Raw genomic sequence first — 55,012 nt, forward strand, 5'->3', positions numbered from 1 at the left:
TCTCCATCAAACAACAGGAGCTGGCCGCGTTCCGCCAAAAAACCCAGAACGATCTGAACCGTTACCGGCAATTACGCGGCGAATAGCGCGCCGGTCGCATTACTGTCCGCCGTCCTTGCGCTGCCAAGCCTCGTTCAAAGCCTTGGTGGCCGCCTCGCTGATCTGCGCCGCGGCGGCTTGAGCCGACTTCGCCGCCTCCAATTCCGCGTTGGCCCCGCTCAAGCCCGCCTGCGCTTCCGCCAAACGCTGTTCCGCCTTAACCTTGTCGGACTCGGCCTGCGCCAAACGCGCATCCGCCTTTTGCTGCGTGCCGCGCACTTGCTGATAGTACATCTGTGCCGCCAACAGCTGTTCATCCGCCGTCTGCGCCAAAACCAGCGCCGGCAACGCCAGTGCGGCCAAGACCGCTACGATTCCGTTTACCTTCATCACACAGCTCCCGTTTTTGGTGTAGATGCGCAAGCTTAACGCGGCGGAAGCGTTTTGGCTAAATCCGGCAGCGGCGCCAAGACCGGCTTCAAATGCGAAGGCCGCGACAACAAATAAAGCAAGACGCTCAGCTCAATCGCTCCAACCAGCCACGGGACCCAGTGCGGCGGCCGCGTCAGCAGCAGAGCGGCGAAACCCATGCCCATGCCCAGCGCGGCAAAACACTTGGCCTTGACCGGCACCACGCGCTGCTCGCGCCAGCGGCGCAGCCCCGGTCCGTAACGCGGATGCGCCAATAGCCGCTGCTCCAGCCGCGGGGAGGATTTGCTGAAGCAGGCTAGCGCCAAAATCAGGAAGATCGTAGTGGGCATCACCGGCAACAGCGCGCCGATAATGCCCAAGACCAGCATCGCCACGCCGGCGCACAAGTAGAACCAGCGCACCGCGGGGTGCCGCGCGGGATGACTCAAGCGTACACCTGATCCAGATGGCGGTTCATGCAGGCAAACGCAGCCACCGCGCCGGCGGTAACGCGCTGCTCGGCCGCCTCGTCCAGTTGCAAGCCGTCCAACACGGCGGTGAAGGCGCGCCAGTGACGAGCACGGCCATCCGGATGGCCGGCCAGGTGGCGAGCGCCGCAGTTCTCATCCAAGCCCAACTTGCCAGCCAGCTTGTAAAGAATTGCCGCGCCCAGTTTGGAACCCTCTACCACGTAGAGCCAACCCATCGCGCTCGCCACGTCCAGCGTGCTGCTGATCGGCGCTTCGCGCAATTCCGGCAGCGGCCGGTCCAGATCACGCAGATCGGCGGCGATGCTGTCGTAACGACGGCGCTCGGCCAGATCCGGGAACAAGCGCGCCAGCTCAGGATTGTCGTAAAGCGCGTCGGCGTCTCGCAGGAAGCGGTATTGCGCCAGCAAAAAGCGCGCGTAGTTTTCACGAGTGGCGAACGGCTGATTCGCCATGATGCGTTGGTCCAGCGCATCGTGCGTTTCGTGGGTGCGGGCTTTCAGGTCCTGGGTGCGGGTGTTCTCGACAACGGTAGTCATGCTCTGCGTTTCCTATTTGATGCGAAACCGAAGGTCCGCGCTCGACAGCGCGGACGGCGGGATGATGCGGTTAACTCGCCATTATAATGCGAATGATTCTTACAATCATTATCAAATTTACCATAGCAAGGCCATTGACGCACCGAGACCCGTCAAGGCGCAGACAAACATGGGGAAGAGGAAACACAGAACACGGGAGGTAAAGCAAAAACAAAAAGGCCAGTTCTCGCGAACTGGCCTGATTGCTATAAATTTGGTGGGTCGTGCGGGATTCGAACCTGCGACCAACGGATTAAAAGTCCGCTGCTCTACCAGCTGAGCTAACGACCCGAACCTGGGCGCTAAGAGTTTGTCGTGGTGGGTCGTGCGGGATTCGAACCTGCGACCAACGGATTAAAAGTCCGCTGCTCTACCAGCTGAGCTAACGACCCTCGAACAAAACTCTTGGCAATTTCCAGTATCGGAAACTGGTGGGTCGTGCGGGATTCGAACCTGCGACCAACGGATTAAAAGTCCGCTGCTCTACCAGCTGAGCTAACGACCCAAGAGAGAGCGCAACTATAATGAAACAGTTCAGGGTCGTCAACGGGTTTTTGTATTTTTTTTCATGAGAATGACACTGACACGCACGGGAAAGCCGGATTGAAACGGGAACCGAAGCGTCAAGATATCATCTAAGCCCGAACGATAATTCCAAGCCGGCCTTGAAAGCCGCTCAGCCATACCCATGTGTACAACAAGGGATCAGATTGACTCGTCCGTCGTCTTGATCGCGACACCCACTTATCGGATTCAGTTGCCCATGCGCACCTTCCTCATCCTGCTGTTGCTGTACCCCTTCGCAGAAATCGCCGCCCTGGTGGCTTTGGCGGATCGCTTCGGAGGTTTAGCCGTTTTCCTGTTCGTCGTACTGTCTTCCTTGCTGGGCCTGTGGATGCTGCGCAATCAGCAGATCGGCGCCTTGTTCACCTTGGGCAGCGTGATGCGCCAGGGCGACCGGGTATCGCTGTATTCCTTGCTCTGGCCGCTGCGCTACTTGCTGGCGGGCGTGTTGTTTCTGATACCAGGCGTCATCAGCGACCTGGCCGCCGTACTATTGCTGCTGCCTTTCAAAGGCCCCAGCATCGCCGTCAATACCCACTCGGCGCAGGGGCCCGGCCCCGCCGCCGACCCCGACATCATTGATGGAGAATATACTCGGGTGGACAAAACCACTCCGCCCGACCGGCGCCTTCACTGAAGGTCCAGCCGCTGCAGAGCGTCCTCTTCAGAGGCCTCGCACTGAAGCAAAACCACCTTGCGCCGGCTCTTGTCGCCGGACAATAGTTGGACGTCGCGCTTGGCCACGGAGAAGCGTTGCGCCAGCCAGGCCAGCAGGGCCGCATTGGCCTTGCCGTCCACCGGCGGCGCCGCCAAGCGTATTTTCAGGCAGTCTCCATGTTCTCCCGCCGCCTCGGTTTTCTTGGCGCCGGGCTGCACGTGCAGAGTAAGACGGATGGTGCCGTTACGGCAGTCCAGCCAAGGTTTCATGATTTTTTCCCGCAAATCGGGAGAGTGTAGTCCAAAAGACCCAGCGCCGGCGTCAGCCGACGAGGCGTCGGCTCTCCCTTCACTTATGAGGATATCGCGATGGATATTGGAATCAACGAACAAGACCGCCAGGAAATCGCTCATGGCTTGTCCCGCCTGCTGGCCGACACTTACACCTTGTATCTGAAAACCCACAACTTCCACTGGAACGTCACCGGGCCGATGTTCAACACCCTGCACCTGATGTTTGAAACCCAGTACAACGAACTGGCTCTGGCAGTGGACGCCGTGGCCGAGCGCATCCGCGCCCTGGGCCACCACGCGCCGGGCAGCTACGCCGACTACGCCAAACTGACTGCGATCCAGGAAGCCGCCGGCGCCCCGCCCAAAGCCGAGGAAATGATCCGCCAACTGGTGGACGGCCATGAAACCGTATGTCGCACCGCGCGCAGCATTTTCGCCGTGGTTGAGCGCGCTTCGGACGAGCCCAGCGCCGACCTGCTGACCCAGCGCCTTCAGGTTCACGAGAAGACCGCATGGATGCTGCGCAGCCTGCTGGAAAAATAATATCCGCAGACCCTGAGGCATCCGCCACGCCGCGCTCAGCGCGGCGTTTTTGCTGGCCGCCGTGCTACACTTTCAGCTGCACTCGGTTCCGCCTGCGGCGACAGCCGCGGCGAACTCCGCTTACCCGGTGAAAGCCAACAGCCATCCATGTCCACTAGCCCGTCCTCGTCCACGTCCTCCAGCGCCACCATGCTGCCGCTGTGCTTGACGCTGCTCGCCTCGCTGCTGGTCCATGCGCTGCTGTTCAGCCTGGAGATGCGCCCGCGTTCCAGCCCGCCCCCGCCCGCCTCCGCCCAAATCATCAATGTGCAGTTGAACCAGACACCCAGCCGGCTGACGCCCAAAACCCGCCGGCTGGCGGAACAGAACAACCTGGGCGCGGGCAACAGCGCACAGACGGACAAGCTTGCCAGCCATCGCGCTAAGCCAGTCGCCGCCCCGGCCGACCCCGGCACGCCCGAACCCGCTGACGCCTCCCCGCGGCAACAAACCATCGCCCGCCCCCCGGAGGCAGGCAAAAAGCCAGCACTGCCGCCCTCTCAATCCGGCACGGTCGGACATGTCAGCGCCGGCAGCCTGCTGGCCCAGGTTGGAGAGATGAGCCGGCAATTGGGCGACAGCGGTCTCTCCGACAACGAACAGGAAAGCGGCGGCAAACAGGGCAAGCTGGCCGAAAGCGCCCGCGGCTACCCCTGGGCCCGTTATCAGGAAGACTGGCGACTCAAAGTGGAGCGCATCGGCAACCTCAACTACCCGGAAGCCGCTCGCCGCCAGAATATTCACGGCGCGGTAACGCTGGAAGTGCTGATCGCCGCCGACGGCGGCCTCCGCGAGGTGCGCGTGCTGCGCAGTTCCGGCTTCGGCGTGCTGGATGAGGCCGCGCGTCGCATCGTGGAACTGGCCGCGCCCTACCCGCCGTTCCCGGCGTCGCTCGCGGAACAATACAGCTCGCAACGCATTCGTCAAAAATTCGTTTTCACTCGCGACAACCAACTATCCAGTCGCTGACACATCATCAAGGAATCTCTATGTACGAAGTCAATCGCAGTATCGCCCTGATCCGCCCCCTCGCCCCCTTCCACGCCTGGCTGCAATCATTGCCCGGCGGCTTGGATGAGGAGATCTCGTTGGCGCACCTGGGCCAGGACTGCAACGCCCTGCTGATCCCGGCGGCGGAAGATTACGCCGACGCCCAAGCCTTCGTTTTCGAACGGTATCAACAGCTGTTCCAAGCCGAGCTGGCCGACTGGTGCGAGGATGACGCCATGTGGCCGGAAGAACTTTCGCTGGAACTGTTCCAACAATGGTTCTCGCTGGAAATCCATTCCATCGTCACCGATCTGGTCGACGAGGCGCTGGAGCGCGAGGCCTTCGTGCCGCTGGAACTGGGCGAATAAGCATACGCGCGCCACGGCGTCGCCCATGGCGGCGCCGGGCGCCATCACGAGCAAGGGAGAAACACCATCATGCAGCACAATACCAAGATCAAAGTGCGCGGCTACCATCTGGACCTATACGGCCACGTCAACAACGCCCGTTATCTGGAGTTTCTGGAAGAGGCGCGCTGGAACTACTTCGAGAACAGCGGGGATCTCCCCTGGTTCCTGCAGTCCGGCCTGGCGCTGGTGGTCGTCAACATCAATATCGACTACCGCGACCCTGCCACCATGGGCGACGAGCTCGTGATCGAAACCGGAGTCAAGAGCATAGGCACCCGCAGCGCAGTGATGCATCAGCGCGTGAGCCTGGCAGGCAGCGGCAAACTGGTGGCCGAGGCCGACGTCACCTTCGCCGTGTTTGACGCCAAACAAGGCAAGGCTGTGGCGCTGGACGGCAAGCTGAAGGAACTACTGGAACAAATGCTGGCCGAACAGGCTTGATCGTCATGGCATGAACCATGCCGGGCCGCGCCCGGACTTTACCGCAGGACAAGAAAATGAAGAAAGGTCTGCTCGCGCTGCTGGGCGTCGCGCTGGTCGCCGTTGTCGCCTACATGGCGCTGTTTGCCGGCTCGCCGGCGCCCCAGGTCAATTACACCTCGCTCAACGGCCAGGCTGCCAGCACCGAGTCGCTCAAAGGCAAGGTGGTGCTGGTCAATTTCTGGGCCACCAGCTGCCCTGGCTGCGTAGAGGAAATGCCGGAAATCAAGAAGATGCATCAGGAATTCGCCGGCAAGGGCTATGAAACCATCGCGGTGGCGCTGAGCTACGACCCGCCCAATTACGTGAAAAGCTTCGTGGACAAATACCAGCTGCCCTTCTTCGTGGCGCTGGACAGCAACGGCCAGATCGCCAAGGCTTTCGGCGACATCCAATTAGCGCCAACCACGTTCCTGATCGACAAACAGGGCAAGATCATCAAACGCTATGTTGGCGTGATGGACTTCGAGGAGGTGCGCAAGCTGGTACGGCAGCACCTGTGAGCGCGCCCCCCTCAAAAATAAACGCCCCGGTCCGCCGGGGCGTTTCTCATCGCGCGGAGCACACCGTGCAAGCCGGATCCCGCGGCACCTTGATCTGGCGGAACTCTCCGCTCAGCCCGTCATACAGGGTCAACCGCCCCAAATGCGGCGCGATGCCCGCCAAAAGCTTGACCGCTTCCACCGCCTGCAGGCTTCCTACCACCCCAACCAACGGCGACAACACGCCAAAAGTCGCACATGGCCCGTCGCCGGCCTCCCCCTCGTCCGGAAACAGGCAGTGATAGCAAGGCGACGCCGCGTCGCGTGGATCGAACACCGCCAGTTGGCCAGCGAAACGCACCGCCGCGCCCGACACCAGCGGCGTGCCGGCTGCCACACAGGCGCGGTTCACCGCATGTCGGGTGGTGAAATTGTCGCTGCAGTCCAGCACCAGGTCATGACCGGCCGCCAGCTCATCCAAAGCCGCTTGGTCCAGCCGCCGCGCCAGCGGCCGCGCGTCCACCTCGGGATTGATGCGGCGCATCCGCTCGGCGGCGGACTCCGCTTTCAAACGCCCCAGGCTGTCGCTGTCATGAACAATCTGACGCTGCAGATTGGACAGCTCGACCACGTCGTCGTCGGCGATGCTGATCTGTCCTACTCCGGCGCTGGCCAGATAAAGCGCCACCGGCGAGCCCAGACCGCCGGCGCCGACGATAAGCACCCGCGCCCGGCTCAGCCGCTGTTGGCCGACAATGTCGATCTCCGGCAGCAGAATGTGCCGGCTATAGCGCAAAAGCGCCTCATCGTTGAGTTCAATCATGATTGCTAGCCTAATCCGAACAACGCCGTTGCGCCATCGCCCAAAAGCATAAGGCCAGCCGGGATGCGGCTGGCCTTATAAACTGTTTTCGATCTGCTACGCGTCAGCGGAATTATGTTTGGACTAGAGCAACATTCGAAATGTTCATGTACCACATGTACATTCCGCTTTCTCAGCCGCAACGTCTTGGCCCGCCTTAGCTCGCGAGATCGTAAACACGTTCTTATGCGTCAAACAGCAAAGCGGACTTATTCTTCCACCGTCTTGCGGGCGAACTTGATGCCCAACTGCTTGAGCTTGCGATACAGATGGGTGCGTTCCAGGCCGACCTTCTGCGCCACCCGGCTCATATTGCCGTTCTCCAGCGAGATATGGTATTCGAAGTAACGGCGCTCCAACTGTTCGCGCAACTCGCGCAGCGGCATGTTGAAATCGAAGCCGGACTCCTCCACCGGCTTCTCGTGACGGAACTGAGCCAGCACCTTGTTGACTTCGCCCGCGTCCACTTCGTCCGACTCGGAAGTCAGCGCCAGGCTCTTGATGATGCTGCGCAACTGCTCAAGGTTGCCCGGCCAGTCGTACTGGCGCAGCGCGTTGAGCGCGGCCGTGGTCAGCTTGCGCGCCGGCACCTGCTTGGACTCCACCAACTCGGTCAGAATCTGCTCGGCGATGAAGATGATGTCTTCGGAGTGCTCACGCAGCGGCGGAATCGGCACGATCACGCTGGACAAGGCCGTCAGCAACCGGTTGTCGCACTCGGGATCCACCAGCAATTCTTGCAGCGGACGGCTGCAAGAGCACAGCAGCCTCACATTGAAGCGGTCCAGCTTGGACAGCAGGAACAGCAGGCCTTGCTGCACGCGACGGCCGTACTGGCCAATCTCCGGCAGGAACAGCACGCCGTTATTGGCCTTTTGCAGCAGCTCCAGCGGGGCGTCCGCCAATTGCTCCTGCTTGGCCGGCGTCACCCACGGGGTATTGCCCTGATGGAAGAAGCGCGCCACCAGTTCGAAGCCGGAACCGGGCTCGCCGGTCAGCAACACCGGCGACTTGACCTTGGCCACGCGCTCCAATTGCCGCTTCAGTTCCTGGATCGGCTCGCTGCGGCCCAGCTTGTCCAGGTTCAACGAGGTGTTGGCCTGCATATCGCCGTACTTCAGCGCTCGCTGTACGGTGGTCAGCAGCTTTTGCAGCGCAATCGGCTTCTCGAGGAAGTCGAAAGCGCCGATGCGAGTCGCCTCCACCGCGGTGTCTATGCTGGCGTGACCGGACATCATCACCACCGGCATGTTCAGCTGACCGGACTTGGCCCATTCCTTGAGCAAAGTCACGCCGTCGCAATCCGGCATCCAAATGTCCAGCAACACCAACGCTGGACGCGTCTGGTTGCGCAACTGTCTGGCTACCTCGGCGTTTTCCGCCAGCGCGACGGTGTACCCCTCATCCTGCAGTATCTCGGAGAGCAATTCACGGATACCGATCTCGTCGTCAACAATCAAAATATCGCTGCTACGCATTAGGCCTCCAGCAATGGCAGGGAGAGAAGGATGCGCGCGCCGTTTGGTTCGAGGTTACCCACTTTGATCTGCCCGTGATGGTCTTCAAGAATCTTTTTGACCACCGCCAGGCCAAGACCGGTACCTTTGGTCTTGCTGGTCACATAGGGTTCGAACACGCGTTGCAGGATCTCCGGAGCAAAGCCCGGACCATTATCCTCCACGCAAACGAGCGCATTGCCTTCTTCTTTTCGGCTGCTAATTTGAATCATCGGGATGTCAACGTCAAGGACCGCATCTTGCGCGTTCTGAATCAGGTTATGTAAAACCTGCCGCAACAATGCCGCATCCGCCATGATCATCAACGGCCTTTCATCAAGCGCCATCTTAACAGCAGAGTTGGATTCGTAAAGAGCCATCACCTCCCGCACCACTTGATTCAGGTCCAATTCGGTCAACTTGGTGCGCGGCGCGCGCGCGTAATCGCGAAACGCGTCCACCATCGCCTTGAGCGCGCCCACCTGTTTGATGATGGTGTCCGTGGAGCGGCGCAGCATGTCGGCGTCGCCTCCCGCCAGCTTGTCCTGCAGCTTCATCGCAAGGCGTTCGGCCGACAGTTGGATCGGCGTCAGCGGGTTGCGGATCTCGTGCGCCAGCCGCTTGGCCACCTCGCCCCAAGCCGCGTCGCGCTGGGCGCGCGCCAGTTCCGTGATGTCGTCGAATACCACCACGTAACCCACCGCGGACGCTTCCGGCAGATGGGCGCCCCGCACCAGCAAGGTGCGCTCGCCCTGGACCGTCAAATAGTTGAGCTGAGTTTTCCAGTCGCTGTCGCTGTTCTTGGACGCATACTCCAGCACACACTCCACCAACGGCGCCACCGCCGGAATCGACGTGGCCCAGTGCGGGAAGTCCTGGTCGGATACTTCGGCGAAATCCACGCCCAGAATGCGAGAAGCGCTGGTATTGGCGGCGCGCAGCTGCCAATCGGCGCCGAAGGCGATCACCCCGGCGCTCAGGTTGGCCAGAATGCTTTCCAGATAAAGTTTGCTGCTTTCCAGTTCGCTGCGGCTGAGGTCCGCGGCGAGACGCGCGTCCTCCAGCTGCTGAGTCATCCGGTTGAACAAGGTGGTCAGCATGCCCAGTTCGTCGCGCCGATACACTGGGTGACGTTTGGAAAAGTCGCCCTGCGCCACTGCCCGGGTGCCGGCGGCCAACTCGGACAAGGGAGCGGAAAGTCGCTCGGACAGGAATAGGGCGAAGGCCAGCGCCGCGGTCAGCGCCAACAGCGCGGACAAGGCCAAGGTCAGCATGTAGAAGGTGGTCAGCCCTTCGCGGCCCAACAATAGCTGGCGATATTCCGCCCGCGCGGTCTCGATCTGCTCCGCGTCCTGGGCAATGCGTCCGGGCGCGGATTGCAGGGCTTGCAACACACGCTGCTGGCTGTCCAGATTGCGGTAAATCAGCAGCGACTTCAGCACCAGGCCGCTGCCGCCGTCGTTCTCGAAACTGTCCAGCGTTTGGCGCGGTTTGAGCTTGCCTATGCTCTCGCGCGACAACGAAGGAGGCACTCGCTCGCTGAGCCCGCCGGCGAAGGCCAGCAACTGACCGCTGCGGGTATAGACAGCAAGTTCGCGCAATCCCAATTGCTCGCGCAAGCGCTCCAACCGCGCCGGCAATAGGCTTTCAGGCAAGGATTCGATATCGTCCTGAACCGAACGCGCGCGGCGGCCTAGATCCTCCTGCACATACTGCAGCGAATTGCGCGCCAGGCCCAGGCTGCGCTCCAGCGCCGACTCGACTCGGACGTCGAACCAGCTTTCGATGCTGCGGGTCAGGAACTGGGCGGAAACGGTGAACACCAGAATGCCCGGCACCAAGGCCACCACCGCGAACATCATCACCAGCTTTTGGGTCAGCTTGGCGCCGAACACCCGTTGCCGCACCCGCTGGCGCAACCGCAGCAACTGGCGGGCCACCACGCCCAGCAGCGTAGCGAGCAAGAGGCCGTTCAGGCCGAACACCCACCAGTAGTATTCGTTGAGTTTGGATGCGTTACCGGTGGCCAAGGCCAGCAGATAAAGCAGGATGGCGCCCAGCGTCGCCAGCGCGACCCCAGCGTAGCGCATCAGCCACCATCCTTTACGTCCAGCTTGATCCAGTCGGACGACAGCGACCAATCCGCCGAGCCCAGCGCGTTCAGTTGGAATGGTTTGGGAAGCTCGCCGATGTCCAGCAATAGCCGCACCTGGCCGGCAACGCGCCCCGGGGCCCGCGGGTCCAAGGTGCCGGAGTTGAGAACTCGCCACCCCTGGATCGCGCCCACCGCGCCCAGCGCCTCGCGCAGGGTGGGATAATAATTGGAGAGGCCGCCGATGGTGACGCGATAGCGATTGGTCAGCGACTGATAGGACAGCTTGAAGCCGAGTTGGGCGTGCGGATCGAACCACTCGCTGAAATTCAGATAGTAAGCGGTCAGCCGCGGCTTGGTCAGTTGGAACTCCAGCCGGAACGGCAACACCACGCCCTGCTCCAGCGCATCGCTGAGGCTGGGCGTCAGCCGCGTTTGAAAACGGGTGCTGACGGACAGCTGGCCGTCCGTCGTCACCTCTGCTTCAGCGCGACGCGAGCCTATGGTCTCCGCCTGCGCCGCCATGGCGAGGCCGGCCAGCAAGCACAGCAGCAGGCTAACGTTTTTCAAGCAACGCGTAATAAAAGCCGTCATGACGCTCACAAGGAAGCAACTGCTCCTGTCTCAGGCACGCGGCATCCGCATGGCGTTTCAGAAAGGAGTCTAGCTGTTGCTGATTCTCTTCGGGGAAAATGGAGCACGTAGCGTAAAGCATTTTGCCGCCGGAGGCGAGCAAAGGCCACAGCGCATCGGCCATCGCAGCTTGTTGCACGCCCAGCGAGGCGAAATCGCCCGGGCGGCGCAGCCATTTGATGTCCGGATGACGGCGCACCACGCCGCTGGCGGAGCAAGGCACGTCGGCGAGGATACGGTCGAAGGGCTGGCCGTCCCACCAGCTCGCCGGCTGGCCGGCGTCGGCCACATGCAGCCGCGCGGTGGCGCCAATGCGCTCCAGATTGTCCGCCACGCGCTGCAAGCGCTGCTCGTCGATGTCCAGCGCGGTGACTTCGACATTGGCGCTCTCCAGGATATGGCCAGTCTTGCCGCCGGGCGCCGCGCAGGCGTCCAGCACCCGCTGGCCGGCGCTCAGGTCCAGCCAATGCGCCGCCTGTTGCGCGCCCCAGTCCTGCACCGACACCTCGCCGTCGGCGAAGCCGGGCAACTCGCGTACATTCACCGGACGCGCCAGCTTGATTGAACCGCCGTCCAGCGCCTCGCCATCCAGCCCGGCGGCTCGCAGCCGCTCCAGATAGGCCGCGGCGTCGCCATGGCGGCGATTGACGCGCAAAGTCATCGGCGGATGGCCGTTGTCGGCGTCCAGAATGGCTTGCCAGGCATCGGGATAAGCGCGCTGCAAACCCTTGATCCACCACAACGGGTGGTTGAAGCTGGCTTCGATGTCTCTTTCCGCCGCGCGCTCCAAGGCCGCGCGCTGCCGCAGGAAGTTGCGCAGCACGCCGTTGACCAGCCCCTTGAAATTGCCCTTGGCCAGCCGGCTGGCCAGGGTCACCGCCTCGTTCACCACGGCGTACTCAGCGGCGCGGGTGTGCAGCAATTGATAGAAAGCCACGATCAACACCCGCTCCAACACCGGCTCAGGCAAGGGCTTGGCCACCAACTGGCGCAGATAAAAACGCAGCCGCGCCAAATGGCGCAGGCTGCCATAGGTCAAATCCTGCAAAGCGCCGCGCTCGGACGGCGTCAACTCCGGCGCCTTGCGTTGAGCTTCGGCCAGCGCCTCGGTCAGGTTGGTTCCGGATTCGACGCGCAACAGAATATTGGCGGCCAATTGCTGAATATGATGCATGGGTGCTTTCTATCAAACCATAACAAACAGGCCAATGCCGGACGGCATTGGCCTTGGGCGATCCAGACGGCGCGGCGGCCGCCCGACGCTCTTCAATTAATATACGCCGCGCGCCATCGCTTGCAGCCGTTCTATGCGGTCCGCGGTTTGCGGATGGGTGCGGAACAGATCGCCCATTCCGCCGCCGCCGGACAGCGGGTTGATGATCATCATCTGCGCCGTTTCCGGATGCGCCTCGGCGGTGGGCATCACGATGCCCTGAGCGTAGTATTCGATCTTCTGCAAGGCGGAAGCCAAAGCCAGCGGATCGCCGGAAATCTCGGCGCCGCCGCGGTCGGCTTCAAATTCGCGCGCGCGGGAAATCGCCATCTGGATCAGGCTGGCGGCCAACGGCGCCAACAGGGCGATGGCCAAACGCGGCAACAAACCCACTGGCTGACCGTTCTCATCGCGGCCGCCAAAGAACATGGCGAAGTTGGCCAGCGCGGAAATCGCGCCGGCCATGGTGGCGGAAATGGTGGAGATCAAGGTGTCGCGGTGCTGGACGTGGGCCAGCTCGTGCGCCATCACCCCGCGCAGCTCGCGATAGTCCAGCATGCGCATGATGCCGCTGGTGGCGGCCACCGCCGCGTGCTCGGGACTGCGGCCGGTGGCGAAGGCGTTGGGCTGCTCTTCATGGATCACATAGACGCGCGGCATAGGCAGGCCGGCGCGCTGCGCCAGTTCCGCCACCATGCCGTAGAATTCCGGCGCGCTCTGGGCGTCCACCTCCTGCGCGTTGTACATGCGCAGCACCATCTGGTCGGAATTCCACCAGGCGAACACATTCATAGCCCCGCCAAACAACAGCGCCAGAATCATGCCGCTCTTGCCGCCTATCATGCCGCCGATCACGGCGAACAAGGCCAGAATCGCCGCCATCAGCAAGGTGGTCTTGAACCAGTTGTCCGTCATCCCCTACCCTTTCATCTCGCTTCAGTCGATCCAATCACACACCCAAACGCGTGCCCGTCAGTTGGCTTCTGCCCGCAATGAAGTCACGCGCGGCCAAGCGCTTGCCGCCAGCCGCCTGCAACACCGTCAGCCGCACCAGGCCGGAACCACAGCCCACCAACACGCCGTCCGCATCCGCGGCGATGACCAGGCCGGGCTCGGCTTGGCCGGCTTCCGCGACGGCCATCCACAGTTTCAGCGCCTCGCCGGCCAGCAGCGTATGCGCGCCGGGGGCAGGATTGTAGGCGCGGATGGCCCGAGCGACATCTTCCGCCGGCATGTTCCAGTCCACCAAAGCCTCTGCTTTGCTCAGCTTCTGCGCGTAAGTGACCCCCGCCTCCGGCTGCTTGACCGGCCGAATGGTCTCCAACCCGGCCAGCGTGGACACGATGGCGCGCGCGCCCTCCGCGGCCAGCTTATCGTGCAACGTGGCGGCGGTCTCGTCGGCGGCAATGGCCACCGGATGGATGGACAGCATGTCGCCGGTGTCCAGGCCCACATCCATCTGCATGATGGTAATGCCGGTTTCGGCGTCGCCCGCCAAGATGGCGCGCTGGATGGGCGCCGCGCCGCGCCAGCGCGGCAGCAAGGAGGCGTGGATGTTCAAACAGCCGCGCGCGGGAATGTCCAACACCGCCTGCGGCAGGATCAGCCCGTAAGCGGCCACCACCATCAGTTCGGCGCCGATGCCGCGCAGCATCTGCTGCGCTTCGTCATTGCGCAGGGAAGCCGGCTGCTCCACGCGCAGACCGTGCTCCAGCGCGACTTCCTTGACCGGGCTGGGCTTCAATTTCATGCCGCGGCCCGCCGGACGGTCCGGCTGGGTCAGCACCAGGGCGATTTCATGGCCGGCGGCGATCAACTCGCGCAGCGCGGCGGCGGCAAACTCCGGCGTACCGGCAAAAATCAATTTCATTCAAACCATTCCGGACAGGGCGCCCACGGCGCCGCCGTCACATATTCTGTTTTTCACGCTTTTTCAGCTTGGTCTTGATGCGGGTCTGCTTCATCTGCGACAGGTATTCGACAAACACCTTGCCGTCCAGATGGTCGATCTCGTGCTGGATGCAAATCGCCAGCAGGCCGTCGGCTTCCAGTTCGAACGGTTTGCCGTCGCGGTCCAGCGCGCGCACCTTGACGTGCTCGGCGCGGGTCACTTTGTCGTAAATGCCAGGCACGGACAAGCAGCCCTCTTCATACACCGTCTCGCCGTCCTTGCTCAGGATTTCCGGGTTGATGAACACGCGGCGTTCGTTTCTTTCCTCGGAAATATCCATCACCACCAGACGGTGGTGGAAATCGACCTGAGTCGCGGCCAAGCCGATGCCTTTGGCTTCGTACATGGTCTCGAACATATTGTCGATCTGCGTCTGCAAGGCCTCGTTGAAGACCTCCACCGGCTTGGCCACGGTGTGCAGCCGTTCATCCGGGTAATGCAAAATATTCAACAATGCCATCGGATTTAATGACTCCCCATCGTTTCAATCACTCATCAAGTTGTCGTATCGCAATCGGCACGCCGATAATAGACATGTTCGAAACGCGATTCGTTGCATGCGGGCCACCCCCCGCAGGTGTCCGTCCACCTTCATATTGGGGCATTTCCCATGCGTAAAAGCATTATATCCTTCGCCTTGGCCCTCGGGCTCGCCGTGCCCGGTTTCGCTGCAGACCTGCAACTGAAAGCGGATGCGCCCAGCCGCTACACCGTGAAGCGCGGCGACACGCTGTGGAGCATTTCCGGGCGCTACCTGAACAGCCCCTGGAAATGGCCCCGCCTGTGGCGGATGAACCAAGGCGAAATCAAGAACCCGCACTGGATCTACCCGGGCGACGTATTGGCGCTGGACTATGTGGACGGCCAGCCGCGGCTGTCGCTGGCGCGCGGAGCTCAGCGCGAAGTCAAACTGTCGCCGCAGGCCCGTGTCGAGATGCTGGACCAGGCGGTGGCCAGTATTCCCGCCTCGGCCATCGAGCCCTTCCTCAAACGGCCGCTAGTGGTGGACATGACGCAGTTCCTGCAATCGCCCAAGCTGATTGCCGGGCCGGAAGACCATCTCACCCTCGCCACCGGAGACCGGGTTTACGCCACCGGAGTCAATGAGGCCGGCACCTGGCAAGCTTACCGGCTGGGCAAACCCCTGCTGGATCCGGACACCAAGAAAGTGCTGGGCGTAGAGGCAACCTACAGCGGCGACCTGACCGCCGACAAGCCCCAAGGCGAAGTTCAGACTCTGAAAGTCAGAAGCGTCAGCGAAGAAATCCTGGTGGGCGACCACCTGATGCGGGCTCCGCTGCAAAGCTTCAACAACTACGCTCCGCACCCCGCCGACTCTCATCTGAGCGGCAAGGTGGTCTCGGTCTACAACGGTGTGGACGGCGCGGCGCAATACTCCACTATTGTACTCAATCTGGGCCAGTCGCAGGGCGTCGAAAACGGCCACGTGTTCGGTCTGTTCAAAAAAGGACGCCCGCTGGAAATCAAGGACGAGCAGGGCAAGCGCACCGTGACGTTGCCCGCGGAACGATCCGGCAACGCCTTTGTTTACCGCGTATTCGATAAAGTCTCCTACGCGCTGGTGCTGGACAGCCGCGGTCCGATCTACGTGGGCGACGGCGTGGCCAGCCCCGAGCAAGAATGAAAACTCCGCCGCACGACTGGCTGCTGCTGGCGCTGACCCCCGGCATCGGCCCGGCCGGCTTTCTCCGGCTGATCGACGCCTTCGGCGGCGCGGACGCCGCCCTGAATGCGAATAGCCGCCAAACGGAGCCCTTGATCGGCAAAGAAGCGGCCGACGCCCTGCAGCGCCGCGAGGCCGCCGCCTCCGCCGAAGCGGCGCTGGAGTGGGCGCAGACGCCGGGCTGCCAGTTGGTGTCGCTGCTGGACGACGACTACCCGCCGCAACTGGCCGAATCCAACGCGCCGCCGCCGCTGCTGTTTGCCCGCGGGAGGCGCGAACTACTGGCCGAACCCATGCTCGCCATCGTGGGCAGCCGCGCCGCCACCCCGCAGGGCAAGCAGAACGCGGAGAGCTTCTCCCGCGACTTGGCGGAACACGGCTATTGCATCGTCAGCGGCCTGGCCAGCGGCATCGACGCCTCGGCTCATCACGGCGCGCTCGGGCAGCCGTCCGCCACGGTCGCCGTGGTCGGCACCGGCATAGACCGCGTCTATCCAGCCAGCAACCGCCAGTTGGCGCACCGCATCGCCGAAGAAGGATTGATCCTGTCCGAGTTCGCGCTGGGCATGGGGCCGCTGGCCGCTCATTTTCCGCGCCGAAACCGCATCATCGCCGGCCTCAGCCGCGGCTGCCTGGTGGCGGAGGCCAATACCGGATCCGGCTCGCTGATCACCGCGCGGCTGGCGATGGAGAACAATCGAGAGGTGATGGCCATCCCCGGCTCCATCCACAACCCCCAGTCTCGCGGCTGTCACCGGCTGATCAAGGACGGCGCCAAGCTGGTGGAAACCGTGGACGACGTGCTGGACGAAGTCGGCAGGCTGCAACGCAAACGCCCCCGCGCCAAACCGGCGGCCACCGTCGCGGAATCGCCGCTGCTTGAAGCCATGGGATTTGACCCCATCAGTATGGATGCGCTTTCGACCACGCTCGGGTTGACTGTGGGGGAGCTTTACGCGATGCTGCTCGAACTTGAGCTGGCCGGCCTGGTGGCCAGCCATCCCGGCGGGCTTTTTCAGCGCCTGACCCCGGGCTGAACCGCGCTAACCCGCACTTTAAGAAGATAGATTGATGTTTGACGTACTCGCCTTCCTGTTTGAACAATTCCGCGATCCGGACGCTTTTGGCGACCGCGGCGCGCTGATGCGCCAATTGGAGGCCGCCGGTTTCGAGGACGAGGAGATCAACGACGCGCTGGATTGGCTGGATGGCATCAGCGGCTTGGACGACAGCGTTTACGTCGGCGCCAACGAAGCCAGCGGCATGCGCGTTTACGCCGAAGACGAACTGGAACATCTGCCCGCCGACGTGCGCGGCCTGCTTCAGTTTCTTGAGGACCACGGCGCCTTGACTCCCGCGCAGCGCGAAATGGTCATCGACCGCCTGATGGAACTGCACGGCGACGACATCAACGTCGGCAGCGCCAAGCTGGTGGCCTTGATGGTGTTGTGGGCGCAACAGGCGGAACTGCCCATTTTGCTGGGCGAGGCGCTGTTGGATGCCGTGCATGGCGAACCCACCATGCAATGACTTGTCAGCCTCATGGAGCGGGCTTAACATGCCGCCCTTGGACGCCGATGCCGGCGTCCAATCCAAGAGCGCTCTTGCGCTCTTGTTTTATTTGACGAATATATTTTCTGTCGGCGCGAAACTTTAGGATGAAGCCTTCATCCCCTTGTCGACGGGAACGCAGCAGCCCACGCACGGGCCAGGCGCCCTTCTGCCGCTCCGCAGAAGCGCCCGGTCCGGACGGACCGGCCGGCACGCCGGCGATTGCACATACGAAAAGATAATATGCCCACCAGTCTCTTGATCGTCGAATCGCCCTCCAAGGCGAAAACGCTAAAGAAATATCTAGGCTCGGACTTTGAAGTCCTGGCCTCCTACGGCCATGTGCGCGACCTGGTGCCCAAGAACGGCGCAGTGGATCCTGAAAAAGGGTTCGCGATGAAATACCAGCTGATCGCGCGCAACAGCAAGCATGTCGACGCCATCGTCAAAGCCGTGGGCGACGCCGAGCACATCTACCTGGCAACTGACCCGGACCGCGAAGGCGAGGCCATTTCCTGGCATCTGGTGCAGATCCTCAACAGCAAGAAGCTGCTGAAAAACAAGACCGCTCAGCGCGTGGTGTTCCACGAAATCACCAAGAACGCGGTACTGGAAGCAATCCAGAATCCGCGCGAGATCGCGCAAAACCTGGTGGACGCGCAGCAAACCCGCCGCGCGCTGGACTACCTGGTGGGCTTCAACCTGTCGCCGCTGCTGTGGAAGAAAATCCGCCGCGGCCTGTCCGCCGGCCGAGTGCAGAGCCCGGCTTTGCGGCTGATCTGCGAGCGCGAGAACGAGATCCGCGCCTTCGTCGAGCAGGAATACTGGTCGGTGCATCTGGACAGCCACAAGGGCCGCACCAAGTTCGGCGCCAAGCTGACCACAATGGCCGGCAAGAAGCTGGAACAGTTCGACATCCCCAACGAAGCCGAACAGGCCAGCATCCTGACGAGGCTGGAAGGCCACCCGGCGGTGGTCAGCAGCATCGAGAAGAAAAAGAAATCGCGCAGCCCGGCCGCGCCGTTCACCACCTCCACGCTGCAACAGGAAGCCGTGCGCAAGCTGGGGATGACCACCGACCGCACCATGCGCACCGCGCAACAGCTGTACGAGGGCATTGATATCGGCCAGGGGACCGTCGGCCTGATCACCTATATGCGTACCGACTCGGTGGCGCTGGCGAACGAGGCGGTGGAGGAAATCCGCGGCTATATCGGCCTTAAATTCGACGGAGATTATCTGCCGAAGAACCCGGTGGCCTATAAGAACAAGTCCAAGAACGCCCAGGAAGCGCACGAGGCAATCCGCCCCACGTCCATCCTGCGCACCCCGGACATGGTCAAGCCCTTCCTGACCTCGGATCAGTTCAAGCTGTACGACATGGTCTGGAAACGGACGCTGGCCTGCCAGATGGCGCCAGCCAAGTTCGACACCACCAGCATCGACATCGCCGTCGGCGAAGGCGTCTTCCGCGCCACCGGCCAGGTTCAGACCTTCGCCGGCTTCCTCGCCGTGTATGAAGAAGACGTCGACGACGCCGAGGACGAGGACAACGCCAAGCTGCCGCTGCTGGAAGAGGGCGAGACCCTGCCTGTGGACAAGCTGTACGGCACCCAGCACTTCACCCAGCCTCCGCCTCGCTACTCCGAAGCCTCGCTGGTGAAGGCCCTGGAAGAATTCGGCATCGGCCGTCCGTCCACCTACGCCAGCATTATCTCGACGCTGAAGGACCGCGAATACGTGGTGCTGGACAAGAAGCGCTTCCTGCCCACCGATACCGGCGACATCGTCAACAAATTCCTGACCGAGCACTTCGCGCAATACGTGGACTACAACTTCACCGCCAAGCTGGAAAATCAGCTGGATGAAGTGGCCAACGGCCAGCGCGAGTGGGTGCCGGTGATGGACAGCTTCTGGAAAAACTTCTCCAAGCAGATCGCCGAGAAGGAAAGCATTTCCCGCGCCGAAGTCACTACCGAGAGCCTGGACGAAGCCTGTCCAAAATGCAGCAAGCCGCTGTCCATCAAATTCGGCAAACGCGGCCGCTTCATCGCCTGCACCGGCTACCCGGACTGCGATTACACCCGCAATATGGGTGAAACCGCCGAGCAGGCTGCGGAGGAAGCGGAAGCGCCGACGGTGATCGAGGGCCGCAGCTGCCCGGAATGCGGCGGCGAACTGCACATCAAGAAGGGCCGCTACGGCAAGTTCATCGGATGCGCCAACTATCCGAAGTGCAAGCACATCGAACCGCTGGAAAAGCCTCGCGAAACCGGCGTGGAGTGCCCGGAATGCAAGGCTGGCCAGCTGATCGAACGCAAGAGCCGCTACGGCAAGCTCTTCTACAGCTGCAATACCTATCCCAAGTGCAAATACGCCACCTGGAACCCGCCGGTGGCCGAGCCCTGCCCGAAATGCAATTGGCCCATCCTGACCATCAAGACCACCAAGCGCCGCGGCACTGAAAAAGTCTGCCCGCAGAAGGAGTGTGGTTACAGCGAGGTGATCGCACCGCCGGAGGGCAAGGAAGCCGAGCCGGCTTAAGGCCTCCACATACGAAAACAGCCCTGCGCGATACCCCGCGCAGGGCTGTTTTCATTCCGGCTCAAACTGAATATGCGGCGAGATTCCCACCCTCCCGCAAACGCCGGGTCACACGGCAGGCGGCTCATTCGGCCGACGCGCCGCCTCGGTCTCGCGAATCTCCTTGCCCAGGAAATAATTGAGCGCGGTGCGCAGCACAGCAATGGCCCCAAGCTTGCCGATTTGGTCCCAACTGGGCGCCACTGCGGTGGAGAGGATATCGGCCGCCAGTTGCAACTCCAATGCCAACGCCAGGAAACGGGCAAAGCTGAGCCGCACTTGGTTGTAATCATCGTGGCTGGAGCTGAAACAGCGGCGGAGGTAACGCAGGCCCAAGGTCAAGATGCCCACGCCTATCACCAAAGCGCCCAGCGCTTCCACGCCCAGCTTGAGCCAGAGCACAGTGTTCAACACCCATTCCTCTACTCCGGACTCTACTGGCGACATCATCATGACGGCTTCCTCTTGTTTCAGGCTGCCGTCACCTTACCCGCTTCAGGCAAACAACACCAGGCACCACACCGCGGTCAGATTGATCAGGCCCAGCAACTGGGCGGCGCTGCCCATATCCTTGGCGCGCTTGGCTAAGGGATGCCGCTCCAGAGAGGTGTGGTCCACCGCCGCCTCGATCGCAGAGTTCAGCAACTCGATGATCAGGGTCGCCAGCGAACTGGCCACGAGCAAGGCTCGCTCCAGCGGCTGGGCGTGGATGACGAAGGCCAGCGGGATCAGCACTGCCGCCAGCAACACCAGTTGGCGGAAGGCGTCCTCGTGCCGGAACGCCGCTTTGAGGCCGTCCAGCGAATAGCCGAAGGCATTGATCAGGCGGGTAATCCCGGTTTTGCCTTTGAATGGACTTTCTTTCATGGGGGAGTCCGTAAGATTGGCGCGGCGGCCGGCGCCTCAGCATGCCAGCTCAAGATGACGCCCATAAAAACAAAACAGCCGGCAACGCGGCCGGCCGTGACGAAATGTAGAAACCGCGGCGTCAGCGCGGCTGGCAGCGCCGCTCCAGCGCGTCGATGTACAGGCCGGCGACCTTGATCTCGGTCTGGTCCATGATTTCGCGGAAGCAGGTCGGGCTGGTGACGTTAACCTCGGTCAGATAATTGCCGATCACGTCCAGGCCCGCCAGCAGGATGCCGCGCTTCTTCAACTCCGGCCCCACCGTCTCGGCAATTTCGCGATCGCGCTCGGTCAGCGGCCGCGCCTCGCCGCGACCGCCCGCGGCCAGATTGCCGCGCGTCTCGCCCGCCGCCGGAATGCGCGCCAGGCACCAGTCCACCGGCACCCCGTCTATCACCAGAATGCGTTTGTCGCCGTCGCGGATCTCCGGAATATAGCGCTGCGCCATCACCGTGCGCTTGCCGCGCAAAGTGATGGTTTCGATAATCACCGACAGGTTGGCGTCGTCCGGACGCACTCGGAAGATGCTGTCCCCGCCCATGCTGTCCAGCGGCTTCAGGATCACATCCTGATGCTGATTGACGAAGGCGCGCAAGCGATGCGATTCGCCGGTGATCAGCGTGGGCGCGGTCAACTCCGGAAACTGCAAGATAGCCAGCTTCTCGTTGAAATCGCGCAGGGCCTGACCGCTGGTGAACACCTTGGCCCCCTGCGCCTCCGCCAGCGTGAACAGCTGTGAGGCGTACAGGTATTCCATGTCGAACGGCGGATCCTTGCGCATCACGGTTGCGCTGAAGGACTGCAAAGGCTGGCGATGCACCTCGCCCAACTTGAACCAGGCCGGGTGCTCGCCCTCGTACTGGCCAGTCAAGCTCAGATCGCGCGCGTCCACCAACACGCGCCCGCCCTCCACCGACAGTTGATGAGCCTGAGCGAAGCTCAAGGCGTGGCCGCGCGCGGCGGCCTCCTGCATCATCGCAAAGGTGGTGTCCTTGTAAAGCTTGAAGTGATCCAGGGGATCGGCAATGAACAGGATGCGCATGTTTATTGGTCCTCGCTAGGCTTGGCGACGTCGCGCAACATGCGCTCCATGTCGCCGCGCGCTTTTTGCATCATCTCGTCGGCCTGGGCGGCGACGGAAAGAAAGGTTTCTTCGCTGGCCCCATTATAGGAACAGCCCAGGTAGCGCAGCGGCTCTCCCTGCGGCGCGCCCAGCAGCGCCGCCATCGGGTTGGATGGCATCTCATAGGCCGACAGCATCGGGCCATCGCCGCCAACGAAGCGGTAATGCTGCTCCGCCGCTTTCACCGGGGCCCGCTTCAGCTGCAGTTTGGCCGCGGCATCCGCCAGCTTCCAGCCCGCCGGCAAGGGCACCGACACAAACTCCTGATGCAGCGCCAGCTGTTTCGCCTCGACGCCGAACACTCGGATCGGCTGTTGCAGATCGTACACATAAACGCCCAGGCTGCTGGCCTTCTCGTTCTTGCGAATCCAGGCAGGCCCCTTGTCGAACACCACGTCCAGCAAGGCAGGCTGCAAGGCCTGGTAACGCTCGAACGACGCGCACTGCACCAGCTCCGCCAGCGCTTTCGGCGTCAAGGGCTTGTCGGCGACAGCCGGCGCCGCGGCAGCCAACAAGACCAGGCTCAGCCAGGCTTTCATTCGTCGGCGTCCGGATCCGTGGCTTCCAGCTCCAGCGAAGCGGCCAGCAGCGCCAGCCTCGAAATCACGCCGTAGGCGTAGAAGCGGTTGGGCGCGCAGTCCGGCGAGCCCTGTTTGTCCGGCAGGCAGGCGGTTTCGAATGACAGCGGCACGAAGTGCATGCCGGGCGCGTTCAGATTTTCATCGATGCCGCGGCCGGTGTGCACGCGGTAGAAACCGCCGGTCACGTAGCGGTCCATCATGTAGACCACCGGCTCGGCCACCGCGTCCTCCACCGTTTCAAAGGTGTACACCCCCTCTTGCACGATGACCTCGGACACCTCCAAGCCTTCCTTGACGACCGACATCTTGTTGCGCGCCTTGCGGTTCAGGCCCAACACCTCATCCGGGCTCTTCACGCTCATCACGCCCATGCCGTAAGTGCCGGCGTCGGCCTTGACGATGACGAAGGGGTCGTTGTCGATGCCGTATTCGCGGTATTTGACGCGAATCTTGTCGAGCATTCGCGACACCTCGTCCGCCAATTGCTCCTCGCCGGTACGGGCGTGGAAATCCAGGCCGCTGCAACTGGCGAAATAGGGATTGATGGTCCAGGGATCAATGGAAATCAAGCGGGCGAAGTCTTCGCACACCTTGTCGTAGGCGGCGAAGTGGTTGCTCTTGCGGCGCACCGCCCAGCCGGCGTGCAGCGGCGGCAGCAGATTCTGCTCCAGACCCTTGAGCAGGTCCGGAATGCCGCCGGACAAATCGTTGTTGAGCAAAACCACGCAGGGGTTGAAACCATCCGCCAGCACCAGGCGGTTGCCGCGGCGTTCGATGGGCTCCAGCCGCACGGTATCCCCGTTGGCTGACTGCAGCTCGGTCGGTTCGGTGATTTCCGGGTTCAGCGATCCCAGCCGCACCTTGAGGCCGGCCTGTTCGAAAATATGCACCAGCGCGGCGATGTTCTGCAGGTAGAAGGTGTTGCGGGTGTGGTTTTCCGGGATCAGCAGCACGCTGCGCGCTTCCGGACACACTTTTTCCACCGCGCTTTGCGCGGCGTGCACCGCCAGCGGCAGAAAATCGCGGTTCAAGTTATTGTGGCCGCCGGGAAACAGGTTCATGTCCACCGGCGCCAGCTTGAAACCGCTGTTGCGCAGGTCCACCGAACCGTAGAACGGCGCCGCGTGGTTATGCCATTGACTGCGGAACCAGTGTTCGATCTGAGGCTGGGCAGTCAGGATGCGGCTTTCCAGTTCGTAAAGCGGGCCGGTCAGTGCGGTTGCCAGATGCGGAACGGGCGGCATGGAATCCCCTTGGGTTTTCGAATTGAATTCGCTAATGGTGGGGGTGGCGCGGGATGAATTCAAGACTTGTTGTGTTGGGACCGTCAAAAAGCAAAGGACGCTTGCGCGTCCTTGTCGGTTTGGCCCACCGGCCGCCTCGTCACAATGGCCAGGGTTCGCCGTAAGCCTGCTGATACAAGTCCTTCAGCGACTCCCAGTCGAAGAAGTGATTCTGACAACCCGGAGTGGTGACCTTGATCGCGCCGATCACATTGGCCAGCCGGCCGGTAATCTTCCAGTCCAGGCCTCGGCTGATGCCGTAGAGCAGGCCGGCGCGGAAGGCGTCGCCGCAGCCCATCGGATCCACCGGCTTGATCGGCATCTGCACGCGCGGGATCAGGTGCACAGTGTCGCCGACGTAGATTTCAGCGCCCTTGGAGCCGCGGGTGACAATCAACGCGTCCACCTTCTTGCGCAGATCCTCCACCGACAATCCGGCGCGTTCGCGCATCAGTTCGCTCTCATAATCGTTGATGGCCACATAGCTGGCCAGCTCTACAATCTCGTGGATCTCGTCGCGAGACAGCAGCGGCAGTTCCTGACCCGGATCGAAGATGAAGGGAATGCCGGCCGCGGCCAGCTCCTTGGAATGCTGCAGGAAGGCGCGATAGCCTCCGGGCGACAGAATCGCCAGCTCGATCGGGTCCGGGATATCCGATACGTGGTTTTCGATGGCAAAATCCATGGCGCCGGGATGGAAGGCCATCAATTGATTGCCATCCTTGTCGGCGATGCCGAAGCACTGCGAGGTATACTGCTTGCGGATCAAGCGAATGAAGCGGTCGTCCACGCCAGCGCGTTTCAGATGTTGGCGATACGGCTCGAAATCCTCACCCACCACGCCCATGACGATGGGGGTTTCGCCCAACAGACACAGGCTGTAAGCGATATTGCCGGCCATGCCGCCAAATTCGCGGCGCATGGTCGGGGCCAGGAAAGTCGTGGAAATTTTGTGCAGTTGATCCGGCAGGATCTGACTGTCAAAACGGCCATGAAACGAGAACAGGGTATCGTATGCGAGGGCCCCGCAGACGAGGATAGACATGCCCACTCCGCAAAAAGGTCAATCGACCATTTTAACATGAAACATTTGTTTGGTTCACATCGAGAACTTTGACCTTGTCGGATATCCAATACACTTCAAACACCTACCGGAAGCTCAACACAATGCTGAAACGACTGCTCGCCCCCGCGCTGATCGCGCTGCTGCCGCTATCCGCCATGGCCGCGCCCACGCTGGAACAAACCAACTTCACCAAGCTGCAAGGCGGCAACGCCACCATCGCCGCCTATAAGGGCAAGGTCACGGTGCTGAACTTCTGGGCCACTTGGTGCGGGCCTTGCCGCGAAGAAATGCCGATGCTGAACCGCCTGCGCGCCAAACTGGCGCCCAAAGGCGTGGAAGTGGTGGGCGTGGCGCTGGACAACAAGGAAGAAGTCAGCGCCTTCGTCAACCAGTTGAAGATAGGCTACCCGATCCTGCTGGGCGACAGCGACACCCTGAACCTGATGCGCAGCCTGGGTAACGCCACCGGCGGCCTGCCCTACACCCTGATCCTGGACCGCAAGGGCAAGATCGCCGCCAAGCTCACCGGCTTGCTGGACGAGAAAAAGCTGGAAGCGGCGATCAAAACCCAGTTGTAAATCAGCCGGCGGCGGCCTCTGGCGTCAACCGCCGCCAATCACGCCTCAACGGCCGGCTCTACGTCGGCTCACTTCCGCAGCCAGCTCCCCCGCCTCCGCCGTCAATTGCCGCTCCACGCGCCAATAGCGCCGGCAATCCGGCGTGCGCCCCAGCAAGCCCTGCTCCACCAGTTCGCGCCGCAACAGCACATGATCGCCAAAGACTTCGCCCGCGCGGATCAAGGCGTTTACCTCCGGCTCGGACCATTGTCCGCCCTGCGGCAAAGCGGCCCACAACGCCCATAGGCAGAGACGCTGCTCGCTGAACTTCTTCGGCCAGCGCGTCAAGCGCCCCTCGGCGTCGTAATGACGCAACAGCCGCGTCGTCTCCGCGGACAAAGCTGCTGACGGAGCCGGACGTTCGCATTCCGCGCGCCAGTGTTGGAAATTCTGAAAACCGGCGGAACGCGCCAGCATATTGAGAATGTGCACATGGCTGGGCGGAGCGCTTTCCTGCGCCCATTGCTGCTTGAGCGAACGCGCCAGCGCGGAGATGTCGCTGCAATAAAAGGGATAAAGCGTACGAGACATGGTTCGAATCCTGTCGTCGTGCCAAGGTCGGGATGGACTGCCGCGGTCGCCTTTACGGCCTGGCACGGGTTCGAGCCAAGCGAGATGAATCTAGCCAAGACAGGTTTAGCGTGGTGAGGGCACCGGCGACGCCTGGGTGAACTGTTGACCCGCGACGATGCTAACACCGCGCCGCCGGCTTGCAAAGCGCATGGACATGAAAAAAGCCGACGCCCTCGCGTCGGCTTTTTGCGCTCTTGCTACTGGATCACTCCAAACGGCCGTGGCACTGCTTGTACTTCTTGCCGCTGCCGCAAGGGCAGGCGTCGTTGCGGCCAATGCGCAGACCCTGCGCGGCCAGCGCGTCCGGAGACAGCGGATTCTCTTCGTCATCGCCCAGCGCAGAACCCGGCGCGGCGTGCTGCATTTCATACTCGCCCACCTGGTGCGGCTCCACCGCGTCCACGTCTTCCTGGCTGCGGATTTGCACCGTCATCAGCACATTGACCACGCTGCGCTTGATGCGCTCCAGCATGTCGGCGAACAGTTCGAAGGCTTCGCGCTTGTATTCCTGCTTCGGGTTCTTCTGCGCGTAACCGCGCAGATGAATGCCCTGGCGCAGATGATCCATCGCCGCCAAGTGTTCGCGCCAGTGATTATCCAGCATCTGCAGCACCAGGCTGCGCTCGAACTGGCGCATCACGCCGTCGCCGGCCAGTTCCACCTTGGCCTGATAGGTCTCGGCGGCTTGCTCGATGATGCGCTCGCGGATGGTTTCGATGTCCAGCGCCGGTTCGGCCTTCAGCCACTCGCTGACCTTGATCGGCAGCAGGAATTCGGCTTCCAGCGTTTTTTCCAGGCCGGTCAGATCCCATTGCTCTTCCATGGATTCCGGCGGCAGGTGTTGGTCCACCAGGTCGGACAACACGCCTTCGCGCATATTGACCACCACGTCGGACACATCGCTTTCCACCAGAATTTCATTGCGCTGCTGGTAAATCACTTTACGCTGGTCGTTGGCAACGTCGTCGTACTCCAGCAATTGCTTGCGGATGTCGAAGTTGCGGCCTTCCACCTTGCGCTGGGCGTTCTCGATGGAGCGGGATACCCACGGGTGCTCGATCGCCTCGCCTTCCGGCATTTTCAGGCGGTCCATGATCGCGGCGACACGGTCGGAAGCGAAGATGCGCAGCAGCGGGTCTTCCAGGCACAGATAGAAACGGGAAGAGCCCGGGTCGCCCTGGCGGCCGGAACGGCCGCGCAGCTGGTTATCGATACGACGGGATTCATGGCGCTCGGTGCCCACGATGTGCAGGCCGCCGGCGGCCAACACCTGATCGTGGACCACTTTCCAATCGGCGCGGATCTTGTCGATGCGCGCGCGCTTTTCCTCTGCGGACAGGCTGTCGTCGGACTCGATGCCCTTGATCTCCGGCTCCGGATTGCCGCCCAGCACGATGTCGGTGCCGCGGCCGGCCATATTGGTGGCCACGGTGATCACGCCGGGGCGGCCGGCCTGCACCACGATGTCGGCTTCGCGAGCGTGTTCCTTGGCGTTCAGCACATTGTGCGGCAGCTTGGCTTTTTGCAGCAGATCAGCGATCAGCTCGGAGTTTTCGATGCTGGTGGTGCCCACCAACACCGGCTGGCCGCGCTCGTGGCAGTCTTTGATGTCGGCCAGGATGGCGTCGTACTTTTCCTTGGCGGAACGGTAGACCTTGTCCTGCGCGTCCTTGCGTATCATCGGCCGGTTGGTCGGGATCACCACGGTTTCCAGGCCGTAAATGCTCTGGAATTCGTAAGCTTCGGTGTCGGCGGTACCGGTCATGCCGGCCAGCTTGCCGTACAAGCGGAAGTAGTTCTGGAAGGTGATCGAAGCCAGCGTCTGGTTTTCGCGGTTGATCTCCACGCCTTCCTTGGCTTCCACCGCCTGGTGCAGGCCTTCGGACCAGCGGCGGCCGGCCATCAGGCGGCCGGTGAACTCATCCACGATCACCACTTCGCCGTCTTGCACCACGTAGTGCTGGTCCTTGTGGAACAGCGAATGGGCGCGCAAGGCGGCCATCAGATGGTGCATCAGCGTGATGTTGGTGGCGGAATACAGGCTGTCGCCTTCCTTCAGCAGGCCCAAGCGGGTCAGGATTTCTTCGCTGTGCTCGTGACCGGCTTCGGACATCATCACCGAGTTGGCCTTTTCGTCCACCCAGTAATCGCCCTCGCCCTCTTCGGTTTCCTGGCGCTTCAACATCGGCGGCACCGCGTTCATGCGCTGGTACATGTCGATATTGTCGTCGGCCGGGCCGGAGATGATCAGCGGGGTGCGCGCTTCGTCGATCAGGATGGAGTCCACCTCGTCGATCACCGCGTAGGCAAGCTTGCGCTGCACCTTCTCTTCCACGCTGAACACCATATTGTCGCGCAGATAGTCAAAGCCGAATTCGTTGTTGGTGCCGTAAGTGATGTCGCAGGCGTAAGCTTGCTGCTTCTCGTCGTGCGGCATCTGGGACAGGTTGACGCCGACGGAGAGGCCCAGGAAGTTGTACAACTTGGCCATGATGCCGGCGTCGCGGCTGGCCAGGTAGTCGTTGACGGTGACGACGTGCACGCCGTCGCCGGTCAGCGCGTTCAGGTAGGACGGCAGCGTGGCCACCAGGGTCTTGCCCTCGCCGGTGCGCATCTCGGCGATCTTGCCGTAGTGCAGCACCATGCCGCCGATCAGCTGCACGTCGAAGTGGCGCATGCCCAGCACGCGACGCGAGGCCTCGCGGCATACCGCAAAGGCTTCCGGCAACAAGTCGTCCACCGTCTCGCCTTTGGCCAGGCGCTGCTTGAACTCATCGGTTTTGGCTGCCAAAGCCTCGTCGGACAACGCTTTCAAGCCCTCTTCCAGAGCATTGATGCGCACCACCGTCTGGTGGAATTGCTTCAGAAGCCGGTCATTGCGGCTGCCGAATACTTTTTTAAGCAAAGAAGAAATCATGTAATCGAATTCCAGAGACCAGCGGGCTGTTTAGGTAAGGTGTCCGCAAAAATGCTTGAAAGTGTAGCACATTAGCCGCCTTATTTTATGGGGGCGCGCTTGCGCTGTATCAAGGGGGCAAGCGCCTGCTCGTGGTCTTTATTTTCGTATGCGCCCAACCCCAGCGTGAAAACCGCCCGTCGCGGCACGGCCTCGTCCGCAGGCGCGCGGCCATGGCGCCGCGCTTGCGGGCGGAGCCCGACCAAACTCAAACAAGTGTTGGTTTTAATCCACGTTTTTCGAGCGAATTCGAGCAAACACTCAATTAAATTGACACTGACTGTCATGCCACTTTAATAATCCCCTCCAACAATAACGCCTTTCCAACAAGGGCCGTCCACGGCCCGATCCAAGCACAAGCACGCATAGACAATAGAGGGGAGACATCGATGGACCGCAGACAGTTTCTGAAGTGGAGCGGCTTCTTGACCGCTTCCGTCGCCGCCGGCGGCTTGACCGCGTGCGGCGGCGGAGGCGCCGGCAGCTTGCCGGGGGGCGCCGGTTCGACGCTAGGCATCAATGGCAGCGGCTTTGGCCAGGGCGTAGCCTCCGGCGACCCCAAACCGGACAGCATCGTTTTATGGACCCGGGCGGACGGCGGCGACGGCAGCCAAAACGTCAAGGTCACATTGCAGTTGTCCGACCGCGCGGATTTCTCCACCCTGCTAGTGAATGTGGCGCTCAGCGCCCAGCCGGACTGGGACTACACCATTCGCCACAAAGTCACCGGCCTTAGCAGCGCCGCCACCTACTACTATCGTTTCCTCACCGGCCAGGCGGTCAGCATGACCGGCCGCACCAAGACCGCGCCGGCCGCCGGCGCGCCGCTGTCACAGCTGAAATTCGCCTTCATTTCCTGTCAGGACTGGAGCGTCAACCACTGGGGCGCTTTTGAGGAGCTCGCCAATCAGGACCTGGACTTCATCGTCCATCTGGGCGACTACATCTATGAAACCGTCGGCGCCGGCTTCCAGAGCGGCGGCAACGAAACCCGCCATCCGGCGCTGAGCCTGCCCAACGGCACCCAGCGCGCCGACGGCGCCCGCTATGCCACCACGCTGGCGGACTACCGCTCGCTGTACAAGTCCTATCGCAACGACCCCCGCCTGCAAAAGCTGCACGCCAGCTTCCCGATGATTGCGATCTGGGACGACCACGAGTTTTCCGACGACTGCTGGCAAGACCGCCAGGAGTACACCGCCACCGACGACAGTTCGCCGCAAACCGCGCGCCGCCGCAGCGCCAGCCAGGCCTGGTTCGAGAATATGCCGGCCGACGTGCAGTTGGACCTGAACAACCCCTCGTTCCAAAACATCCAGATCTACCGCAGCTTTACCTTCGGCGACCTCGCCACCTTGGTGATGACCGACGAGCGCTTGTACCGCAGCGACCACATCATTCCGGAAACCCAGGCCGGCAGCGAGATAGGCAGCCGCTACTTCGTGCAGAAAAACACCCTGGCCCAGGTGGAGGCCAGCAAGATGGCCTCCACCGGCGGCAATCTGCTCAATGTCTCCATTCTGGGCGAAACCCAGCGCGCCTGGTGGCAGAACCAGATGAAGTCCGCCGCCACTACCTGGAAGCTGTGGGGCAATGAAGTCTCGCTGCTACGCATGGGTTTCGACGGCACCGTCGCGGTGGCCTCGCTGCTGACCCAGGGCCTGGCGCCGCAACTGGCCGGCCTGGGCCTGACGCTGACCCAGCCGCAGATCGCCCAGCTGCAAGGCGCGCTCTATCTGGACCTGGCCGCCGCCAACACCAGCGCCGCCACACCCGTGGTCAACTATGCCAACACCCAGCCACTGTTGAGCACCCTCAGCGGCGGCGCGATCTCCGCCGGCATGTTCAACACCGCCATCAAGCCCGGCCTGGACGCCAGCCTGCCGCCGTCGATTTTCTTCGACAAGTTCATCCTCAACGCCGACCAATGGGATGGCTACAACGCCGAGCGCAAAGCGCTGATGGCCTATCTGAAAGCTCAGGGCATCGCCAATGTGGTGGCCCTCACCGGCGACATCCACGCCTTCTTCGCCGGCCCGGTGATGGATGACTACGACGCCGCCAGCCCCAGCCCGGTGATGGTGGACCTGGTGACCGCCGGCGTCTCCAGCAACTCTCTGTTCAGCTATTTCAAGAACGTGGTGGACACCGTGCCGGCCTTCTCCAAGGCCAAACCGCTGATCTACACCACGGTGGGCGGCCAGGTAGTCAACACCTTCACCAGCACCTTGCAAAACTTCAACAGCTGGCTCAAATACGTGGACAGCGACGCTCAGGGTTACGCACTGGTGACGCTGACGCCGGCCAAACTCAGCTGCGCCTTCCACAAAGTGGGCGCGTTGAACGGCGGCTCGGCCCCCAACCCGGCCACAGCCAGCGTCAAAACCGTGGAGGTGGCGGCCGGCAGCCCCGCCGTCAACGTACTGTAAACCCCAGCGCACACCAAACGCTCCGAGCACCCGGCCAAGCCGGGCGCTCTGGAGCGAAACGCCACTCAGTTTCAAACAGTACAATCCGTCACAAAACCCCAACAAATCTGCCGCGTCGGTAACATTCCCGTTCACGTAACTCTGCTAGTATCCAGCGCCGACGCCCTGCGCTCTCATTCCCGATGCATGGCCTTGCTGGCAGCCCGCACCCGATGCCCCTGGCCTATGCTTTAAGATGACAGGCATGCTGATTCCGGCTGCGTGTCGCGCGGCCGCGGCTCCGCCCGAACAAAACAGACTAAAACCGCTGACCGCCGCTGGCGGCGCTGTCGGCGGCGCTAAACCGGAGAGGCCAGATGACTACCGTTGTCCGCCATTTCATGCCCGCCACAGCCAAACGGCTGATCCCCAATCGCTGGGATTTGATTGCGTTTCCGCTATTACTGGGTTTTCTGCTGATGGCCACCACCGGCATCCGCGAAACCTGGGCGCCGCTTACAGCCTTGCAAACCGTCCCGATCACGCTGGACCCGGCCAATCTGCCGGAGTACGCGCTGCGCACCACGCTGCGCATGCTGGCCGCCATGGCCGCCGCACTGGTCTTCACCTTGATCTACGGCACGCTGGCGGCCAAGAGCCGCCGCGCCGGCTTGCTGCTGGTGCCCATCCTGGACATCCTGCAATCGGTGCCGGTGCTGGGCTATATCTCCTTCACCGTCACCTTCTTCCTGGCGCTGTTTCCCGGCCGGGTGCTAGGCGCGGAATTCGCCGCCATCTTCGCCATCTTCACCAGCCAGGCCTGGAACATGACCTTCAGCTTCTACCAATCGCTGCGCACTGTGCCGCGCGACTTGGAAGAAGTCTCGCTCAATCTGCGGCTCACGCCGTGGCAAAAGTTCTGGAAGCTGGAAGTGCCGTTCTCCATGCCCGGCATGATCTGGAACATGATGATGAGCATGTCCGGCGGCTGGTTCTTCGTGGTCGCCTCGGAAGCCATCACAGTGGGCGACAAGACCGTCACCCTGCCCGGCGTCGGTTCCTACCTGGCGATGGCCATCCAGAACAAGAATCTGGCCGCCGTGGGCTGGGTGATTCTGACCATGACCGTGGTCATCGTCATCTACGACCAATTCCTGTTCCGGCCCATGGTGGCCTGGGCCGATAAATTCCGACTGGAAGACACCGCCAGCCAATCCGCGCCGGAGTCCTGGGTACTGAACCTGATCCAGCGCACCCGCGCCATCCAGCTTCTGCTCAAACCCTTTGGCAAACTGCTGCGCAAAACCGCCCGGCTGCGCCTCAATTACCGCCTGCCGCAGGGCCTGCACTCGGAAGCGCAAACCCCGGTGTCTCGCGGCATAGACGTGGTCTGGTGGCTGCTGGTGGCGGTGCTGGGCCTGCTGGCCAGCTGGAAACTGGTGACCTTCATCCACACAGAGGTGGGCGTCTCCGAAGTGCTGCGCGTGCTGGGCCTGGGTCTGATCACCCTGGTGCGGGTATCACTGCTGATCCTGCTCGCCTCCATCGTCTGGGTTCCGCTGGGCGTGCACATCGGCCTGCGCCCGGCGCTGGCGGAAAAGATCCAGCCGCTGGCCCAGTTCCTGGCCGCCTTCCCGGCCAATCTGCTGTTCCCGGTGTTCGTGGTCTTCATCGTCCACTTCAAACTCAACCCGGATATCTGGCTGTCGCCGCTGATCGTGCTCGGCACCCAGTGGTACATCCTGTTTAATGTGGTGGCCGGCGCCAGCGCCTTCCCCAACGATTTTCGCGAAGCGGCAGCCAATTTCCGCATCCGCGGCTGGCAATGGTGGCGGCAAGTGATGCTGCCCGGCATCTTCCCCTACTACGTCACCGGCGCGATTACCGCATCGGGGGGCGCCTGGAACGCCAGCATCGTGTCCGAATACGTGTCCTGGGGCGACGACAAGCTGGCCGCTCACGGTCTGGGCGCTTACATTGCCCAAACCACAGCCGCCGGCGACTACCCCAAGATACTGCTCGGCATCACCGTGATGTCCATCTTTGTCGTCCTGTTCAACCGCCTGCTGTGGCGGCCGATGTACGCCGCCGCCGAAAACAAACTCCGTCTCAACTAAGGGGGCAACCATGACTCAAGACACCATCACCCCGGGGCGGGAGATTTTCCGGCTGGAAAACGTTTGCCGCGGCTTCAACAAGGGCAATGACGAAATCCAGGTGCTGGACGACGTCAACCTGACGCTGCGCGAAGGCGAAATCGTCGGCCTGCTAGGCCGTTCCGGCTCGGGCAAATCCACCCTGTTGCGCATCATTGCCGGCCTGATCAAGCAAAGCAGCGGCAATGTCAGTTACCACGGTAAGCCCCTGACCGGCCCGGCCGAAGGCGTGGCCATGGTGTTCCAGACCTTCGCGCTATTCCCCTGGCTGACCGTGCTGCAAAACGTGGAAGCCGGGCTGGAAGCGCTGGGCGTGGAAGCCAAGGAACGCCGCCGCCGCGCGCTGGCCGCCATCGACCTGATCGGTCTGGACGGTTTCGAGAACGCCTACCCGCGCGAACTGTCCGGCGGCATGCGCCAACGCGTCGGCTTCGCCCGCGGCCTGGTGGTCAACCCCACCCTGCTCTTGATGGACGAACCCTTCTCCGCGCTGGACGTGCTCACCGCCGAAACGCTGCGCACCGACATGCTGGACCTGTGGAGCGAAGGCCAGCTGCCCATCCAGTCCGTACTCATCGTCACCCACAATATCGAAGAAGCCGTATTCATGTGCGACCGCATCCTGGTGCTGTCGTCCAACCCCGGCCGCGTGGTGGCGGAAATCAAAGTGCCGTTCCCGCATCGCCGCAACCGGCTGGACCCGGCCTTCCGCAAAATGGTGGACGACATCTACGCGCTGATGACCGCGCGCCGCAGCGCCCACACCCTGCACAAGTTGCCGCTGGAAATCGGCAGCCAGTTAAGCGAGGTGTCCACCAACCTGATGGCCGGCTTGATTGAGGAAGTGGCTCAAGCGCCCTATCACGGCAAAGCGGACATGCCGGAAATCGCGGAGAAACTACGGCTGGAAGTGGACGAACTGTTCCCGGTGGCCGAAATCCTGGAACATCTGGGCTTCGCCGAACTGAAAGACGGCGACATCCTGCTCACCGCCGCCGGCAAACTGTTCGCCGACTACGGCACCCAGGAACGCAAAGTGCAGTTCGCCGAACACCTGCTGCGCCACGTGCCCATGGCCGCCCACATCCGCAAAGTGCTTCAAGAGCGTCCAGGCCAACGCGCGCCAAGGCTGCGCTTCGCTCAGGAACTGGAAGACTCTCTGTCCGACGAAACCGCCGAGGAGACGCTGGACACTGTGATCAGCTGGGGACGCTACGCGGAAATCTTCTCTTACAACGACCACACCGAAACCTTCAGTCTGGAAGACGTGGAAGGCGGTCAATAAGCGCCGCTGGCGGCCTCGTCGACGGGACGAGGACGCCAGCTTATCTCCAAACACGGCCCGCCAGCGGCTACAATGACTTGTTTTCATTCCGCAGCCCGCCATGTCCGGACGCCAATTCACCGATATCGCCCGTCTCGACGGCACCCTGACCCGCCTCACCGCCGAAGCCCAGGCGCTGATGCGGCTGGACCGCGCCTTCCAGAAACTGTTGCCGCCGCAACTGGCCGGCACCTGCCGTGCCGTGCGTATCCGCGATGACGAACTAGTGATTTACACCGATACCGGCATCATCGCCGCACGCCTGCGCATGCTGGCCCCCGGCCTGCTGCCGCAACTGGCCCAGCAAGGCTACGTGGCCGGCAAAGTACGGGTCAAAGTGGATATCCGCCTGGCGCGCAAACCCAAGGAAAAAACGCTGAAGATCAGCCAGAACGCATTGGACGGCATGGAAGAGGCGGCCGCCAGCGTCAGCAACCCGCTGGTCAGCGCCGCGCTGGCCAAGCTGATCGCGCACCACCGCAAGTAAAGGCCGGCGCGCCGCCGACCGTCTTGCCGCAGCCGGTCAAACCGGCTTAAAGTCGCGGCATGAAAAAATACATCATCATGGCGCTCGCCGGCCTGGCCGCCGGCATCGCTCAAGCCGCTCCGACAGAACAGCCGACGCCGGCGGAGGCGGAAGCCGCCTTCAAGACCCAGGCCCTCGCCGAATTCAACAACAAGCCGGAATCCACCCACACCGTGCTGATGCGCTCGATGCTGGAATCCATGCTCAAGGACCTGCGCGTCACCTCAGTGAGCGACTGTCAGAACGATGAAGAAAACGCCACCCTGGACTGCGAAGTCAGCTACCAGGGCCGTAAACTTACCGGCAAGCCAGTGGAGCGCGAGCAGCGGATGCGCTTCAGCCGTCAAGACGGCCAATGGCGCATCGTGCCCCCGCCCAAAGACGCGGACGACGAAGAGGCCGGCGCCGCGTCCTCTCCTCAATAGGCTCAGGCAAGCTGCGCCTCGAAGCTGTCCGCTCGGGCCATTTGCCACATACGGCCGTAGAACGCCGCCTTGATCTCCGGCTCCAGCAACTCGCCCGGCTGCAAAAAGACATGCAGTTGCGAAAACAGCCTGATCTCGGTGTCGCTGACGCGGCGCACCAAATGGTGCGGCCGCAACTGCGACGGGTGCTCCAACCCGGCCGAGGCCAGCATCTCCGCCAGCGCCTTCATGGTGTTGCGATGAAAATGGAACACCCGGTCCGCCTTATCCGGCACCACCAGCGCGCGCTGACGCAGCGCATCCTGCGTCGCCACCCCGGTGGGGCAACGGTTGGTGTGACAGCTCTGGCTTTGGATGCAGCCGATGGCGAACATGAAGCCGCGCGCGGAATTGGCCCAGTCCGCGCCTATCGCCAGCACGCTGGCGATGTCGAAAGCGCTGACCAGCTTGCCGCTGGCGCCGATCTTGATCTTGTCCCGCAGATTCAAGCCCACCAACACATTGTGGACAAACAGCAAACCCTCGCGCAGCGGCACGCCGATGTGATCCGTGAACTCCAGCGGCGCCGCTCCAGTGCCGCCCTCCTTGCCGTCCACCACGATGAAGTCCGGCAGAATCCCCGTTTCCAGCATCGCCTTGGCGATACCCATGAACTCCCACGGATGGCCCAGACAAAACTTGAAACCCACCGGCTTGCCGCCGGACAACTCGCGCAGCCGGGCGATGAAACGCATCAGTTCGATCGGCGTGGAAAACGCGCTGTGGCGCGACGGCGACACGCAATCCTGCCCCAACGGCACGCCGCGGGTCGCGGCGATTTCCGGCGTCACCTTGTGCTTGGGCAAAATGCCGCCGTGGCCGGGCTTGGCGCCCTGGCTCAGCTTGATCTCTACCATCTTCACCTGCGGATTGCGCGCCTGTTCGGCAAAGCGCTCCGCGTCGAAACCGCCGGCCGCGTCTCGGCAGCCGAAATAGCCGCTGCCCAGTTCCCACACCAGCGCGCCGCCATGCTCCATGTGATAAGGGCTGATGCTGCCCTCGCCGGTGTCGTGATAGAAATCACCGCGCTGCGCACCCTGATTCAAGGCGCGGATGGCGTTGGCGCTGAGCGCGCCAAAGCTCATCGCCGACACATTGAACAAGGAAGCCGAATACGGCTGGGTACACTGCGGGCCGCCGATTTCCACGCGAAAGCCGGCCGGATCGCTCAGCGGCGCCGGCCGCATCGAATGGCTGATGAACTCGAAACCCGGCTGGTACACATCGATCAAGGTGCCGAACGGCTTGTCCGCGCCCTCGTTCTTGGCGCGCGCGTACACCAGCGAGCGCTGAGCGCGCGAGAACGGCAGTTGCTCGCGGTCGGACTCCAGCAGGTACTGGCGGATTTCCGGGCGGATGCTTTCCACCAGGTAACGGATATTGCCCAGAATCGGATAATTGCGACGCACCGCATGGCGGGTTTGCAGCAAATCGAACACCCCCAGCAGCGTCAACGCGGCGGCGGCCAGCGTGAACGGCCACAACCACTCATAGTGAACGAAGGGCAAGCTGAACAGCGTGAACAACAAGCAACAGGAGAAAAAGGCGTAGCGGCTCAACAAGGACACACTCATGTGGACTCCAGACTGGGGTGGCGGGGAAGGCTCAGGGTAACGTCGAAAACCCGCGGCTCACAAGGCGCGGCAGGCGCGAATTCACATTAATAAATACATTCACTATAAAGATAATCTACTCCCTGACCTAAAGGCCGGCTCCGCAGACACGGTAAATATCCGGAAGATAACATCTCTCGACATCCACACCGCCGCGGCCCGACCGCGGTACTTTAATAAAACGATGGAACCCAAGACATGCCCTGCCTGCAACGCTTCCTCCCGGACACCGCGCCGGAAACCCTGATCGCCGCGCTAGAACAAGACGGCGGCATCGTGATAGAACATCTGTTGACCCCGGATGGCCTGGCGCAGTTCCGCGCCCAGCTGCAACCGCTACTGGACCGCTCCGCCCCCTGCCAGGGCGACTTCTACGGCTACGCCACCCGCAGGATCAGCGGCCTGATAGAACGCGTGCCCGTCACCCGCGAACTCGCCATCCACCCTTTGATCCTGCAAGTGATGGACGCCTTCCTGCTGCGCGGCTGCCGCGAATACCAGCTCAACCTCACCCAGGCCATCAGCATCGGCCCCGGCGAACCGCGTCAATTCCTGCACAGCGACGACCTGATGTTTCCCGGCACCGCGCCCGGATCGGAAAAAATGATCAACTGCATGTACGCGTTGGACGACTTCACCGAACAGAACGGCGCCACCTGCGTCGTGCCCGGCAGCCACCGCTGGCCGGAACCGCGCGATCCCAAGCCGGAAGAAGTCATCAGCGCCGCCATGCCCGCCGGCTCCGTGCTGATCTATCTGGGCTCGCTGATCCACGGCGGCGGCGCCAACCAGAGCGCCCAGGCGCGCACCGGCGTCGTCATCAGCTACAACCTGGGCTGGCTGCGCCAGGCGGAGAACCAATACCTTGCCGTCTCCCGGGAACTGGCCCGCGCGCTGCCGCCCCGGCTGCAACGGCTGCTGGGCTACTTCGTCCACGCGCCCAATCTTGGCAGCATAGACGGCCGCGACCCGATAGAACTGCTGCACGATCAGCCGCCGGCGGACGCGCTGTTCCGCGAATTCCTGCCGGAGGAAATTATCCAGCCGCTCGCGGAAGCGCGCGCAGCCGCGTTGCGCGTCGATTAATCTTATCTCTGCACATCGACATCCCGCCGCAACATCGCGGCGGGATGATGAACAATGGAATACGCGGGCCATCCGGCTGACGCGCGCCGCCACCGCACTCTCTAGACCAAGGATAACAGCATGAACGCCAGCGAAGATCAGGACAGCCCGCAGCAAACCGAAGCGGACGCGCCGCAAGACCCTTCCCGCCGCCGCCTTTTCGAAGGCCTGGCCGCCATCGGCGCTAGCTGTGCGCTGCCCGCGGCGGCGGCGACGCCATCCAGCCATCCGCGCCGGGGCCAATTGGACGCCTTGCTCAAAGCGAATATCAAGAATGTGGTGGTGATCTATCTGGAAAACCGCAGCTTCAACAACCTCTACGGCAACTTCCCCGGCGTGGCCCAGCCGCTAAGCGCCGTCGCCCCGGAACAAGCCTTGCAAAGCGACCGCGACGGCCGCCCGCTGCCCGGCCTGCCCAAAATTTGGGGCGGCCTGGTGCCTACCGGCCAAACCGTGGCCGGCAAGCACTATTTCATAGAAGAAAAAGACATACACGGCCTGCCCAACGCGCCGTTCCCGCTGAAAGACGCCGAAGGGCAGCCTTTGCCGGAGGCCGTGATCACCCGCGATCTCTGTCATCTGTTCTATCACAACCAGATGCAGATCAACGACGGCCGCAACGACCAGTTCGTTGCCTGGGCCGATTCCGGCGCGCTGGTCATGGGCCACTACCCAGACACCGCTCGCACTCTCAATCAATGGCAGATCGCCCGCCGCTTCACACTGTGCGACAACTTCTTCATGGCGGCCTTCGGCGGCTCCTACCTCAACCACCAATTTCTGATCGCCGCGCGCACCCCTGAATATTTCAATGCCGCCCAGACCCCGGCCAAGAAGAAAATAGCCGTGCTGGCCGACGGCCCTACCGGCCGCCGGCTGGCGCTGGACCCCAAATCCCCGGCCTCAGCGCTGGACGGCCCGCCCAAATTCGTCAACAACGGCGCCATCACCCCGGATGGCTACGCGGTCAATACCATGGCCCCCCCCTACCAGCCCAGCTTCGTGCGGCCGGCGGAGGGCGGCGACAAACGCTATGCCGACCCGCAAGACCCCAGCACCCTGCCGCCGCAAAGCTACCGCACCATAGGCGATCTCTTGTCCGAAAAACACATCGGCTGGGCCTGGTACGGCGGCAGTTGGCAAGCCGCGCTGGACGGCAAGGGCGGCGGCGACGCGCCCAACTTTCAATACCATCACCAGCCTTTCAATTACTTCCGCCAGTTCGCGCCCGGCAGCGCCGCGCGCGAGCGCCATCTGCTGGACGGCGGCCTGGGCGATAGCCCGATTTCCAACCGCTTCATCGCTGACGCCGTGGCCGGCAAGCTGCCCGCGGTGGCGTTCTACAAGCCGCAGGGCAATCTGAACATGCATGCGGGCTATTCCGACGTGGAGTCCGGCGATCGTCATGTAGCCAATGTGTTGCAGCATTTGATGAGCGGACCGCAATGGAAGCATATGCTGGTGGTGATCACCCATGATGAAAACGGCGGCTGGTGGGATCATGTGGCGCCGCCTCAGGGGGACCGCTGGGGACCGGGTTCGCGGATTCCAGCGATCATCGCCTCGCCGTTCGCCAAGCGCGGGCATGTGGATCACACTTTTTACGATACAACGTCCATCATCCGTTTCATCAGCCGGCTGCATGATTTGCCGGAGTTGGAGGGGGTGAGCGCGCGCAATGCGGCCTTCCGCGCGCGCGGCGCGCGGCCGCCTGGGGATTTGACCGGGGCTTTGGTGTTTGCGTGAGAACGTGTTCACGATCTGCTGCGCGTTGGTGATATAGCGTAAAAACAAGCTCGAAAAGCTCTGGCCTTGAGAGCACAGGAATCCACAAAAAAAGCACCGTTTTCCATGCTTGGAAACGGTGCTTTTCTCTTAAGTGAACGGCATTACCCCGACTTCCGGGGCGTTTTGAATGAACGCGACAAGCACTCAGATCACGTAATCCTGACCTTCCTGCTTGGCAAACACCGACAGCTTCTTCGGCGTCACATACAGGCTGTCGCCGGGCAATACCGCCAGTTCTCGATAACGCTCCTTGCTCACCGCCGCCTCTATGCTCCGGCCGTCGGCCTGCACCAGCTCCACCCGCACGATGGGTCCCACCGCGTGGATATGCTCCACCGTGCCCTGCGCCAACGCACCATCGGCGTGGCGCGATAGGTCCAGGTCGTGCGGGCGCACATAGGCCACCGCCTCATCGCCGCTGGCCAGCGCCAGCCCTTCCAGCGCATGGGCATAGCCGCCGATCTGCAACTGCCCGCGCTCGATGCGGCCGTGGAACAGGTTCACATCGCCCAGGAACTGGGTGACAAAAGGCGTGGCCGGGTTTTCGTAGATGTCGTCCGGACGTCCCACTTGCTCGATGTGGCCGTGGTCCATCACCACGACCCGGTCCGACACTTCCAGCGCCTCTTCCTGATCGTGAGTGACGAACACGCTGGTGATGTGCATATCGTTGTGCAGGTCGCGCAGCCAACGGCGCAAGTCCTTGCGCACCTTGGCGTCCAACGCGCCGAAGGGTTCGTCCAATAGCAGCACCTTGGGCTCCACCGCCAAAGAGCGCGCCAGGGCGATACGCTGGCGCTGGCCGCCGGACAGCTGACCGGGATAGGCGTCCGCCAACCAGTCCAGCTGCACCATTTTCAGCAGCTGCATTACTTTGTCGCGGATTTCATCCTTGCCGGGGCGGCTCTTGCGCGGCTTGACGCTGAGGCCAAAGGCCACGTTGTCGAACACCGTCATGTGACGGAACAACGCGTAATGCTGGAATACGAAGCCCACTTCGCGCTCGGCCACATGGGTGTGGGTGGCGTCGGCACCGGCAAACAGCACTTGCCCGGCGTCCGGACGTTCCAGTCCGGCGATGATGCGCAGCAAGGTGGTCTTGCCGCAGCCGGACGGCCCCAGCAGCGCCAGCAGTTCGCCGGCCTCCACGTTGAGGCTGACATTGTCCAGCGCGACGAAGTCGCCGAACTGTTTGCGGATATTGCGGATTTCTATGCTCATGCGGGCTGGTCCTTAGCTATGGCGCGGCCGGCGGCGGCCAGGCGAGCGGCCGCGCTGCGTTCCGCGGCGGCGTCGCTCTGTCGCGCCATCCGCCACTCCACCAGGCTCTTGACGCCCAGAGTCACCAGGGCGAGGAAGGCCAATAGCGAAGCGCAAGCGAAGGCGCCGACGAAGTTGTACTCGTTGTACAGGATTTCTACATGCAGCGGAATGGTGTTGGTCTGGCCGCGGATATGGCCGGACACCACGCTCACCGCCCCGAATTCCCCCATGGCGCGGGCATTGGTCAGAATCACGCCGTAGAGCAGGCCCCATTTGACATTGGGGAGGGTAACGCGCCAAAAGGTTTGCCATCCAGACGCGCCCAAAACCAGCGCCGCCTGTTCCTCGTCCGCGCCTTGCGCCTGCATCAGCGGAATCAGTTCGCGGGCCACGAAGGGGAAGGTGACGAAGACGGTGGCCAACACGATGCCGGGGACGGCGAAGATCACTTGCAGGCCATGCTGTTGCAGCCAGCCGCCCAGCGCGGTGTTGACGCCGAACAGCAGCACGTACATCAGGCCGGCCACCACCGGCGACACCGCGAACGGCAGGTCGATCAGCGTGGTCAGGAAACTCTTGCCGCGGAATTCAAAACGAGCAATGGCCCAGGCCGCCGCTACGCCGAACACCAGGTTCAGCGGCACGGCGATGACGGCGGCGATCAAGGTCAGCTTGATCGCCGCCAGCGCGTCCGGCTCGGTCAGCGCTGCCAGGTACAGGTCCCAACCTTTGCGGAAAGCTTCCCAGAACACCGCCAACAGCGGCACCAGCAGGAACAGGAACAAAAAGACCAAGGCCAGGCCGGTCAACAGATAGCGCACTAGGCGCGATTCAGTGGTCAGGCTTTGCATATCATTTACCCGCGCCGTGGCGGCGCGCGGCCCACCATTGGATGAGGTTGATGGCGAAAAGGATCAGGAAGGAGATGGCCAGCATCACCAGCGCCACCGCCACCGCGCCGTGCTGGTCGAACTGGTCCAGCTTGGCGGCGATGATCAGCGGGGCGATTTCCGACACCATGGGGATATTGCCGGCAATGAAGATCACCGAGCCGTATTCGCCGGTGGCGCGAGCGAAGGCCATCGCGCCGCCGGTGATCAAGGCCGGCAGCGCCGCCGGGAAAATCACGCGCCGGAAGATGTCCCAGCGCCCGGCGCCCAGGCAGGTGGCGGCTTCTTCCAGTTCGCGCTCCAGGTCTTCCAACACCGGCTGCACCGTGCGCACCACAAAGGGCAGGCCGATGAAGGTCAACGCCACGATGATGCCCAGCGGGGTGAACGACACTTTCAGGCCCAGCGGCTCCAGATATTGACCGATCCAACCGTTGGGCGCGTACAGCGTGGTCAGCGCGATGCCGGCCACGGCGGTGGGCAGCGCGAACGGCAGGTCCACCAACGCGTCGATCAGCCGTTTGCCGGGAAAGCGGTAACGCACCAGCACCCAGGCCACCAGAAAGCCAAACAGCAGATTGATCAGCGCGGCGATGCCGGCGGAGACGAAGGACAGGCGGATGGCGGCGACCACGCGCTCATGGGCCACCGCATCGACGAAGGCCGCCCATCCCATGCCGTGCGCCGACCATAACAGCGCGGCAAACGGCAGCAGCACAATCAGGCCCAGCCAAAACAGGGTAATGCCGAAAGACAGGCCGAAGCCGGGCAGCACCGAGTGGCGCTTGTTGATCAGATTGAAACCGCTGGCCGCCATCATGCGCTCATTTCTTGCTGAAGATCTGGTCGAAGCTGCCGCCATCGGCGAAATGCTTCTGGTTGACCGCGGCCCAAGAACCGAACACGCTGGCCACGGTGAAGGCCTTCACCGCCGGGAAACGGGAGGCAAACTGCTTGGCCACCGCCGGGTCTTGCGGACGCAGGTAGTTTTCCGCGGCCAGCTTCTGGCCTTCCGGGCTCCACAAGTATTGCAGATAGGCTTCCGCCTGCTTTCGGCTGCCCTTGCGGTCCACCACCTTGTCCACCACCGACACCGGGTTCTCGGCCAGCACCGACAGGCTGGGATACACCACTTCAAAGCCGCCGCGGCCGAATTCGCGGGCGATCATTTCCGCCTCGTTCTCGAAGGTCACCAACACATCGCCGATCTGGCGCTGCATGAAGGTAGTGGTGGCGGCGCGGCCGCCGCCGTCCAGCACAGGCACGTTCTTGAAGATTTTGCCCACTAGGTCCTGGGCCTTGGCCTCATTGCCGCCCGGCTGCTTCAACGCATAGCCCCAGGCCGCCAGGTAGCTGTAACGGCCGTTGCCGGAAGTCTTGGGATTGGGAATAACCACTTTCAAACCCGGCTTGGCCAGGTCGCTCCAGTCGCGCACTTGCTGCGGGTTGCCCTTGCGCACCAGGAACACGATGGTGGAGGTGAACGGCACCGCGTGGTTGGGCAGCCGGCTGGCCCAGTTGGCCGGCACCAAGCCCTTGCCCGCCAGCAGGTCGATATCGGTGGCCTGGTTCATGGTGATCACGTCGGCGGCCAGGCCGTTGGCCACCGCCAGCGCCTGCTTGCTGGAGCCGCCGTGCGACTGTTGCAGGGTGACAGTTTCGCCGGTCTTGGCCTTATAAGCTTTCTGGAAAGCCGGGTTGTAGTCCTTATAGAAGTCGCGCATCACGTCATAGGACACGTTGAGCAGAGTGGCGTCGGCCAGCGCGGAGCCGGTCGCGGCCAGCAACAGTGCGGCCAGGGCAAGGCGAAGCTTCATGGACAGACCTTTTCTTAATGGATGATCGGCTATGTTCCCGAGATGCTCCCGACTATACCCAAGGACTGTTATATCCATAAATAATATTGTGAAATACTCTTATCCCTCAATCATCTAACAAAACCAACCCGCCCCCAAGGCGTTCCCGCTCTGGCCCCCCTCCCCGCTTTGGTTTACTCTCAGAGTCAATTCTCTATTCTGGCTCTCGGAAGTTTCCACGATGAACGTCAAAGACTATATGCAACAGACGGGCAAGGCCGCCCGCAAGGCCAGCCGCGAGCTGGCCCGCGCAGACACCGCGCAGAAAAACCGCGCGCTGCTGGCGATGGCTGACGCCATCCTGCGCGATCAGTCCAAGCTGTTGGACGCCAATGCTCAGGACATGGAGGCGGCGCGCAAGGCCGGCTTGGAACCGGCGCTGCTGGAGCGGCTGGCTTTGACTGAGAAAACCATTGTCGGCATGGCCGAAGGGCTGCGCCAAATCGCCGCGCTGCCGGACCCGGTGGGCGAGGTCAGCGAGATGGCCTACCGGCCCTCCGGCATTCAACTAGGCAAGATGCGGGTGCCGCTGGGCGTGGTGGGCATCATTTACGAGGCGCGTCCCAACGTCACCGCCGACGCCGCCGGCCTGTGCCTGAAATCCGGCAACGCCGCTTTGCTGCGCGGCGGTTCCGAGGCCTTCCACAGCAATCAGGCTATCGCCGCCTGCGTGCACGAAGGCCTGCGCGCGGCCGGACTGCCGGCGGAAGCGGTGCAGGTGCTGGCCACCACCGACCGCGCCGCGGTAGGCGAGTTGATCACCATGCCGCAATACGTGGACGTGATCGTGCCGCGCGGCGGCAAGGGTCTGATCGCCCGCATCAGCGCCGAAGCGCGGGTGCCGGTGATCAAGCATCTGGACGGCAACTGTCATGTCTACATTGACGACACCGCCAGCCCGGACAAGGCTTTCGACATCGCTCTAAACGCCAAGACCCACCGCTACGGCACCTGCAACACCATGGAAACCTTGCTGGTGCACACCGCCTTCGCGGAATTCATCCTGCCGCGCCTGGCCGAGGCCTATTGGGAGAAAGACGTGGAGCTGCGCGGTTGCGAACGCACGCGCGCCATCCTGGGCGACAAGGTTCGGCCGGCCAGCGACGAGGACTGGGCCAGCGAATATCTGGCGCCCATTCTAGCCATCAAGGTGGTCAAAGACCTTGATGAGGCCATCGAGCATATCAATCACTGGGGCAGCCACCACACCGACGCCATCGTGTCCGAGGACTACGGGCGCACGCGCCGCTTCCTGCGCGAGGTGGACTCCGCCAGCGTGATGGTCAACGCCTCCACCCGCTTCGCCGACGGTTTCGAATACGGGCTGGGCGCGGAAATCGGCATTTCCACCGACAAGATCCACGCGCGCGGCCCGGTGGGCCTGACCGGCCTGACCAGCCAGAAATGGATCGTGCTGGGCGACGGCCAGATCCGTTCCTGATTCCGCCGCCTTGGGAGCCGGCCGCGTGGCAGGCTTCTCGCTCTGGCGGGACACACGCCGCCGGCCTCGCTGCCGGCAGCGTTTTCATTGATAATCGCTGCTTTGCTTCCCTACCGGGCGATTCCATGCAGACCCTGAACCAACAAGACCTGGCCGCGCTGTCGGCCAAAGCCGCCTGTGCGCCGCGCCTGCGCGCCAACCAGAATTTCCACGCTCAACTGGAAGACCCCATCCAGCGCCTGGCCATCGCCATGGAGCCGGACACCTACGTGCGCCCGCACCGCCACGACCACAGCTGGGAAATGTTGATCGCGCTCAGCGGCGCCTTCGAGGTGATCGTGTTCGACGAGGCCGGCGTGGTGCAAGGCCGCCATCGCTTGGGCGAAGACGGCGCGCGGGTATTCGAAATGCCGGCCAACACCTGGCATTCGGTCGTGTCGCTGCTGCCGGGCAGCGTGGTGTTTGAAGTCAAACACGGTCCTTACCTGCCGCTGCAGGACCAAAATCTGGCCGCCTGGTCCCCGGCCGAGGGCTCCGAGCGCGTTCCGGCGATGCTGGATTTCCTGCGCCGCGCCCAAGCGGGCCAGCGCTTCGACAGCTAAGCCGTCCCCCGGTCAAACTGCTAAGCAAATAAGCTTGCCAGCCGCCGCGCCCCTGTTTACCGTGTAGGGCATCTCTTGGGGACGGGAGGCAAACCATGTTGTGGCACTGGCTGCTGGCAAGCTTGCATCTACTGGCTTTGGGCGCCGGCCTGGCCGCGCTATGGAGCCGCGCCGGCCTGCTGCGCCAGCAGCAATTCCCCAGCCAGACCTCTCAGCTATTCCGCAGCCATCGCTGGTGGCTGCTGGCGCTGACGCTGTGGACCATCAGCGGCCTGGGGCTGCTCTCGCTGGACCCCTCCCGTCTGCAACATCCGCTTTTCATTCTCAAACTGTTGACCCTGACCCCGCTGCTGCTGCTGGAAGTCCGCGCCTCCCGCGGTCTGATGCGATGGCAAAGCCAGCTGCGCATCCAGCGCAGCCTGGAACTGCGCGGCGCCGATTCGCTCGCGCGCAGCAGCTATTGGCAAATCTGGCTGCTGCTCGCCGTCGTCGGCGAATCCGTCGCGCTGCACGGGTGAAGCACCGTTCACGCTCGTAGACTTTGAGCCGGCTCTGGACGCTCCTCGGGCCTCAAACTCCTTAACACCTGCAACTGGCCTCACTCGAACTTGCGCGCGCCGCGGCGTTTCCAATCCTGGTACGTCGTCACTTCACGCAAGTTAAAGCCATGCCCAATCTGATCGAACACTGCAAATCCCTGTTGCTGCAAACCGCGCTCGGCGTCGCCCTGAGCTGCGCGGTGGTGCCGGCGCTCGCCAACCTGAACGACCCGGTCGCCACGCTGAAAGCCAAAGCGCCTCCGCCCATCGTCGCCACCTGCCTGGACGAACGCATGCGCAAGCTGCGCATTCCCAGCGAATACATCGAACGCGAACGCGGCAAAGACCACGGCGAAACCGTGCGTCTGACCAATCCCGCCACTAATAAAGACGGACTGGAAATCCTCATCCGCCAGGACGGCGACGCCAGCAAGCTAACGGTGAACACCCACGGCCTTAGCTACAGCAAGGCATGGCGCAAACTGGTCAATGACTGCGCGCAACGCGGCTGAGTCTCTCCTGCGGGCCTGTGGACAGTGCTGTCCGCAGCCCCGCCGCTGTGGAAAGTGTGCGCAAACTGTGCACAAAACTGTGGATAACATATACAGACACGCCGGCAGACCCTCGGTTTGACTGCGTCTGCTTGCCTGCTCATCTTGTGCACAACTTTAGTAACGCCCGCCACGCTGTGTGTAATGTGGATGAAACGGGGACAACTTTGTGGATAAGATTAGCCGCCGCTTCCACCTGACAAAAATTCTCTAGCGGTTAAACTGGACAGGAGATCTTTGTCCAGGAGCCCGCATGTCCAATTACCACGCCAAGTACGAACTGCACTACGCCGCCGGCAAGGCGCTGCGTCAATCCTGCTCCCGCACCCTGCAAGCGGAAAACCGACTCAGCGCGCCGCGCGATGTGGTGGCCATGGTGGAGCAAACCTCTCAGGGGCGGGTGCAAAGCCTGATTCCTCTGCGCTACAGCCGAATGCAGGTATCTCCGTTCACCTTTTTCCGCGGCTTCGCCATGATCCAGGCCGCCGACTTGGCCGCCAATCCTTCCAGCGGCTTGAAGCTGCAGATCTGCGGCGACGCCCACCTGATGAACTACGGCTTCTTCGCCTCCCCCGAGCGGCAACTGATCTTCGACATCAACGACTTCGACGAAACCCACCACGGCCCATGGGAGTGGGACTTGAAACGGCTGGCGGTCAGCCTGGTGCTGGCCGCGCGCGGCCAGGGCTTTAGCGAAAGCCAGGCGCGGGAGATGGTGAGCCGCGCCAGCGAGGTCTACCGCCGCCGCGTCAACGAGTACGCCCGCATGGGCCAGTTGGAGCTGTGGTACACCAAGGTGGGCTTCGAGCAATTGCTGGAGCGCGCGCCCACCGACGCCATCCGCCAGCAAATGCTCAAGCTCTCCGACAAGGCCAGACACCAGACCCAGGAAAAGCTGCTGCCCAAGATGACGGAACTGGAGGACGGCACGCTGCGGCTGCGCGACAACCCGCCGGTCATCTTCCACCTGCACGACAAGAACACCCTGCTGGACAACGACGACAGCTGGCTGTCCGCCGCCGACGCCGAGGCCTTGGTCAAGCCGATGCTGGACAACTACATCGCCACTCTGAAGGAAGACCGCCGCGAGTTGCTGGAGCGTTTCCGGCTAGTGGATTGCGCGTTCAAGGTAGTGGGCGTGGGCAGCGTGGGCACCCGCTGTCTGGTGATGCTGTTGCAGGACAATTTCGACCAACCGCTGTTCCTGCAATTGAAGGAGGCGCGCTCTTCGGTGCTGGAGCCCTACACCCAGGCCTGCGTGCATGGCCATCAGGGCAAGCGAGTCGTGTTTGGCCAACGCCTGATGCAAGCCGCCAGCGACCTGTTCCTGGGTTGGACCACCGGCCCCGCCGGCCGCCACTTCTACGTGCGCCAGCTGCGCGACATGAAGGCCGCTCCGTCGCTGGAAGCCTTCGCCACGCCGGAGGCGCTAACCGCCTACGGCCAGGCCTGCGCCTGGGCGTTGGCGCGGGCGCATTCCAAATCCGGCGGCCAAGCCGCCCAGCTGGCGGGCTATGTGGGCGACAGCGACAAACTGGACCAGGCCATCGCCGACTACGCGCTGGCCTACGCGGATCAGGTAGAGGCCGATTACCAAGTGTTCAAGGCCGCCATCGCCAGCGGCCGGCTGCAAGTCCACGACTAAAAAGCGCAACGGCGCCGCCGCCGGCGGCGCCAAACCTACCGTATTAATACCAAACCCTTGATCTTGCTGCTTGTAATGTCATAAAACCATACTACAACAGGCGATAATCCCGGTCCTGCTCTTGCCGCCGGCAAAGACAGGACCTACCGCCCAAAATCAGACATCCACCTTCGAAAAGCGAACATCATGCGGGTCAATACCAGACTGTTCATCATCATGGCGGCCAGCCTGCTGGCTCTGCTAAGCATCGCGGCCGTGGCGCTGCTCTCCACCCGCGCCACGCTGGTCCAGGAAAAGCGCGAGCAAATCACCCACCTGCTGCGCATGGCCGAAGGCACGATGAGCCACTTCCAGAAGCTGGAAGAAAAAGGCCTGCCGCGCGCCGACGCCCAAAAACAAGCCATCGCCGCGCTCAACGCGCTCAAGGTGGATGACATCTACTTCTTCGGCCGCAACCCGCAAAACGTAGTGATGTTTCACCCCAACAAGGACCGGGTGGGCAAAGTGGACATGGGCAGCACCCTGCCGGACGGCCGCACCACGGTGGCGGTCTATGAAGAGGCGCTGCAGAAGGACCACTACGGCCTGGTGACCATCCAGACCTCGCGCAAGGGCAGCAAGGAAGAATTTCCCAAACTCAACGGCGTGGTGCGCTTCGAGCCTTGGGGCTGGATGGTGGGCACCGGCATTTTCATCGACGACATCGACCAACTGTTCTGGAGTCAGGCGCGCACGCTGCTGATCATCGCCGCCATCGGCATGATCACGCTTGCCGGGCTGATCCTGCTGGTATCGCGCAGCATCATGCAATCTCTGGGCGGAGATCCCAACTATGCCGCGCAGGTGGTCAAGGCCATCGCCGACGGCGACCTGGGCACCGACATCGCGGTACAGGGCCCGCCGCACAGCCTGCTGGCGGCGATGCGCGAAATGCAGCTGAAACTGCGCCAGATGATAGAAGAGATCCGCCTGGCGGCCACCCATATCAACCAGGCCAGCCGCCAGCTGTCCAGCGACATGGACAAGGTGCACGAAGTGTCCGGCGTGGCCAGCTCCTCCACCAGTTCCGCCGCCGCCGCCATTGAGCAGCTGTCGGTCAGCATCGACCACGTCACCGCCAGCGCTCGCGATACCGAGTCCGGCTCGCGCGGCACCGTGGAACTGGCGCGCCAAGGCGAAGCGCTGGCCGCCCAAGCCGCCGACGGCATCCGCAATATCGCCGGCCAAGTGCATGCGGCCAGCGATATGGTGGGCAAACTGGCTGAGCGCACCCGCAACATCAGCGGCATCGCCGAGACCATACGCGATATCGCCAACCAGACTAATCTGCTGGCGCTGAACGCCGCGATCGAAGCCGCCCGCGCAGGCGAAACCGGCCGAGGCTTCGCGGTGGTGGCCGACGAAGTGCGCAAGCTGGCCGAACGCACCGCCACCGCCACCGATGAAATCTCCACCATCGTGCAAGCGGTGGTGAGCGAAACCGGCAGCGTGTCCAACCAGATGGACGACATCCGTCCGGCGGTGGAGGGCGGCGTGGAACAGGTGCAACAGGCGGCCCAGACCCTGGACGCCATCAGCAAGCAAGCCAGCCAGGCGCTGGAGAACGTGCACAATGTCGTCGTGGCGATGGGCGAACAAAGCCAGGCCGGCACCAATATCGCCGGCAATGTCGAACAGGTGGCCGGCGTGGTGGAGGAAACTCAGAACTCGGTCAGCAACGCAGTGCAAGCGGTGCGCGCCATCGATCAGCAGGCGGATACCCTGCAGCAGACCGTGGGCCGCTTCCGCCTCTAAGAACCTGTTCACGATCTGCTGCGCTGCGGCGATACGGCGTTAAAAAACAAGCTCAAAATGCTCATGTACCCCTTGTACATTCCGCTTTTTCGCTCGTTTTCGCCTTGTCTCGCTCTTGCTCGCGAAGTCGTGAACAGGCTCTAAAAGCCTGTTTGCGGTCTGCTGCGCGTCAGCGAGATCGATAGAAAAGGGCGTTGAAAACACGTTCCAAGCCTTCCCCTCCCCCAAGCCCCGGTCCGCCGGGGCTTTTTGCCGCCTTCATTCCGAGCTTGCCCTCCCGCCCCTGCCTGATGGCATAATGGCCGCAGAGCAAACGCTCCAAAAATAAAACCACGCCACGGACAGACAGACCCAAACATGCAAACAATAACGCGCAAGCGCATCGGGAGAGACTCATGTCCCAGGCCACCATCCCGGCGGACTTGGCCGAATGGCTGATTCAACAGAATGTTCGTGACGTAGAACTGGCTTTCGCCGACGTGCACGGTTTTGCCCGCGGCAAAACCCTGCCGGCCAAAGCCTTCATCAAGGGGCAACCGCTGCGCATTGCGCGAGCGGTGCCCATTCAAAGCTGCATAGGAGAGTTTCCGGACTACCGCTTTTACGGCGAGCACGATCCCGACGTCACGCTGGCGCCGGACTTCGCCACTCTGCGCCAGGTGCCATGGGCCAAGACCCCGCGCGCCAGCGTGATCTGCGACTGCGTCGATCACGACGGCAGCCTCGCGCCGCTGGCGCCGCGCTCGGCGCTGAAAGCGGTGCTGGCACGCTACGCGGCGCTAGGCTGGACGCCGGTGGTGGCGCCGGAGCTGGAGTTCTACATCTTCGCCGCCCACGGCGACCCGCAACAGCCGTTTCAACCTCCAACGCTGCGCAGCGGCCGCCGCGAAGCCGGCTTCGACTCCTTCAGCTTCTCCTCGCTCAACGATCTGGAAGCTTATTTCGACGATCTGTACCGCGCCTGCGAGATGCTGGGCATCGCCACCGACACCTTCGTCCACGAGATGGGCCCCAGCCAGTTTGAAATCAATCTCAAACACGGCGACGCGCTGGCGCTGGCCGACCAAACCTTCCTGTTCAAGACCGCGCTTAAGGAGATAGGCAACCTCCATGGACTCAGCGTGGTGTGCATGGCCAAGCCGCTGCCGGGCCAGCCGGGCAGTTCGATGCACCTGCACCAAAGCGTGGTGGACCAGCGCGGCGACAATGTGTTCAGCCGCGCCGACGGCGAAGCCTCCGACACTTTCCACGGCTTCATCGCCGGACTGCAGCGTTATCTGCCGGAACTGATGCCCTTGTTCTGCCCCAGTCCCAACTCCTATCGCCGCTTCGTCAAGGGCATGGCCGCGCCAGTCAATTTGAGCTGGGGCCTGGACAATCGCTCGGTGGGACTGCGGGTGCCGGTGTCCGGCCCCGAAGGCCGCCGCGTGGAAAACCGGCTGCCCGGCTGCGACGCCAACCCCTATTTGTCGCTGGCCGCCAGCCTGGGCGCCGGCCTGCTGGGCATTGAAGAACGCTTGCGGCCCAGCGAGCCCGCCACCGGCAATGTATTCAAGAGCGAACGCGCCAGCCTGCCCAACACCCTGGACGCAGCCTGCGAGGCCATGGCCGGCGGCGACGCCGCCAAGCGGCTGTTCGGCGCGGAGTTCAGCGCCGCCTACCTGGCGGTGAAGGAGGTGGAACTGAGCCACTACCATAGCCAGATTACGCCGTGGGAGCGTCAATACCTGGGCCTGCTGGCCTGAGAACCGGTTGGTCAATGAAAACAGGCCCGTTTATGCGGGCCTGTTTTTATTCTCTCGCGCGGAAAACCTCAGTTGCTGCTCAATAACAGCCGTCTCGCCAGCAGCTCGATCGCCTCATCGCGGCTGACCGGCACGTTGCCGCGATATTGCTCGGCCACAATCCACTTTTCCACCGCGGCTCGATCCCCGCGCGCAGCCTTGAGCAGCACGCCAAAAGCCATCCCCGTGGAATGCTCCGGCGGCTCCACCGCGCGGATCTGAGTATTCAAAGCGTACACCTTGTCCTCGGCCCGCGTCCTTTTGACCTGGTGCGGCGCGCGGCGCGAGTACAAAATCCACCCCAGCAAAGCCAGCAAGCACGCGCCGATGATCAATAGAAAAACAAGCATCAAATCAAACCTTTAACTGAAGATTGAATTGTAAAACACCACCCGGCCCCTTCGCCAATGCTTTGCGCTAGGTCAAGCCCGGCCTATGCCGACTTGGCCTGTGCTGCCCTCCACGATATGCTGTCACGATAGCCCTCCGTCTCACCAGCCATAAAGGACATCGAACATGTACCAACACATCATCGCCGCGCTGGACGGCAGCAGCAATTCGGACAAGGCGCTGCTGGAGGCCATTCGCATCGCCAAGTTCTGCAAAGCCAGCCTGACGCTGTTCCACATCGCCAGCCTGCGCGACCTGGCGGTGGAAGGCGTCGGCCTGCTCGGCACCCACGAACTGCACGATCAAGCTTTCCGCGACGGCAACCGCGTGCTGGAACAGGCGCGCAAACAGGCAGTGGAAGCCGGCGTGGAACAAGTGCAGATCCACATGGCGGAAAGCTGGGACGGCGGGGCCGACATGGCGGAGCTGCTGGTGCGCTATGCCGACAGCCACAACGCCAACCTGGTCGTGCTGGGCACGCATGGCCGCAGCGGCATCGCCCACCTGCTATTGGGCAGCTTCGCCCAAAACCTGCTGCGTCGGGCCAACTGTCCGGTCATGGTGTTGCGCAGCGAACAAAGCGAATTCGGCCAAGCGGAATAATAACCGCGACGCGCGGCCGTGGCGATGCCTTCATCATAAAAAGCATCGCCTCGCGCCGCTCAGCGTTTGCGCGCGTAGATGAAAAACTCGCGGTTGCCGTCGCCGCCTGTGATCGGGCTGTCGAACCACTTCAACAGCTCGAACCCCTGCTCCCGCACGGCTTCGCTGATTTTTTCCCTCACTCGCGGATACAGACTCTCGTCGCGTACGATGCCCCCTCTGGCCAAACCTTCGCGTCCCACCTCGAACTGCGGCTTCACCAGGCTGAGCAGATGCCCGCCGGGACGGATCAAGGGCAGCGCCGACGGCAACACCAGGGTCAGGGAAATAAAGGACACGTCGCATACCATCAGGTCGAAGGGCAGCCCGTCATTGGCCGCCAACAAGGCGGCGTGGTCCAACGCCCTGGCGTTTACGCCTTCGAAATAACGAACGCGCGCGTCCGTTCGCAGCCGCGGATGCAATTGATCGTGGCCCACGTCCACCCCCACCACCCTCCGCGCGCCTTGTTGCAGCAGGCAATCGCTAAAACCGCCAGTGGACTGGCCCACATCCAAAGCCAGCGCGTCGCGCGGGTCCAGGCCGGACGACTCCAAAGCGCCCAGCATTTTCAGCCCGCCGCGCGAGACGAAACGATCGGACGGATCGGCGGCGATATCGAAACGGCTGCCCGGCGCGCATTTCTGACTGGGCTTGCTCACCAGCGCGCCATCGCAACTGACCCGCCCGGCGGCGATCAAGTTTTGCGCCGCCGTGCGCGAAGCCGCCAAGCCAAGTTCCACCAGCAACACGTCCACTCGCGTCATCGCGCTCTCCCAACCATCGACAAAACCGCACAGCGTGGCAAGCGCGCCGGCCGCTGTCAAGCCAAGGTCACGATCTCACCGTGCGGAGGCCCCTCCAACCGCGCTAGAATCGCTACATGCCAATCCGGCCCGCCGCCGCCCCCGGCGTCGGCAGCCTCAAGCGGAGACATGGATGGATACACATCAACTGGAAGCGCGTGAAGTGCGCGTGCTGGGAGCCCTGGTGGAAAAGCAGGCGCTGACCCCGGACGCCTACCCGATGACCTTGAACGGCCTGGCGTCGGCCTGTAATCAGCTCA

55 protein-coding genes and 3 tRNA genes (2 of these 58 cut by a window edge) are annotated in these 55,012 nt (G+C 62.6%); 28 read left to right on the forward strand and 30 right to left on the reverse strand.

Annotation, left to right across the window (positions count from 1 at the left end):
• A protein-coding gene (locus DXT74_RS00870) for a DUF4124 domain-containing protein (protein ID WP_043635654.1) crosses the window boundary here: on the forward strand, positions 1-86 show its 3' portion. Its footprint begins 508 nt before the window's first position; the window shows 86 of its 594 coding nt (coding positions 509-594); its start codon lies off the left edge, out of view; the stop codon is at positions 84-86.
• Between the two features lie 13 nt (positions 87-99).
• Here DXT74_RS00870 and DXT74_RS00875 read toward each other — a convergent pair whose 3' ends face one another.
• From DXT74_RS00875 to DXT74_RS00900, 6 genes are all read right to left on the reverse strand, one after another.
• Positions 100-429, reverse strand: a complete 330-nt coding sequence (locus tag DXT74_RS00875) for a hypothetical protein (RefSeq protein ID WP_052370440.1) — start codon at positions 427-429, stop codon at positions 100-102.
• A 35-nt stretch (positions 430-464) separates the two neighbouring features.
• The gene (locus DXT74_RS00880; RefSeq protein WP_231138250.1) at positions 465-899 is read right to left on the reverse strand and encodes a YbaN family protein; all 435 of its coding nucleotides are present in this window, start codon (positions 897-899) and stop codon (positions 465-467) included.
• Positions 896-1,477, reverse strand: a complete 582-nt coding sequence (locus DXT74_RS00885; protein ID WP_043635651.1) for a biliverdin-producing heme oxygenase — start codon at positions 1,475-1,477, stop codon at positions 896-898. The genes DXT74_RS00880 and DXT74_RS00885 overlap by 4 nt, the downstream gene beginning before the upstream one ends.
• Before the next feature lie 254 nt (positions 1,478-1,731).
• Positions 1,732-1,807: transfer RNA gene (locus DXT74_RS00890), tRNA-Lys, on the reverse strand.
• A gap of 25 nt (positions 1,808-1,832) precedes the next feature.
• Positions 1,833-1,908: transfer RNA gene (locus DXT74_RS00895), tRNA-Lys, on the reverse strand.
• Between the two features lie 37 nt (positions 1,909-1,945).
• Positions 1,946-2,021 (reverse strand) — tRNA-Lys (locus tag DXT74_RS00900).
• A gap of 258 nt (positions 2,022-2,279) precedes the next feature.
• Between DXT74_RS00900 and DXT74_RS00905 the strand changes: the two genes are divergently transcribed.
• Positions 2,280-2,717: an FxsA family protein gene (locus DXT74_RS00905; protein WP_043592319.1), complete on the forward strand. Its 438-nt coding sequence runs from the start codon at positions 2,280-2,282 to the stop codon at positions 2,715-2,717.
• On the opposite strand, the gene DXT74_RS00910 is transcribed toward DXT74_RS00905, so the two are convergent.
• Entirely contained in the window at positions 2,711-3,007 is a 297-nt protein-coding gene (locus DXT74_RS00910) for a DUF167 domain-containing protein (protein WP_019100311.1), read from the reverse strand. The two genes, DXT74_RS00905 and DXT74_RS00910, sit on opposite strands and share 7 nt — an antisense overlap.
• A 99-nt stretch (positions 3,008-3,106) precedes the next feature.
• Here DXT74_RS00910 and DXT74_RS00915 point away from each other — a divergent pair, with 99 nt between their 5' ends.
• The 5 genes from DXT74_RS00915 to DXT74_RS00935 all read left to right on the forward strand — a co-directional run bounded on the left by DXT74_RS00915 (position 3,107) and on the right by DXT74_RS00935 (position 5,996).
• On the forward strand, positions 3,107-3,574 hold the full coding sequence (locus DXT74_RS00915) for a Dps family protein (protein ID WP_019100310.1): 468 nt from the start codon (positions 3,107-3,109) through the stop codon (positions 3,572-3,574).
• 147 nt (positions 3,575-3,721) lie between these two features.
• Positions 3,722-4,582, forward strand: a complete 861-nt coding sequence (locus DXT74_RS00920) for an energy transducer TonB (protein ID WP_194427107.1) — start codon at positions 3,722-3,724, stop codon at positions 4,580-4,582.
• A 20-nt stretch (positions 4,583-4,602) separates the two neighbouring features.
• Complete coding sequence (locus DXT74_RS00925; RefSeq protein ID WP_194427108.1) at positions 4,603-4,971, forward strand: VacJ; 369 nt, start codon at positions 4,603-4,605, stop codon at positions 4,969-4,971.
• A gap of 69 nt (positions 4,972-5,040) precedes the next feature.
• Entirely contained in the window at positions 5,041-5,454 is a 414-nt protein-coding gene (locus DXT74_RS00930; RefSeq protein ID WP_194427109.1) for a thioesterase family protein, read from the forward strand.
• A gap of 56 nt (positions 5,455-5,510) precedes the next feature.
• A complete protein-coding gene (locus DXT74_RS00935) occupies positions 5,511-5,996 on the forward strand; it encodes a TlpA disulfide reductase family protein (protein WP_043635723.1) in 486 nt (161 codons plus the stop codon).
• A 46-nt stretch (positions 5,997-6,042) separates the two neighbouring features.
• Here the strand turns inward: DXT74_RS00935 and DXT74_RS00940 are convergent, their stop codons facing one another.
• From DXT74_RS00940 to def, 8 genes are all read right to left on the reverse strand, one after another.
• The gene (locus tag DXT74_RS00940; protein ID WP_194427110.1) at positions 6,043-6,798 is read right to left on the reverse strand and encodes a molybdopterin-synthase adenylyltransferase MoeB; all 756 of its coding nucleotides are present in this window, start codon (positions 6,796-6,798) and stop codon (positions 6,043-6,045) included.
• 248 nt (positions 6,799-7,046) lie between these two features.
• Positions 7,047-8,315: a sigma-54 dependent transcriptional regulator gene (locus tag DXT74_RS00945; RefSeq protein ID WP_019100015.1), complete on the reverse strand. Its 1,269-nt coding sequence runs from the start codon at positions 8,313-8,315 to the stop codon at positions 7,047-7,049.
• Positions 8,315-10,423 carry an ATP-binding protein gene (locus tag DXT74_RS00950; RefSeq protein WP_081555035.1) on the reverse strand — a complete coding sequence of 703 codons (2,109 nt, stop codon included), beginning with the start codon at positions 10,421-10,423 and terminating at the stop codon, positions 8,315-8,317. Before DXT74_RS00950 ends, DXT74_RS00945 begins: the two co-directional genes overlap by 1 nt.
• Positions 10,423-10,995, reverse strand: coding sequence for a DUF4390 domain-containing protein (locus DXT74_RS00955; protein ID WP_231138251.1), 573 nt, complete (start codon positions 10,993-10,995; stop codon positions 10,423-10,425). Before DXT74_RS00955 ends, DXT74_RS00950 begins: the two co-directional genes overlap by 1 nt.
• Positions 10,982-12,232 (reverse strand): 16S rRNA (cytosine(967)-C(5))-methyltransferase RsmB, encoded by a 1,251-nt coding sequence (gene rsmB, locus DXT74_RS00960; RefSeq protein WP_194427111.1) that lies wholly within the window; start codon positions 12,230-12,232, stop codon positions 10,982-10,984. The genes DXT74_RS00955 and rsmB overlap by 14 nt, the downstream gene beginning before the upstream one ends.
• Before the next feature lie 96 nt (positions 12,233-12,328).
• Entirely contained in the window at positions 12,329-13,186 is an 858-nt protein-coding gene (htpX, locus tag DXT74_RS00965; protein ID WP_043635619.1) for a zinc metalloprotease HtpX, read from the reverse strand.
• A 34-nt stretch (positions 13,187-13,220) separates the two neighbouring features.
• Positions 13,221-14,141 carry a methionyl-tRNA formyltransferase gene (gene fmt / locus DXT74_RS00970; protein WP_194427112.1) on the reverse strand — a complete coding sequence of 307 codons (921 nt, stop codon included), beginning with the start codon at positions 14,139-14,141 and terminating at the stop codon, positions 13,221-13,223.
• A gap of 37 nt (positions 14,142-14,178) precedes the next feature.
• Complete coding sequence (def, locus tag DXT74_RS00975) at positions 14,179-14,682, reverse strand: peptide deformylase (RefSeq protein WP_114153674.1); 504 nt, start codon at positions 14,680-14,682, stop codon at positions 14,179-14,181.
• Positions 14,683-14,832: 150 nt separating this feature from the next.
• Here def and DXT74_RS00980 point away from each other — a divergent pair, with 150 nt between their 5' ends.
• From DXT74_RS00980 to topA, 4 genes are all read left to right on the forward strand, one after another.
• Positions 14,833-15,867, forward strand: coding sequence for a LysM peptidoglycan-binding domain-containing protein (locus DXT74_RS00980; protein ID WP_114153676.1), 1,035 nt, complete (start codon positions 14,833-14,835; stop codon positions 15,865-15,867).
• A complete protein-coding gene (gene dprA, locus DXT74_RS00985; protein WP_114153678.1) occupies positions 15,864-16,943 on the forward strand; it encodes a DNA-processing protein DprA in 1,080 nt (359 codons plus the stop codon). Before DXT74_RS00980 ends, dprA begins: the two co-directional genes overlap by 4 nt.
• A 34-nt stretch (positions 16,944-16,977) precedes the next feature.
• Positions 16,978-17,436, forward strand: a complete 459-nt coding sequence (locus DXT74_RS00990) for a DUF494 family protein (RefSeq protein WP_043635604.1) — start codon at positions 16,978-16,980, stop codon at positions 17,434-17,436.
• Positions 17,437-17,700: 264 nt separating this feature from the next.
• Positions 17,701-20,001 (forward strand): type I DNA topoisomerase, encoded by a 2,301-nt coding sequence (gene topA, locus DXT74_RS00995; protein ID WP_043635602.1) that lies wholly within the window; start codon positions 17,701-17,703, stop codon positions 19,999-20,001.
• Positions 20,002-20,109: 108 nt separating this feature from the next.
• On the opposite strand, the gene DXT74_RS01000 is transcribed toward topA, so the two are convergent.
• The 6 genes from DXT74_RS01000 to DXT74_RS01025 form a co-directional block, all read right to left on the reverse strand.
• The gene (locus tag DXT74_RS01000; protein ID WP_114153680.1) at positions 20,110-20,493 is read right to left on the reverse strand and encodes a DUF1622 domain-containing protein; all 384 of its coding nucleotides are present in this window, start codon (positions 20,491-20,493) and stop codon (positions 20,110-20,112) included.
• Positions 20,494-20,535: 42 nt separating this feature from the next.
• Positions 20,536-20,907, reverse strand: a complete 372-nt coding sequence (locus DXT74_RS01005; RefSeq protein WP_043635597.1) for a diacylglycerol kinase — start codon at positions 20,905-20,907, stop codon at positions 20,536-20,538.
• A gap of 121 nt (positions 20,908-21,028) precedes the next feature.
• Positions 21,029-21,988, reverse strand: coding sequence for a glutathione synthase (gene gshB, locus DXT74_RS01010; RefSeq protein ID WP_081555028.1), 960 nt, complete (start codon positions 21,986-21,988; stop codon positions 21,029-21,031).
• A gap of 2 nt (positions 21,989-21,990) precedes the next feature.
• Positions 21,991-22,608: a hypothetical protein gene (locus DXT74_RS01015; protein ID WP_043635592.1), complete on the reverse strand. Its 618-nt coding sequence runs from the start codon at positions 22,606-22,608 to the stop codon at positions 21,991-21,993.
• Positions 22,605-23,894 (reverse strand): glutamate--cysteine ligase, encoded by a 1,290-nt coding sequence (gene gshA / locus DXT74_RS01020; protein WP_043635590.1) that lies wholly within the window; start codon positions 23,892-23,894, stop codon positions 22,605-22,607. The genes DXT74_RS01015 and gshA overlap by 4 nt, the downstream gene beginning before the upstream one ends.
• A gap of 139 nt (positions 23,895-24,033) precedes the next feature.
• A complete protein-coding gene (locus DXT74_RS01025) occupies positions 24,034-24,978 on the reverse strand; it encodes a carbohydrate kinase family protein (protein ID WP_019103990.1) in 945 nt (314 codons plus the stop codon).
• A gap of 122 nt (positions 24,979-25,100) precedes the next feature.
• On the opposite strand from DXT74_RS01025, the gene DXT74_RS01030 reads away from it, so the two are divergent.
• Positions 25,101-25,577: a TlpA disulfide reductase family protein gene (locus tag DXT74_RS01030; protein WP_043635720.1), complete on the forward strand. Its 477-nt coding sequence runs from the start codon at positions 25,101-25,103 to the stop codon at positions 25,575-25,577.
• A gap of 45 nt (positions 25,578-25,622) precedes the next feature.
• Here the strand turns inward: DXT74_RS01030 and DXT74_RS01035 are convergent, their stop codons facing one another.
• Together DXT74_RS01035 and secA are read right to left on the reverse strand one after the other, a co-directional pair.
• Positions 25,623-26,147 carry a DUF2087 domain-containing protein gene (locus tag DXT74_RS01035; protein ID WP_114153683.1) on the reverse strand — a complete coding sequence of 175 codons (525 nt, stop codon included), beginning with the start codon at positions 26,145-26,147 and terminating at the stop codon, positions 25,623-25,625.
• A gap of 247 nt (positions 26,148-26,394) precedes the next feature.
• Positions 26,395-29,106 (reverse strand): preprotein translocase subunit SecA, encoded by a 2,712-nt coding sequence (secA, locus tag DXT74_RS01040; protein ID WP_043635582.1) that lies wholly within the window; start codon positions 29,104-29,106, stop codon positions 26,395-26,397.
• Between the two features lie 428 nt (positions 29,107-29,534).
• Here secA and DXT74_RS01045 point away from each other — a divergent pair, with 428 nt between their 5' ends.
• The 5 genes from DXT74_RS01045 (at position 29,535) to DXT74_RS01065 (ending at position 35,984) form a co-directional block, all read left to right on the forward strand.
• Positions 29,535-31,574, forward strand: coding sequence for an alkaline phosphatase (locus DXT74_RS01045; protein WP_194427113.1), 2,040 nt, complete (start codon positions 29,535-29,537; stop codon positions 31,572-31,574).
• 356 nt (positions 31,575-31,930) lie between these two features.
• The gene (locus tag DXT74_RS01050) at positions 31,931-33,670 is read left to right on the forward strand and encodes an ABC transporter permease subunit (protein ID WP_043635577.1); all 1,740 of its coding nucleotides are present in this window, start codon (positions 31,931-31,933) and stop codon (positions 33,668-33,670) included.
• Between the two features lie 10 nt (positions 33,671-33,680).
• Positions 33,681-34,994 (forward strand): AAA-associated domain-containing protein, encoded by a 1,314-nt coding sequence (locus DXT74_RS01055; protein WP_043592358.1) that lies wholly within the window; start codon positions 33,681-33,683, stop codon positions 34,992-34,994.
• A 100-nt stretch (positions 34,995-35,094) separates the two neighbouring features.
• Complete coding sequence (locus DXT74_RS01060) at positions 35,095-35,520, forward strand: DUF721 domain-containing protein (protein WP_019101716.1); 426 nt, start codon at positions 35,095-35,097, stop codon at positions 35,518-35,520.
• A gap of 59 nt (positions 35,521-35,579) precedes the next feature.
• On the forward strand, positions 35,580-35,984 hold the full coding sequence (locus DXT74_RS01065) for a hypothetical protein (protein WP_043635572.1): 405 nt from the start codon (positions 35,580-35,582) through the stop codon (positions 35,982-35,984).
• A 2-nt stretch (positions 35,985-35,986) separates the two neighbouring features.
• On the opposite strand, the gene DXT74_RS01070 is transcribed toward DXT74_RS01065, so the two are convergent.
• Positions 35,987-37,597, reverse strand: coding sequence for an FMN-binding glutamate synthase family protein (locus DXT74_RS01070; protein WP_194427114.1), 1,611 nt, complete (start codon positions 37,595-37,597; stop codon positions 35,987-35,989).
• Positions 37,598-37,834: 237 nt separating this feature from the next.
• Between DXT74_RS01070 and DXT74_RS01075 the strand changes: the two genes are divergently transcribed.
• Together DXT74_RS01075 and DXT74_RS01080 are read left to right on the forward strand one after the other, a co-directional pair.
• The gene (locus tag DXT74_RS01075) at positions 37,835-38,722 is read left to right on the forward strand and encodes a phytanoyl-CoA dioxygenase family protein (protein WP_052370438.1); all 888 of its coding nucleotides are present in this window, start codon (positions 37,835-37,837) and stop codon (positions 38,720-38,722) included.
• A 120-nt stretch (positions 38,723-38,842) separates the two neighbouring features.
• Positions 38,843-40,507 (forward strand): acid phosphatase, encoded by a 1,665-nt coding sequence (locus tag DXT74_RS01080; RefSeq protein WP_194427115.1) that lies wholly within the window; start codon positions 38,843-38,845, stop codon positions 40,505-40,507.
• Positions 40,508-40,693: 186 nt separating this feature from the next.
• Here DXT74_RS01080 and DXT74_RS01085 read toward each other — a convergent pair whose 3' ends face one another.
• From DXT74_RS01085 to DXT74_RS01100, 4 genes are read right to left on the reverse strand one after another with little or no spacing between them, the layout of a single operon-like run.
• On the reverse strand, positions 40,694-41,770 hold the full coding sequence (locus tag DXT74_RS01085) for a sulfate/molybdate ABC transporter ATP-binding protein (RefSeq protein WP_043635558.1): 1,077 nt from the start codon (positions 41,768-41,770) through the stop codon (positions 40,694-40,696).
• Positions 41,767-42,663: a sulfate ABC transporter permease subunit CysW gene (gene cysW / locus DXT74_RS01090; RefSeq protein ID WP_019103752.1), complete on the reverse strand. Its 897-nt coding sequence runs from the start codon at positions 42,661-42,663 to the stop codon at positions 41,767-41,769. The genes DXT74_RS01085 and cysW overlap by 4 nt, the downstream gene beginning before the upstream one ends.
• A 1-nt stretch (position 42,664) precedes the next feature.
• On the reverse strand, positions 42,665-43,522 hold the full coding sequence (gene cysT, locus DXT74_RS01095; protein WP_019103753.1) for a sulfate ABC transporter permease subunit CysT: 858 nt from the start codon (positions 43,520-43,522) through the stop codon (positions 42,665-42,667).
• A gap of 4 nt (positions 43,523-43,526) precedes the next feature.
• The gene (locus DXT74_RS01100) at positions 43,527-44,519 is read right to left on the reverse strand and encodes a sulfate ABC transporter substrate-binding protein (RefSeq protein WP_081555016.1); all 993 of its coding nucleotides are present in this window, start codon (positions 44,517-44,519) and stop codon (positions 43,527-43,529) included.
• A 220-nt stretch (positions 44,520-44,739) separates the two neighbouring features.
• Here DXT74_RS01100 and DXT74_RS01105 point away from each other — a divergent pair, with 220 nt between their 5' ends.
• The 7 genes from DXT74_RS01105 (at position 44,740) to DXT74_RS01135 (ending at position 52,875) form a co-directional block, all read left to right on the forward strand.
• Positions 44,740-45,999, forward strand: coding sequence for a glutamate-5-semialdehyde dehydrogenase (locus DXT74_RS01105; protein WP_019103755.1), 1,260 nt, complete (start codon positions 44,740-44,742; stop codon positions 45,997-45,999).
• A 125-nt stretch (positions 46,000-46,124) separates the two neighbouring features.
• Positions 46,125-46,601 (forward strand): WbuC family cupin fold metalloprotein, encoded by a 477-nt coding sequence (locus DXT74_RS01110; protein WP_043635549.1) that lies wholly within the window; start codon positions 46,125-46,127, stop codon positions 46,599-46,601.
• A 95-nt stretch (positions 46,602-46,696) separates the two neighbouring features.
• Positions 46,697-47,119, forward strand: a complete 423-nt coding sequence (locus tag DXT74_RS01115) for a DUF2214 family protein (RefSeq protein ID WP_052370437.1) — start codon at positions 46,697-46,699, stop codon at positions 47,117-47,119.
• Between the two features lie 149 nt (positions 47,120-47,268).
• Complete coding sequence (locus DXT74_RS01120) at positions 47,269-47,652, forward strand: hypothetical protein (protein WP_043635546.1); 384 nt, start codon at positions 47,269-47,271, stop codon at positions 47,650-47,652.
• 292 nt (positions 47,653-47,944) lie between these two features.
• Positions 47,945-49,336, forward strand: coding sequence for a DUF2252 domain-containing protein (locus DXT74_RS01125; protein ID WP_043635542.1), 1,392 nt, complete (start codon positions 47,945-47,947; stop codon positions 49,334-49,336).
• A gap of 186 nt (positions 49,337-49,522) precedes the next feature.
• A complete protein-coding gene (locus DXT74_RS01130; RefSeq protein ID WP_043635538.1) occupies positions 49,523-51,130 on the forward strand; it encodes a methyl-accepting chemotaxis protein in 1,608 nt (535 codons plus the stop codon).
• 395 nt (positions 51,131-51,525) lie between these two features.
• Positions 51,526-52,875 carry a glutamine synthetase family protein gene (locus DXT74_RS01135; RefSeq protein WP_194427116.1) on the forward strand — a complete coding sequence of 450 codons (1,350 nt, stop codon included), beginning with the start codon at positions 51,526-51,528 and terminating at the stop codon, positions 52,873-52,875.
• 68 nt (positions 52,876-52,943) lie between these two features.
• Here DXT74_RS01135 and DXT74_RS01140 read toward each other — a convergent pair whose 3' ends face one another.
• Complete coding sequence (locus tag DXT74_RS01140) at positions 52,944-53,264, reverse strand: hypothetical protein (protein ID WP_194427117.1); 321 nt, start codon at positions 53,262-53,264, stop codon at positions 52,944-52,946.
• Between the two features lie 166 nt (positions 53,265-53,430).
• On the opposite strand from DXT74_RS01140, the gene DXT74_RS01145 reads away from it, so the two are divergent.
• On the forward strand, positions 53,431-53,907 hold the full coding sequence (locus DXT74_RS01145) for a universal stress protein (RefSeq protein WP_043635530.1): 477 nt from the start codon (positions 53,431-53,433) through the stop codon (positions 53,905-53,907).
• A 59-nt stretch (positions 53,908-53,966) separates the two neighbouring features.
• Here DXT74_RS01145 and DXT74_RS01150 read toward each other — a convergent pair whose 3' ends face one another.
• A complete protein-coding gene (locus DXT74_RS01150) occupies positions 53,967-54,713 on the reverse strand; it encodes a TlyA family RNA methyltransferase (RefSeq protein WP_043635529.1) in 747 nt (248 codons plus the stop codon).
• A gap of 172 nt (positions 54,714-54,885) precedes the next feature.
• On the opposite strand from DXT74_RS01150, the gene DXT74_RS01155 reads away from it, so the two are divergent.
• Positions 54,886-55,012, forward strand: the beginning of a protein-coding gene (locus DXT74_RS01155; RefSeq protein WP_194427118.1) for a YceH family protein. The gene runs 515 nt beyond the window's last position; only the first 127 of its 642 coding nucleotides appear in the window; it begins with the start codon at positions 54,886-54,888; its stop codon lies beyond the right edge, outside the window.

This window comes from Chromobacterium sp. Rain0013, assembly GCF_015291765.1.
Lineage (GTDB): Bacteria > Pseudomonadota > Gammaproteobacteria > Burkholderiales > Chromobacteriaceae > Chromobacterium > Chromobacterium haemolyticum.

What these genes read in the sequence shown, in the direction of transcription:
- DXT74_RS00875 (WP_052370440.1), bottom strand. Translation starts at nt 429, where the DNA reads ATGAAGGTAAACGGAATCGTAGCGGTCTTGGCCGCACTGGCGTTGCCG.
- DXT74_RS00885 (WP_043635651.1), bottom strand. Translation starts at nt 1,477, where the DNA reads ATGACTACCGTTGTCGAGAACACCCGCACCCAGGACCTGAAAGCCCGC.
- DXT74_RS00905 (WP_043592319.1), top strand. Translation starts at nt 2,280, where the DNA reads ATGCGCACCTTCCTCATCCTGCTGTTGCTGTACCCCTTCGCAGAAATC.
- DXT74_RS00910 (WP_019100311.1), bottom strand. Translation starts at nt 3,007, where the DNA reads ATGAAACCTTGGCTGGACTGCCGTAACGGCACCATCCGTCTTACTCTG.
- DXT74_RS00915 (WP_019100310.1), top strand. Translation starts at nt 3,107, where the DNA reads ATGGATATTGGAATCAACGAACAAGACCGCCAGGAAATCGCTCATGGC.
- DXT74_RS00920 (WP_194427107.1), top strand. Translation starts at nt 3,722, where the DNA reads ATGTCCACTAGCCCGTCCTCGTCCACGTCCTCCAGCGCCACCATGCTG.
- DXT74_RS00925 (WP_194427108.1), top strand. Translation starts at nt 4,603, where the DNA reads ATGTACGAAGTCAATCGCAGTATCGCCCTGATCCGCCCCCTCGCCCCC.
- DXT74_RS00930 (WP_194427109.1), top strand. Translation starts at nt 5,041, where the DNA reads ATGCAGCACAATACCAAGATCAAAGTGCGCGGCTACCATCTGGACCTA.
- DXT74_RS00935 (WP_043635723.1), top strand. Translation starts at nt 5,511, where the DNA reads ATGAAGAAAGGTCTGCTCGCGCTGCTGGGCGTCGCGCTGGTCGCCGTT.
- DXT74_RS00940 (WP_194427110.1), bottom strand. Translation starts at nt 6,798, where the DNA reads ATGATTGAACTCAACGATGAGGCGCTTTTGCGCTATAGCCGGCACATT.
- DXT74_RS00945 (WP_019100015.1), bottom strand. Translation starts at nt 8,315, where the DNA reads ATGCGTAGCAGCGATATTTTGATTGTTGACGACGAGATCGGTATCCGT.
- DXT74_RS00950 (WP_081555035.1), bottom strand. Translation starts at nt 10,423, where the DNA reads ATGCGCTACGCTGGGGTCGCGCTGGCGACGCTGGGCGCCATCCTGCTT.
- rsmB (WP_194427111.1), bottom strand. Translation starts at nt 12,232, where the DNA reads ATGCATCATATTCAGCAATTGGCCGCCAATATTCTGTTGCGCGTCGAA.
- htpX (WP_043635619.1), bottom strand. Translation starts at nt 13,186, where the DNA reads ATGACGGACAACTGGTTCAAGACCACCTTGCTGATGGCGGCGATTCTG.
- fmt (WP_194427112.1), bottom strand. Translation starts at nt 14,141, where the DNA reads ATGAAATTGATTTTTGCCGGTACGCCGGAGTTTGCCGCCGCCGCGCTG.
- def (WP_114153674.1), bottom strand. Translation starts at nt 14,682, where the DNA reads ATGGCATTGTTGAATATTTTGCATTACCCGGATGAACGGCTGCACACC.
- DXT74_RS00980 (WP_114153676.1), top strand. Translation starts at nt 14,833, where the DNA reads ATGCGTAAAAGCATTATATCCTTCGCCTTGGCCCTCGGGCTCGCCGTG.
- dprA (WP_114153678.1), top strand. Translation starts at nt 15,864, where the DNA reads ATGAAAACTCCGCCGCACGACTGGCTGCTGCTGGCGCTGACCCCCGGC.
- DXT74_RS00990 (WP_043635604.1), top strand. Translation starts at nt 16,978, where the DNA reads ATGTTTGACGTACTCGCCTTCCTGTTTGAACAATTCCGCGATCCGGAC.
- topA (WP_043635602.1), top strand. Translation starts at nt 17,701, where the DNA reads ATGCCCACCAGTCTCTTGATCGTCGAATCGCCCTCCAAGGCGAAAACG.
- DXT74_RS01000 (WP_114153680.1), bottom strand. Translation starts at nt 20,493, where the DNA reads ATGATGATGTCGCCAGTAGAGTCCGGAGTAGAGGAATGGGTGTTGAAC.
- DXT74_RS01005 (WP_043635597.1), bottom strand. Translation starts at nt 20,907, where the DNA reads ATGAAAGAAAGTCCATTCAAAGGCAAAACCGGGATTACCCGCCTGATC.
- gshB (WP_081555028.1), bottom strand. Translation starts at nt 21,988, where the DNA reads ATGCGCATCCTGTTCATTGCCGATCCCCTGGATCACTTCAAGCTTTAC.
- DXT74_RS01015 (WP_043635592.1), bottom strand. Translation starts at nt 22,608, where the DNA reads ATGAAAGCCTGGCTGAGCCTGGTCTTGTTGGCTGCCGCGGCGCCGGCT.
- gshA (WP_043635590.1), bottom strand. Translation starts at nt 23,894, where the DNA reads ATGCCGCCCGTTCCGCATCTGGCAACCGCACTGACCGGCCCGCTTTAC.
- DXT74_RS01025 (WP_019103990.1), bottom strand. Translation starts at nt 24,978, where the DNA reads ATGTCTATCCTCGTCTGCGGGGCCCTCGCATACGATACCCTGTTCTCG.
- DXT74_RS01030 (WP_043635720.1), top strand. Translation starts at nt 25,101, where the DNA reads ATGCTGAAACGACTGCTCGCCCCCGCGCTGATCGCGCTGCTGCCGCTA.
- DXT74_RS01035 (WP_114153683.1), bottom strand. Translation starts at nt 26,147, where the DNA reads ATGTCTCGTACGCTTTATCCCTTTTATTGCAGCGACATCTCCGCGCTG.
- secA (WP_043635582.1), bottom strand. Translation starts at nt 29,106, where the DNA reads ATGATTTCTTCTTTGCTTAAAAAAGTATTCGGCAGCCGCAATGACCGG.
- DXT74_RS01045 (WP_194427113.1), top strand. Translation starts at nt 29,535, where the DNA reads ATGGACCGCAGACAGTTTCTGAAGTGGAGCGGCTTCTTGACCGCTTCC.
- DXT74_RS01050 (WP_043635577.1), top strand. Translation starts at nt 31,931, where the DNA reads ATGACTACCGTTGTCCGCCATTTCATGCCCGCCACAGCCAAACGGCTG.
- DXT74_RS01055 (WP_043592358.1), top strand. Translation starts at nt 33,681, where the DNA reads ATGACTCAAGACACCATCACCCCGGGGCGGGAGATTTTCCGGCTGGAA.
- DXT74_RS01060 (WP_019101716.1), top strand. Translation starts at nt 35,095, where the DNA reads ATGTCCGGACGCCAATTCACCGATATCGCCCGTCTCGACGGCACCCTG.
- DXT74_RS01065 (WP_043635572.1), top strand. Translation starts at nt 35,580, where the DNA reads ATGAAAAAATACATCATCATGGCGCTCGCCGGCCTGGCCGCCGGCATC.
- DXT74_RS01070 (WP_194427114.1), bottom strand. Translation starts at nt 37,597, where the DNA reads ATGAGTGTGTCCTTGTTGAGCCGCTACGCCTTTTTCTCCTGTTGCTTG.
- DXT74_RS01075 (WP_052370438.1), top strand. Translation starts at nt 37,835, where the DNA reads ATGCCCTGCCTGCAACGCTTCCTCCCGGACACCGCGCCGGAAACCCTG.
- DXT74_RS01080 (WP_194427115.1), top strand. Translation starts at nt 38,843, where the DNA reads ATGAACGCCAGCGAAGATCAGGACAGCCCGCAGCAAACCGAAGCGGAC.
- DXT74_RS01085 (WP_043635558.1), bottom strand. Translation starts at nt 41,770, where the DNA reads ATGAGCATAGAAATCCGCAATATCCGCAAACAGTTCGGCGACTTCGTC.
- cysW (WP_019103752.1), bottom strand. Translation starts at nt 42,663, where the DNA reads ATGCAAAGCCTGACCACTGAATCGCGCCTAGTGCGCTATCTGTTGACC.
- cysT (WP_019103753.1), bottom strand. Translation starts at nt 43,522, where the DNA reads ATGATGGCGGCCAGCGGTTTCAATCTGATCAACAAGCGCCACTCGGTG.
- DXT74_RS01100 (WP_081555016.1), bottom strand. Translation starts at nt 44,519, where the DNA reads ATGAAGCTTCGCCTTGCCCTGGCCGCACTGTTGCTGGCCGCGACCGGC.
- DXT74_RS01105 (WP_019103755.1), top strand. Translation starts at nt 44,740, where the DNA reads ATGAACGTCAAAGACTATATGCAACAGACGGGCAAGGCCGCCCGCAAG.
- DXT74_RS01110 (WP_043635549.1), top strand. Translation starts at nt 46,125, where the DNA reads ATGCAGACCCTGAACCAACAAGACCTGGCCGCGCTGTCGGCCAAAGCC.
- DXT74_RS01115 (WP_052370437.1), top strand. Translation starts at nt 46,697, where the DNA reads ATGTTGTGGCACTGGCTGCTGGCAAGCTTGCATCTACTGGCTTTGGGC.
- DXT74_RS01120 (WP_043635546.1), top strand. Translation starts at nt 47,269, where the DNA reads ATGCCCAATCTGATCGAACACTGCAAATCCCTGTTGCTGCAAACCGCG.
- DXT74_RS01125 (WP_043635542.1), top strand. Translation starts at nt 47,945, where the DNA reads ATGTCCAATTACCACGCCAAGTACGAACTGCACTACGCCGCCGGCAAG.
- DXT74_RS01130 (WP_043635538.1), top strand. Translation starts at nt 49,523, where the DNA reads ATGCGGGTCAATACCAGACTGTTCATCATCATGGCGGCCAGCCTGCTG.
- DXT74_RS01135 (WP_194427116.1), top strand. Translation starts at nt 51,526, where the DNA reads ATGTCCCAGGCCACCATCCCGGCGGACTTGGCCGAATGGCTGATTCAA.
- DXT74_RS01140 (WP_194427117.1), bottom strand. Translation starts at nt 53,264, where the DNA reads ATGCTTGTTTTTCTATTGATCATCGGCGCGTGCTTGCTGGCTTTGCTG.
- DXT74_RS01145 (WP_043635530.1), top strand. Translation starts at nt 53,431, where the DNA reads ATGTACCAACACATCATCGCCGCGCTGGACGGCAGCAGCAATTCGGAC.
- DXT74_RS01150 (WP_043635529.1), bottom strand. Translation starts at nt 54,713, where the DNA reads ATGACGCGAGTGGACGTGTTGCTGGTGGAACTTGGCTTGGCGGCTTCG.